The 57,000-nt window shown below is 60.4% G+C and carries 51 protein-coding genes and 5 pseudogenes (1 of these 56 only partly in view); 19 read left to right on the top strand and 37 right to left on the bottom strand.

What is annotated here, in order from left to right; genetic code table 11:
• Positions 1-292 precede the first annotated feature (292 nt).
• Both JJB74_RS29030 and JJB74_RS29035 read right to left on the bottom strand, forming a co-directional pair.
• On the bottom strand, positions 293-1,681 hold the full coding sequence (locus tag JJB74_RS29030; RefSeq protein ID WP_200598049.1) for an MFS transporter: 1,389 nt from the start codon (positions 1,679-1,681) through the stop codon (positions 293-295).
• Positions 1,682-2,364: 683 nt separating this feature from the next.
• Positions 2,365-3,741 carry an MFS transporter gene (locus tag JJB74_RS29035; protein ID WP_200598050.1) on the bottom strand — a complete coding sequence of 459 codons (1,377 nt, stop codon included), beginning with the start codon at positions 3,739-3,741 and terminating at the stop codon, positions 2,365-2,367.
• 135 nt (positions 3,742-3,876) lie between these two features.
• Here JJB74_RS29035 and JJB74_RS29040 point away from each other — a divergent pair, with 135 nt between their 5' ends.
• Positions 3,877-4,257, top strand: a complete 381-nt coding sequence (locus tag JJB74_RS29040; protein WP_200598051.1) for a hypothetical protein — start codon at positions 3,877-3,879, stop codon at positions 4,255-4,257.
• A pseudogene (locus tag JJB74_RS34340) lies at positions 4,160-4,651 on the top strand (IclR family transcriptional regulator). Before JJB74_RS29040 ends, JJB74_RS34340 begins: the two are co-directional and overlap by 98 nt.
• A 97-nt stretch (positions 4,652-4,748) precedes the next feature.
• On the opposite strand, the gene JJB74_RS29050 reads toward JJB74_RS34340, so the two are convergent.
• The 4 genes from JJB74_RS29050 to JJB74_RS29065 are packed head-to-tail and all read right to left on the bottom strand — an operon-like array spanning position 4,749 to position 8,473.
• Entirely contained in the window at positions 4,749-5,768 is a 1,020-nt protein-coding gene (locus JJB74_RS29050) for a CDP-6-deoxy-delta-3,4-glucoseen reductase (protein WP_200598053.1), read from the bottom strand.
• The gene (locus tag JJB74_RS29055; RefSeq protein ID WP_200598054.1) at positions 5,765-6,754 is read right to left on the bottom strand and encodes a PdxA family dehydrogenase; all 990 of its coding nucleotides are present in this window, start codon (positions 6,752-6,754) and stop codon (positions 5,765-5,767) included. Before JJB74_RS29055 ends, JJB74_RS29050 begins: the two co-directional genes overlap by 4 nt.
• Before the next feature lie 11 nt (positions 6,755-6,765).
• Entirely contained in the window at positions 6,766-7,239 is a 474-nt protein-coding gene (locus JJB74_RS29060; protein WP_200598055.1) for an aromatic-ring-hydroxylating dioxygenase subunit beta, read from the bottom strand.
• A 1-nt stretch (position 7,240) separates the two neighbouring features.
• Entirely contained in the window at positions 7,241-8,473 is a 1,233-nt protein-coding gene (locus JJB74_RS29065) for an aromatic ring-hydroxylating dioxygenase subunit alpha (protein WP_200598106.1), read from the bottom strand.
• A 347-nt stretch (positions 8,474-8,820) separates the two neighbouring features.
• Here JJB74_RS29065 and JJB74_RS29070 point away from each other — a divergent pair, with 347 nt between their 5' ends.
• Complete coding sequence (locus tag JJB74_RS29070; protein ID WP_200598056.1) at positions 8,821-9,129, top strand: MFS transporter; 309 nt, start codon at positions 8,821-8,823, stop codon at positions 9,127-9,129.
• 1,554 nt (positions 9,130-10,683) lie between these two features.
• On the opposite strand, the pseudogene JJB74_RS29075 reads toward JJB74_RS29070, so the two are convergent.
• Positions 10,684-10,914: pseudogene (locus JJB74_RS29075) on the bottom strand (hypothetical protein); the annotation flags it as partial.
• Between JJB74_RS29075 and JJB74_RS29080 the strand changes: the two are divergent.
• Positions 10,914-11,231: pseudogene (locus tag JJB74_RS29080) on the top strand (IS5/IS1182 family transposase); the annotation flags it as partial. The pseudogenes JJB74_RS29075 and JJB74_RS29080 sit on opposite strands and share 1 nt — an antisense overlap.
• 32 nt (positions 11,232-11,263) lie before the next feature.
• On the opposite strand, the gene JJB74_RS29085 reads toward JJB74_RS29080, so the two are convergent.
• On the bottom strand, positions 11,264-11,683 hold the full coding sequence (locus JJB74_RS29085) for a hypothetical protein (RefSeq protein WP_200598057.1): 420 nt from the start codon (positions 11,681-11,683) through the stop codon (positions 11,264-11,266).
• A 308-nt stretch (positions 11,684-11,991) separates the two neighbouring features.
• Here JJB74_RS29085 and JJB74_RS29090 point away from each other — a divergent pair, with 308 nt between their 5' ends.
• The 6 genes from JJB74_RS29090 to JJB74_RS29115 all read left to right on the top strand — a co-directional run bounded on the left by JJB74_RS29090 (position 11,992) and on the right by JJB74_RS29115 (position 18,828).
• The gene (locus JJB74_RS29090) at positions 11,992-12,429 is read left to right on the top strand and encodes a MarR family winged helix-turn-helix transcriptional regulator (protein WP_200598058.1); all 438 of its coding nucleotides are present in this window, start codon (positions 11,992-11,994) and stop codon (positions 12,427-12,429) included.
• On the top strand, positions 12,426-13,988 hold the full coding sequence (locus JJB74_RS29095; protein ID WP_200598059.1) for a DHA2 family efflux MFS transporter permease subunit: 1,563 nt from the start codon (positions 12,426-12,428) through the stop codon (positions 13,986-13,988). Before JJB74_RS29090 ends, JJB74_RS29095 begins: the two co-directional genes overlap by 4 nt.
• A gap of 109 nt (positions 13,989-14,097) precedes the next feature.
• Complete coding sequence (locus JJB74_RS29100; protein WP_234484955.1) at positions 14,098-15,522, top strand: efflux transporter outer membrane subunit; 1,425 nt, start codon at positions 14,098-14,100, stop codon at positions 15,520-15,522.
• Positions 15,523-15,544: 22 nt separating this feature from the next.
• Positions 15,545-16,720, top strand: a complete 1,176-nt coding sequence (locus JJB74_RS29105) for an HlyD family secretion protein (RefSeq protein WP_200598060.1) — start codon at positions 15,545-15,547, stop codon at positions 16,718-16,720.
• Between the two features lie 52 nt (positions 16,721-16,772).
• A complete protein-coding gene (locus tag JJB74_RS29110; protein ID WP_200598061.1) occupies positions 16,773-17,198 on the top strand; it encodes a MarR family winged helix-turn-helix transcriptional regulator in 426 nt (141 codons plus the stop codon).
• A gap of 211 nt (positions 17,199-17,409) precedes the next feature.
• Positions 17,410-18,828, top strand: a complete 1,419-nt coding sequence (locus tag JJB74_RS29115; RefSeq protein WP_200598062.1) for an MATE family efflux transporter — start codon at positions 17,410-17,412, stop codon at positions 18,826-18,828.
• A 1,100-nt stretch (positions 18,829-19,928) separates the two neighbouring features.
• Here JJB74_RS29115 and JJB74_RS29120 read toward each other — a convergent pair.
• Positions 19,929-20,531 carry an enoyl-CoA hydratase/isomerase family protein gene (locus JJB74_RS29120; RefSeq protein WP_234484956.1) on the bottom strand — a complete coding sequence of 201 codons (603 nt, stop codon included), beginning with the start codon at positions 20,529-20,531 and terminating at the stop codon, positions 19,929-19,931.
• Positions 20,447-20,638 carry a hypothetical protein gene (locus JJB74_RS29125; RefSeq protein ID WP_200598064.1) on the bottom strand — a complete coding sequence of 64 codons (192 nt, stop codon included), beginning with the start codon at positions 20,636-20,638 and terminating at the stop codon, positions 20,447-20,449. Before JJB74_RS29125 ends, JJB74_RS29120 begins: the two co-directional genes overlap by 85 nt.
• A gap of 487 nt (positions 20,639-21,125) precedes the next feature.
• Between JJB74_RS29125 and JJB74_RS29130 the strand changes: the two genes are divergently transcribed.
• The 3 genes and pseudogenes from JJB74_RS29130 to JJB74_RS29140 all read left to right on the top strand — a co-directional run bounded on the left by JJB74_RS29130 (position 21,126) and on the right by JJB74_RS29140 (position 23,618).
• Positions 21,126-21,401, top strand: coding sequence for an acyl-CoA dehydrogenase C-terminal domain-containing protein (locus JJB74_RS29130; RefSeq protein WP_200598065.1), 276 nt, complete (start codon positions 21,126-21,128; stop codon positions 21,399-21,401).
• Positions 21,402-21,604: 203 nt separating this feature from the next.
• Entirely contained in the window at positions 21,605-22,399 is a 795-nt protein-coding gene (locus tag JJB74_RS29135) for an SDR family oxidoreductase (RefSeq protein WP_200598066.1), read from the top strand.
• Positions 22,400-22,652: 253 nt separating this feature from the next.
• Positions 22,653-23,618: pseudogene (locus JJB74_RS29140) on the top strand (NAD(P)H-dependent flavin oxidoreductase).
• A 150-nt stretch (positions 23,619-23,768) separates the two neighbouring features.
• Here JJB74_RS29140 and JJB74_RS29145 read toward each other — a convergent pair.
• The 6 genes and pseudogenes from JJB74_RS29145 to JJB74_RS29175 form a co-directional block, all read right to left on the bottom strand.
• The gene (locus tag JJB74_RS29145; protein ID WP_200598067.1) at positions 23,769-24,356 is read right to left on the bottom strand and encodes an acyl-CoA dehydrogenase family protein; all 588 of its coding nucleotides are present in this window, start codon (positions 24,354-24,356) and stop codon (positions 23,769-23,771) included.
• Positions 24,357-24,500: 144 nt separating this feature from the next.
• Positions 24,501-25,121 (bottom strand): annotated as a pseudogene (locus JJB74_RS29150) (enoyl-CoA hydratase/isomerase family protein); the annotation flags it as partial.
• A 255-nt stretch (positions 25,122-25,376) separates the two neighbouring features.
• Entirely contained in the window at positions 25,377-25,589 is a 213-nt protein-coding gene (locus JJB74_RS29155) for an acyl-CoA dehydrogenase family protein (RefSeq protein WP_200598069.1), read from the bottom strand.
• A 375-nt stretch (positions 25,590-25,964) separates the two neighbouring features.
• Positions 25,965-26,189 carry an acyl-CoA dehydrogenase family protein gene (locus JJB74_RS29165; RefSeq protein WP_200598071.1) on the bottom strand — a complete coding sequence of 75 codons (225 nt, stop codon included), beginning with the start codon at positions 26,187-26,189 and terminating at the stop codon, positions 25,965-25,967.
• Positions 26,190-26,207: 18 nt separating this feature from the next.
• Complete coding sequence (locus JJB74_RS29170; protein ID WP_200598072.1) at positions 26,208-26,495, bottom strand: hypothetical protein; 288 nt, start codon at positions 26,493-26,495, stop codon at positions 26,208-26,210.
• Positions 26,496-26,589: 94 nt separating this feature from the next.
• Positions 26,590-26,730: a hypothetical protein gene (locus tag JJB74_RS29175; protein WP_200598073.1), complete on the bottom strand. Its 141-nt coding sequence runs from the start codon at positions 26,728-26,730 to the stop codon at positions 26,590-26,592.
• A 137-nt stretch (positions 26,731-26,867) separates the two neighbouring features.
• Here JJB74_RS29175 and JJB74_RS29180 point away from each other — a divergent pair, with 137 nt between their 5' ends.
• Both JJB74_RS29180 and JJB74_RS29185 read left to right on the top strand, forming a co-directional pair.
• Positions 26,868-27,527, top strand: coding sequence for a TetR/AcrR family transcriptional regulator (locus JJB74_RS29180; protein WP_200598074.1), 660 nt, complete (start codon positions 26,868-26,870; stop codon positions 27,525-27,527).
• Between the two features lie 11 nt (positions 27,528-27,538).
• Positions 27,539-28,273: a nitroreductase gene (locus JJB74_RS29185; RefSeq protein WP_325170196.1), complete on the top strand. Its 735-nt coding sequence runs from the start codon at positions 27,539-27,541 to the stop codon at positions 28,271-28,273.
• Positions 28,274-28,904: 631 nt separating this feature from the next.
• Here JJB74_RS29185 and JJB74_RS33540 read toward each other — a convergent pair.
• From JJB74_RS33540 to JJB74_RS29245, 13 genes are all read right to left on the bottom strand, one after another.
• Positions 28,905-29,102 (bottom strand): nitronate monooxygenase family protein, encoded by a 198-nt coding sequence (locus tag JJB74_RS33540; RefSeq protein WP_234484957.1) that lies wholly within the window; start codon positions 29,100-29,102, stop codon positions 28,905-28,907.
• 136 nt (positions 29,103-29,238) lie between these two features.
• Positions 29,239-29,499: a hypothetical protein gene (locus tag JJB74_RS33545; protein WP_234484958.1), complete on the bottom strand. Its 261-nt coding sequence runs from the start codon at positions 29,497-29,499 to the stop codon at positions 29,239-29,241.
• Positions 29,500-29,516: 17 nt separating this feature from the next.
• Positions 29,517-31,088, bottom strand: a complete 1,572-nt coding sequence (locus tag JJB74_RS29195; protein WP_200598075.1) for a long-chain-fatty-acid--CoA ligase — start codon at positions 31,086-31,088, stop codon at positions 29,517-29,519.
• A 67-nt stretch (positions 31,089-31,155) separates the two neighbouring features.
• The gene (locus JJB74_RS29200) at positions 31,156-31,575 is read right to left on the bottom strand and encodes a MaoC/PaaZ C-terminal domain-containing protein (RefSeq protein ID WP_200598076.1); all 420 of its coding nucleotides are present in this window, start codon (positions 31,573-31,575) and stop codon (positions 31,156-31,158) included.
• Positions 31,568-31,987: a MaoC family dehydratase N-terminal domain-containing protein gene (locus tag JJB74_RS29205; protein ID WP_200598077.1), complete on the bottom strand. Its 420-nt coding sequence runs from the start codon at positions 31,985-31,987 to the stop codon at positions 31,568-31,570. The genes JJB74_RS29200 and JJB74_RS29205 overlap by 8 nt, the downstream gene beginning before the upstream one ends.
• A 42-nt stretch (positions 31,988-32,029) precedes the next feature.
• Entirely contained in the window at positions 32,030-33,664 is a 1,635-nt protein-coding gene (locus JJB74_RS29210; protein WP_200598078.1) for a 3-(methylthio)propionyl-CoA ligase, read from the bottom strand.
• A gap of 271 nt (positions 33,665-33,935) precedes the next feature.
• Positions 33,936-34,943 carry a branched-chain amino acid ABC transporter permease gene (locus JJB74_RS29215; protein ID WP_200598079.1) on the bottom strand — a complete coding sequence of 336 codons (1,008 nt, stop codon included), beginning with the start codon at positions 34,941-34,943 and terminating at the stop codon, positions 33,936-33,938.
• Between the two features lie 36 nt (positions 34,944-34,979).
• Positions 34,980-35,852: a branched-chain amino acid ABC transporter permease gene (locus JJB74_RS29220; protein ID WP_200598080.1), complete on the bottom strand. Its 873-nt coding sequence runs from the start codon at positions 35,850-35,852 to the stop codon at positions 34,980-34,982.
• A gap of 18 nt (positions 35,853-35,870) precedes the next feature.
• A complete protein-coding gene (locus tag JJB74_RS29225) occupies positions 35,871-36,587 on the bottom strand; it encodes an ABC transporter ATP-binding protein (protein WP_200598081.1) in 717 nt (238 codons plus the stop codon).
• Positions 36,571-37,377 carry an ABC transporter ATP-binding protein gene (locus JJB74_RS29230; RefSeq protein WP_200598082.1) on the bottom strand — a complete coding sequence of 269 codons (807 nt, stop codon included), beginning with the start codon at positions 37,375-37,377 and terminating at the stop codon, positions 36,571-36,573. Before JJB74_RS29230 ends, JJB74_RS29225 begins: the two co-directional genes overlap by 17 nt.
• Positions 37,378-37,655: 278 nt before the next feature.
• Positions 37,656-38,837 (bottom strand): acetyl-CoA C-acetyltransferase, encoded by a 1,182-nt coding sequence (locus JJB74_RS29235; protein WP_200598083.1) that lies wholly within the window; start codon positions 38,835-38,837, stop codon positions 37,656-37,658.
• A gap of 102 nt (positions 38,838-38,939) precedes the next feature.
• Positions 38,940-40,079: a CaiB/BaiF CoA transferase family protein gene (locus tag JJB74_RS29240; protein WP_200598084.1), complete on the bottom strand. Its 1,140-nt coding sequence runs from the start codon at positions 40,077-40,079 to the stop codon at positions 38,940-38,942.
• A gap of 30 nt (positions 40,080-40,109) precedes the next feature.
• Positions 40,110-40,994 (bottom strand): hotdog family protein, encoded by an 885-nt coding sequence (locus JJB74_RS29245; RefSeq protein WP_200598085.1) that lies wholly within the window; start codon positions 40,992-40,994, stop codon positions 40,110-40,112.
• Positions 40,995-41,140: 146 nt separating this feature from the next.
• Between JJB74_RS29245 and JJB74_RS29250 the strand changes: the two genes are divergently transcribed.
• Together JJB74_RS29250 and JJB74_RS34045 are read left to right on the top strand one after the other, a co-directional pair.
• Positions 41,141-41,812, top strand: a complete 672-nt coding sequence (locus JJB74_RS29250; RefSeq protein WP_200598086.1) for a nitroreductase — start codon at positions 41,141-41,143, stop codon at positions 41,810-41,812.
• 365 nt (positions 41,813-42,177) lie between these two features.
• Positions 42,178-43,422 (top strand): diguanylate cyclase domain-containing protein, encoded by a 1,245-nt coding sequence (locus JJB74_RS34045; protein ID WP_200598087.1) that lies wholly within the window; start codon positions 42,178-42,180, stop codon positions 43,420-43,422.
• A 260-nt stretch (positions 43,423-43,682) separates the two neighbouring features.
• Here the strand turns inward: JJB74_RS34045 and JJB74_RS29260 are convergent, their stop codons facing one another.
• The 4 genes from JJB74_RS29260 to fadB are packed head-to-tail and all read right to left on the bottom strand — an operon-like array spanning position 43,683 to position 48,540.
• Positions 43,683-44,705, bottom strand: a complete 1,023-nt coding sequence (locus JJB74_RS29260) for a phosphotransferase family protein (protein ID WP_200598088.1) — start codon at positions 44,703-44,705, stop codon at positions 43,683-43,685.
• An 11-nt stretch (positions 44,706-44,716) separates the two neighbouring features.
• Entirely contained in the window at positions 44,717-45,538 is an 822-nt protein-coding gene (locus JJB74_RS29265; RefSeq protein WP_200598089.1) for an enoyl-CoA hydratase-related protein, read from the bottom strand.
• A 41-nt stretch (positions 45,539-45,579) separates the two neighbouring features.
• Positions 45,580-46,362: an SDR family NAD(P)-dependent oxidoreductase gene (locus tag JJB74_RS29270; protein ID WP_200598090.1), complete on the bottom strand. Its 783-nt coding sequence runs from the start codon at positions 46,360-46,362 to the stop codon at positions 45,580-45,582.
• Between the two features lie 24 nt (positions 46,363-46,386).
• Positions 46,387-48,540 carry a fatty acid oxidation complex subunit alpha FadB gene (gene fadB / locus JJB74_RS29275; protein ID WP_200598091.1) on the bottom strand — a complete coding sequence of 718 codons (2,154 nt, stop codon included), beginning with the start codon at positions 48,538-48,540 and terminating at the stop codon, positions 46,387-46,389.
• 191 nt (positions 48,541-48,731) lie between these two features.
• Here fadB and JJB74_RS29280 point away from each other — a divergent pair, with 191 nt between their 5' ends.
• Both JJB74_RS29280 and JJB74_RS29285 read left to right on the top strand, forming a co-directional pair.
• Positions 48,732-51,455 carry a LuxR C-terminal-related transcriptional regulator gene (locus tag JJB74_RS29280; RefSeq protein ID WP_200598092.1) on the top strand — a complete coding sequence of 908 codons (2,724 nt, stop codon included), beginning with the start codon at positions 48,732-48,734 and terminating at the stop codon, positions 51,453-51,455.
• A 407-nt stretch (positions 51,456-51,862) separates the two neighbouring features.
• Entirely contained in the window at positions 51,863-52,900 is a 1,038-nt protein-coding gene (locus JJB74_RS29285; RefSeq protein WP_200598093.1) for a GGDEF domain-containing protein, read from the top strand.
• A 37-nt stretch (positions 52,901-52,937) separates the two neighbouring features.
• Here the strand turns inward: JJB74_RS29285 and JJB74_RS29290 are convergent, their stop codons facing one another.
• The 4 genes in view from JJB74_RS29290 to JJB74_RS29305 are tightly spaced (at most 57 nt apart) and all read right to left on the bottom strand, a layout consistent with a single transcriptional unit that may run on beyond the window.
• Positions 52,938-53,759 (bottom strand): crotonase/enoyl-CoA hydratase family protein, encoded by an 822-nt coding sequence (locus JJB74_RS29290; protein WP_200598094.1) that lies wholly within the window; start codon positions 53,757-53,759, stop codon positions 52,938-52,940.
• Between the two features lie 31 nt (positions 53,760-53,790).
• Positions 53,791-54,939 (bottom strand): acyl-CoA dehydrogenase family protein, encoded by a 1,149-nt coding sequence (locus JJB74_RS29295; protein ID WP_200598095.1) that lies wholly within the window; start codon positions 54,937-54,939, stop codon positions 53,791-53,793.
• Between the two features lie 33 nt (positions 54,940-54,972).
• Positions 54,973-56,187: an ABC transporter substrate-binding protein gene (locus JJB74_RS29300; RefSeq protein WP_200598096.1), complete on the bottom strand. Its 1,215-nt coding sequence runs from the start codon at positions 56,185-56,187 to the stop codon at positions 54,973-54,975.
• A gap of 57 nt (positions 56,188-56,244) precedes the next feature.
• Positions 56,245-57,000, bottom strand: partial view of an enoyl-CoA hydratase/isomerase family protein gene (locus JJB74_RS29305; RefSeq protein WP_200598097.1) — the 3' portion only. The gene runs 69 nt beyond the window's last position; only the last 756 of its 825 coding nucleotides appear in the window; the start codon falls outside the window, past its right edge; it ends in the stop codon at positions 56,245-56,247.

A 57,000-nucleotide genomic window follows, 5' to 3' on the forward strand; every position in this document is an offset into this window, starting at 1 on the left:
CGACGCCATCCATGCGGTGTTGTGCGGAGCCGGGCACAACCTGCGCCTGATCATCAACAAGCTCAAAGGTACTTGCCAGACCAATCTCATTTATTGAAATTCGGAATTCTTCAGGGCCGACTAGATAGTTGCACGCTGGGCAAACGGCAAGCGGCTCGATACGCAAGGCGCGCATTTCTTCGTTGGAGACGCGCTTGTCCTGTCCATACTAATGTGGCTAAACAGGCGATGCTCGTTTGGATTCCATTTCGAGCATCTGGCGGGTAGTGCTGCAGCACTCAACAAAGTAACGCTAATTCGAGTTGCGCAGACCTTTCTCAGCAACTGGCTTGACCGAGCTCGTTTCATGACTGGCATTCTTGCTCTCACGGTACAACGCGCCCATCAGCAACAGGACTATGCCTGCCACGAAGATCAGCGCGCCGCTACCCATGAAAATCTGAGTTGGCGTCCAGTGGGCAGCGATCAGCAGGCCGACGACTGACGGTCCTGCAATACCTCCGAATCGCCCGATACCCAGCGCCCAGCCCACGCCCGTCGACCGTATTTCCGTAGGATAGAACAGGGCCGATAATGCGATGACACTCTTCTGGCCACCGCTGACGCAAAAGCCGGCAAGGAAAATGGCAACCATGAGGACCGGCAGCTTCGCGGTGAACATGATGGCAGTGAAAGCCATGAAGAAGCCGCCGCACAAGTAAAGGGTGCCAATGCTAACGTAGGGACCGATGCGATCCATGGCCGGTCCAACCACGAGTGCGGCGAGGATGCCGCCTATCGTTGGAAGGGAAGTCAGCCATACTACAGTGTCCATCGGATACTTTAGCCCAGTCAGGATGGTTGGCAACCAGCTCTGCATGAAATAGAACACGCCCAAGTTAATAAAGAACACCAGCCACAGCAGTAGCGTGCCGCAGGCGCGTCCCATCGTGAACAGGCTTGTTATGGGTGCCCGCCTGGCATCGCTTTGGACGTCCAGGAAATGGGTTCCTGGACGGATATGTATATCGGGGTTAATGCGGCGAACAATCGTGGACAGCATGCTGAAGTCCGATTTTCGACGTGCGAGGTAAGTGATTGACTCCGGCAAGGCCAGAAACAGAGCGACGCTAAGCAGGATGGGGGTCATTCCACCTACCCATAGCAGCGAAGTCCAGCCATAGCGCGGCAGCAAATAGCCCGCGGCAAACCCGGCCACAACGAAGCCAAAGGAGAATCCGCAGTAGATCGCCAGCACGAAGGTGGCTCGCAGGCGCTGCGGACTATATTCGCCTGTCAGGGCGACCGCGCTCGGCGCTGCGGCACCCAGCCCGACGCCGGTGATAAAGCGCAGCGCCAGCATTTCCTGCACGTTTGACGCCCATGTCGTGCCGATAGTAAAGACACCGAACAGGAAGGTGGCGATAATCATGACACGTTTGTGGCCATACTTGTCCGACAAGGGCGAAACGAAAAGATAGCCCACCGTCAGACCGACCAGGGTCGAAGAAAAAATCGGCCCAAGCATCTTGGTCGAGATGTGCCATTCCTTAGCAAGCTGCGGAACGATATAGCTAATTGCCTGCGTATCGAAGCCGTCGATGAACAGCAATAATCCGCAAAGGAGCACGATAATGTACTGGTAGGCACTTACCTTGCGGGATTCGATGATATCCGTAACCCGTATTGAATCGTCTCTCACTGGTGTCTCCTTTACATCCCGATTTGAAAGGCGGACCGGGTTTTCGCCGACGCATAGACTTGTTACCGTTCGAGCCAGACCACAGGGTCGAGCTCGCGCAGCTGTTTGTAATAGGGGTAGGGCTTTCGCAATACTTCATCCGCATACGGGTCGAAGTCGGATACCGGTACATTGACACGAGTGTGTTTTACATTTGCGCTTGCCATTCTTGTCTTCGTTGTTTTGATGAGTCAATGACACGGCCATTATCACTTTCAGCACACGAGTCATAGCCTCGTACTCAGTCCGTGATAACAAGGTCTTGGTATAGATCAATGTAGAAATAGGCAAATTCGACAGTCAGCAAAAGGAGTACCTATGTTCGCAATGTGAACTATTCGTAGAGGCACTGCTACACCACCCGCGCGAATACGCGCTTTTGGCCTTTGTACCTATGAACGAAAGCCTTTACAGCTTCTATGGCTGTTTGATGCTTCTTCAGGCGCATGATCTCGCCGGGGGCGGACATGGCTACCAGGATTGCAGCCAGCAACAGCGACGACAGCAGCGGCGTCTCCGCGCTCGTACGCAGCAGGCAATCCAACGGCGAGATAGAAGAGCACGGTCGCGCCATAGATCCAAGCACGCGATAGCTAGCCAGCCCAGTTCAGCATGCGCGCGGCATCACAGCCATGCTTGCCAGCTTATTTCAGCGCCGCATCCGCTGCGCCGACCTGCGCAGCCGTGCCCGGCAGGTTGCCGCGCCTGCCGTAGATGCGGCCCATGATGGCGGTGCAAAGGCCGGCGGCCAAAATCACCACGGCGGCGGCGTAGAACACGTCCGCCGGACTCCAGTGCGCGCCGATGAGCATGCCGACCACCGACGGTCCGGCGATGCCGCCAAGGCGGCCGATGCCGAGTGCCCAACCCACGCCGGTGGAGCGGATCTCGGTCGGATAGAACACCGCCGCCATCGCGATGACGCTCTTCTGGCCGCCGCTCACGCAGAAGCCGGCCAGGAAGACCGCCAGCATCAGCACCGGCAGCGAAGCGCCAAATGAGGAAGCGGTGAAGGCCAGGAAAGCCGCGCCGCACAGATACAGCACGCTGATCGAAACATACGGGCCGATGCGGTCCATCGCCGGGCCGACGACGAAGGCCGCCAGGATGCCGCCGGTGGTCGGCAATGCGGTGATGAGCACGATCTTGTCCAGCGGGTATTTCATCGCGGTCAGCATCGTCGGCAGCCAGCTCTGCATGAAGTAGAACAGGGCCAGGTTGATGAAGAAGATCAGCCACAACAGCAGCGTGCCGCTGCTTCGCCCCTTGGTGAATAACGCGGAGATCGCCGCGCGCCTGGCTGCGCCGGCGCCATCGATGAACACGGTATTGGCATCGATGCGCAGGCGGGGATCGAGTTTCAGCAGGGTCTTTGCAAGCTCGCCGCTGCGCGCGCGGTAACGCGTCAGGTAAGCCATCGACTCAGGCAGGCACAGTATCAACAGCAGCGTGAGCACGATAGGCGTCACGCCGCCGACCCATAGCAGCGAGGTCCAGCCATAGAGCGGCAGCAGCGCGCCGGCGACGAAGCCGGCCACCACGAAGCCGAGCGAAAAGCCGCAATAGATCGCCAGCACGAAGCTCGCGCGCAGCCGCTGCGGACTGAATTCTCCGGTCAGCGCCACCGCGCTCGGTGCTGCCGCGCCCAGACCGATGCCGGTCAGAAAGCGCATCGCCATGAGCTGCGTCACATCGCCGGCCCAGACCGTGGCCACGGTAAAGATGCCGAACATCAGGCTCGCAATCGTCATCACCCGCTTGTGGCCATACTTGTCCGACAAGGGCGACAGCAGCAGATAGCCGACCATGAGCCCGACCAGCGTGGAGGAAAAGATCGGCCCCAGGGTCTTCGGCGCGATATGCCACTGTTTCGCCACCAGCGGCACGATGTAACTGATTGCCTGCGTATCGAAGCCGTCGATGAACATGATCAGGCCGCACAGAAGGACGATCATGGCTTGATAGCCGCCGACCTTGCGCTGCTCGATCACGTCGGACACGCGTATCACGTTCTGACTCATGGTTTGTCTCCTTCTGTCATTGTCGGGCCGCCCGGGGCATCGCCGTGGGACGACACTGCACATACTTAGTGAGGGGTCTACGCAGCGTCAACCAATCCCACTAAAATGTTCGCATTTCGAACAAGTCCGCGCCTAATGAATGGCATCGAATCCGCACCGCCGACGGACGACAAGGAATATGTCGCCGGCCTGGAAAAGGGGCTGTCGATCATCGAGGCGTTCGGCATCGAGCATCGCGCGCTGATGCTGACCGAGGCCACGCGCATCACCGATGCATACCCGCGCATCGGCCAGGCGCTCGCTGTTGACCCTCCAGCGGCTGGGATACGTAAAATTGGACAGCAAATAATTCCGCATCGAGGCGCGGGTCTTGTATCTCGGCCATGCCTATGTCGCTTCGCACCCCCTGCCCAAGGTGGTGCAACCCATCCTCGAAGCACTGAGCCAGCGCGTGCAAGAATCGTGTTCGCTCGCCGTGCTCAACAGCGTCGAGATAGTATTCGTCGAGCGCATTGAGCCGGCGCAGCTTTAGCACCGGCCTGTACATGGGATCGCGTCTGCCCGCGTTTGCCGCCCCCGGGGCGCGCTGCTGTCAGCATTGCCGAGCGAAAAATGCGAAAACCTGTTGAAGCGCAGCCGGCGCGAAGCGCTAACGCCGCATACCCGCACCTTGATACCGGAACTGATGGCACTGGCTGAAGAAGCACGTGGCCTGGACTATGCATACAGCAATGAAGAGCTCAAACCCGGCCTGTGTTCGATCGCGGTGCCGGTGGCGGATGCCAGCGGTCGCGACGTCGGCGCAATGAGCATCGCCGCCCCTGCGACGCGATACAACGTCGACAAGGCGGTGAATCTGCTTCCGCCCGAGCTGGAATGTTCGCGCTGCATACTCAGCACGCTGTTGTAAGGGGCGCGCATGCGCGCGGTGAGGCTTGCCGCCCCCCGACAGCGCATCCCCGATAAAACACGGTTGAGGAATGTGTTGAAGAAGTTGGTTAGTCCGCCTACTGCGCAGTCTCGGCCGTGGTGACGAAGGCATCGCAATGAAAGTCGTCGGCCGCCAGACCTGCCTGCGTGACGAAGTCGCGCCGCGCCGCGTTGATCATGGCCGGCACGCCGCAGGCATAGACCTCATGCCCAGCAAGCGATGGAAAGTCCTCAAGCACGGCCAGATGCACGAAACCGGTACGGCCGGTCCAGCCCTCCTCCGGCTCGGACAGCACTGGCACGAAGCGGAAGTTCGGATGCTGCTGCGCCCATTTCTGCGCCACGTCGGCCTGGTACAAGTCCCGGCTGCGCCGCCCGCCCCAGTACAGCGTCATCGGCCGATTGTGGAGCTTGCGCTTGAACGCGTCCTCCAGGATCGAGCGTATCGGCGCGAAGCCGGTGCCGCTGGCGACGAAGACGATCGGCTTGTCCGAGTCCTCGCGCAAGTGAAAATCGCCGAACGGCATTTCGAGCTTGACGATATCGCCGGTCGCCGGACTCGCATCGAGATAGGCCGAAAACCTGCCGTTCGGCACATGGCGCACATGCAGCAGCACGCCGTCGTTCTGGTGCGGCGGATTGGCCATCGAGAAGCTGCGGCGTGATCCATCCTCCAGTAGCACCTGCAGATACTGGCCAGCCCTGAACTTAACCTTGGTGCCTGCCGGGAAGCGCAGATGCAGCACCGAGATATCGTCGGCGGCACGACTGACGCGGTACAGCTTGGCCGCCACCTGCTTCTGCGCATTTGGATCGATCTTCGCAATCGAGCGCGGCGCGATCTTCACATCAGAAACCGGCTTGGCCTGGCATAGCAGTGTGCAGCCCGCCCGCCGTTCGTCCTCGGTGATGCCCTCGAGCACGGCTGGCGCATCGATGCCGCCTTCAACCACCCTGCCCTTGCAGCTGCCGCAAATGCCGGTGCGGCAGGAATACGGCAGCTCGTAGCCGGCGGCTCTGGCTGCGTCAAGGATGGTCGTGCCGGGAGCGCACTCGAAGCGGATGTCGCTGCCTTCTACTTCAATCTGGTAAGTCATGTCCTGTTCTCCATAGTCGCGACTGTTGCGGTCGCAAGCAGCGCCAGGGTTTCGATCACGGATGCCGGATCGGCGATGCCGCGGCCGGCGATATCGAAGGCGCTGCCGTGTCCCACGCTGGAAAACAGCACATCCGCGCCGATCGACAATGCGCTCGCGCGCAGCGGGCTCAACAGCTTGACCGGGATATGGCCCTGGTCATGGAAGATGGCCAGATACGCATCATGGCGGCGCTGCCCGAGCAGCAGGTCGGCGCCGGTGGGACCGTCGGCAGCGATGCCCATTGTCCGCAATCGCGCCACCGCTGGCTTGGTGATGGTTTCATCTTCGTCACCGAATAGCCCATCCTCGCCGGCATGCGGATTAATACCGAACACGCCCAGCGTCGGCTGCGCGATGCCGAGCCGGCGCAGCGCCGTCGCCGTTGCGGCGCCGGCCGCCACCACCAGTTCCGGGGTCAAGCGCGCCAGCGCATTGCGTACCGACTCGTGCAGCGTCACATGCGCAATGCGCAGGCCGGCCGCCGACAGCATCAAGAACACCTCGTCCTTGCGTCTGCCGCACAGCTGCGCAATCAGGCCAGGATAACCGGTGAAGGCGATGCCGGCGGCGTTCACCGCGGTTTCCGAATGCGGGCAGCCGATCACGGCATCCACCCGTCCTGCCTGAGCCAGGCGCACCGCTTCACTGACATAAGCTACGGTGGCGCGGCCTGCGGCGGCATCGACCTTGCCGGGCTGGTAGCAAGTCGGATCGAGCGCTTTGATATCCACATGCGCGATGCATCCATCGGCACGGTCCGCTTCATCGAGCGCGCACAATTCCACGCCCGGCGCGTAGCGGCGTAGGCATTCGCGCAGGATGTATTCGTCGCCGACGAGCACCGCCTGTGCATTCGACTCCAGCGTCTGCGCGGCTGCCTTCACCGCTATCTCCGGGCCAATGCCGTTCGGGTCGCCGATGGCGACGGCGATACGCTTCTTCATCGCCTGCTCGCTCAGAGCGGAATCGCCAGCAGCGTATCAACGGCCACGCTGTCGCAGACCACAATGCGCTCGGCGAACTGCAGCTGACCGGACTCGGCGACAATGCGGTCGATGTACTTGCCGGTGGCGAACACATCGGTCTTGCCGCCGCGCATGGTGCGCACCACGATGAACGGGGTTTCCACCGCCGCTTCCGCCTCGCCACTGTTCACGATGAAAGGCGCGCCAGTGATATGGCGATACGAATGGCGCTCGTACACATTCGCCTCCCGCAGCGCGGCCACGCGGTCCTGCAGCATGCCGCGCGAATCGGCGTAGATCATGCCGGCTTCCAAGCCTTCGCGATGATTATCCGCAGTCGTGACCTTGTACAGGCAGTCTTCGCGGAAGAACGCGGGCCAGGACTCGAGCTGGTCGTCGTCGATGCAGCGCGCATAGGCCGCGTTCAGGGTATTGAGTTGTTCGTAATTGATTGCCGCTGCCATGTCAGAGCCCCATGAGATTGCGATAGGCCTTCCAGAAGCCGCGCACCGAAGTCTCGGTGGCGCGGTAGTTCACCGATTCGACGCCGGCCCCGCCCATTTCGACGATGGCCTTTTCGTCGCCGGCGCAGGCCACGCCGCGCTGCACGAAGCCGCCGACCGCGCCGTCTTCCATCGACACGAAGCCTGCCGCGCCGATCAGGTTCGATTGCTTCAGGCGCATCTTGCGCAGCTCCGGGGTGTCGTCCTCGAAGCCGAAGTAGGTCCAGTTCAGCTCGGTGTTTTCCTGCCCTTTGGGCAGTACCTGGCGGATCGCCAGGCAGTTCTGGATCTGCTGCAGCACGAAGCCGGGGAAGACCGACAGGATCTGCAGCGTCACGCCATCGCCGAATTCATCGCAGCCGTCGAGCAGGCTCGGGTCGGCCAGGCGATAGTCTTCCTTGTCCGAGCGCAGCTTTTCGGCGCTGTACTCGGCGTCCTTGGCCGCATTCGGATCGATCGCCGAATACGACACATGATGGCCGCCATCTTCGCTGACGATGACGCCGCCGCGCTGCGACAGGCGATTGATGCGGAAGGTGGTGAAGAACACATGCAGGAGGCTCGCGTGATACGAGTCCTTCACGTTCTCGAAGTAGAGCTTCCAGTTGTTCGGCAGCATCTGCTTGAAGCGGCCGATGACCTGTACCGGCTTGTGCATCACGCGCTCGATGCGCGACGTGATCTCTTCGCCGAGGTATTCCTCGATCGGCGGCACATCCTCGTCGAGGCTGCCAAATACCAGGCCGCAGAAGACAGTCGTGCGTAGCTTGCGCGGGCCATGCGCTTCCATGCAGAAGGACTCCGGCATGCCGCCCTTGCCATTGACGCCGTTCTGGAAGGCCACGCCCTTCAGGTTGCCTTCGAGGTCGTAGCGCCAGGCGTGATAAACGCAGGTGAAGTCTTCGGCGTTGCCACGGTCTTCCAGCGCAATCAGGGCGCCGCGATGCGAGCAGCGGTTTTCGAAGGAATAGATTTCATCGTCATTGCCGCGCACCACGATGACCGGCATCTCGCCGATGAAGGTGGTGCGGAAGTCGCCGCTCTTCGGGATCTCGGCTTCCAGGCAGAGATAGCTCCAGGTAGGCCCGCCGAAGACTTTGCTCTGCTCGGCCTGATAGACCGCGGCGTCCTGGTAGACCCAGTAGGGAATGCGCGTGACGTCCTCTTCCCAGGTGCGGGCGGGCTTGTCGCGCATATCGTGCAGCGTGCTGATGTTCATGATCGCGTCACCTCAAAGTAGCCGGCAGAGAGAAGGCTCTGCATTGCGACGCAGTGTAGGAGCGCGGATTCGGGAGGGTCAATTCGCGGCGGGGTTTAGTTCGCATAGCGAACAGGGTGGGTACTCGGCGTTTCCCAGCGTTTAAAGGTGGGCGAGCGGGTCGAGATCAATGCCGGGAAAATTCCCGGGGGCACACGGCGGCCTATATACAGCCATGGTCTCGCAGGAGCGGAGTATGCTGCGCGCATTTCCAACTGTGCCGAACGAATGGTACGGCAAGGTAGCGGAGCCCGTGCTGGTACATGACTGGTCACAGGACGCCATTGCAACTCAATGGCACTTTTGGCGTACCTAGGTGGAAGTGGCTGTTTCTACTTGAAGGTCTTCCTGCGGTTTTGCTCAGTGTCTTCGGGATGTCTTATTTGACCGACCGCCCGCACATGGCGAAATGGTTGAGCGCTTCCGAGCAACAATGGTTGCAGCAACAAATCGATAGTGAAGTTAAGGCCTCGTCAAGCCATCACGACGCGGGCATGCGCGCCCTCTTGAAAAAGCCTGTCCTCTGGCTGTTAGCTTTCGGCTATATCGGCGTCTTCTTTGGTAACTCCACATTGGGTGTGTGGCTTCCGTAGATTCTCCATTCCAACGGTGTGCCGCTCCGCACGATCGGTCTTATGGCAGCTGTTCCTCCGGTCGCAGGTTTGATTGGAATGATATTGCTGTGTAGAAGATCCGCCCGACGTAACGAACGCGTTTATCACACGGTGTTCGCGATGCTGGTGGCCGCAGCGGGCTGTGGAATAGTGGCGATCTCTAATGGCGTCCCGCTAGCCCTAGTAGGATTTATGCTTGCTAACATAGGTGATTATGCATCCTTGCAAATCTTCTAGGCTATACCGCAGACGTTTCTTCCTCCGAAGGTTAAACCTGCGGCAATTGTGGTGATTGGCTCGTGCGGCGCGCTTTTCGGGGAGTGGTTGACTCCGATGCTTGTCGGTCGCGTCCAAACAGTTACACATAGCCTATCGACAGGAATGGTAATCGTAGCTGTCACGATCTTGGTTTGCGCCATATCGGTCCTGATTGAGGGATCGAAAATAGCAAGACAGAGGTAGTGATGACCTTGGTTTAGTGCCGAACATTATGCGAATGCATGAACCATTGACCACACTCCGGAATTGGTACCGAACATCATTGGAAAATTTTGACAGCGCCCTGCGCTCAGCTTAGCAGTTGCGCCGGGCACCAGCGCCGCCGGTTGCACCTGCGGCGATGTTCTGGCGCTTCGCACCTGCCTCTGATTGATACAACGCGCTCAAACCGTCAAGACACTGCGGTTGCGCATTGCACGCCCTTTGCCGATGGGGGCCTGGCGAAGCTGCGAAGCGCCGGCGCCGTAGTGCCACCGATTCGGGGTCGCTGCGCCGATCTCGCCGCCATGGCGAAGGAAGGTCCGCGACGGTCGTGAAAGGGTGCAGCATGTCCAGCTTCTTGCATACTGCGGCACCAGTGCCTCGCATTGCATGCGGAGTGAGTCTGGCATGCTCATTAGGCTTAGATAAGGCGGGTTGCCGATCACAATACCGGCGACAGAAGTCCTTAGGGCTTCGGCAGAAATCCACGGTTGTGCGCGATGCGCTGAGCGAGGTGCTGCGGCCTTTCACAGAGAAATCGCTTTGATGTGGGCCCGTGCCTAGGCACATGGAAAAGGATGAAATTCCTATCCTTGGATAATTGTGACGAGCGTGTCGTTGGCATAGGTGCGCAGCGCCGGCGCTTTGACCATCGCGGCACACAGGAATGCGACGTCTCTCACAAAGGGTCGAGCAGCTGTGCAGTGTCGTTCGGCCAGTTCACCTTTTCAAGCAGTTCATGAACGATGGCTTCCCTCGTTTAAAGCGCCGTTACCGCATGCAGGCAGGCAATGACTTCGCTGTTGGCCTCGTCTGCGATGGAAGCAAACACAGAAAGCGTCCCAGACGGTTTCGGTATGATTGCGCTGGTTTGCGACATTCCTCAAAGCAAGATTGCCAACTCAAACCCGCATCGCAACATTCCTATGAGGCTTTACCAAGTCTCTCAGAAGCCGCTGCGTTTAGGGACGATAGGAAGTAGAACGCTCAAGAATGGCTTCGTAGGAAGCCATTTGCACAGATATTGGAGATAAGTCCATTCATGGTTGCCGCCTAGGCGTCGCTGGCAATGCCCTCCTCATTGGGCTCAGCGACGGTAGCGGCGGTCGGGCTCCTCTGGGGGCGGGCCTTGGGGCGGGCCTTGGCGCGCAACCAGAAAAAGACCTGCACCAGCACCAGCAACGTGCACACCGCCATGAAGGCTGCGCTGATTGGCCTCGTGACGAAAATCGACAGGTCGCCACGCGATAGCAGTAGTGCACGCCTAAAGTTTTCTTCCACCATCGATCGCGCTACGCCAGGTCCATGCCGTTATCCCCACGCGCACAAATGCGAAGCCCTCGAAGACGGATCCTCCTGGCACGCAAGCGCGCAATGAAATCCTGCACGCGACGCGCCGACTGGGGCGCACGATCTGGAAGAAGTGGAGTGGCTATCACCGACGAAGTCTCATTGAGACGAAAATGCGCTGTTACAAGCTCCTTGGCGAGCGCGTCCAAGCGCGCGACTTCGGTCCTCAAGTGGCCGAATTACAGGTACGTGCTGCCGTGCTAAATCGCTTTACGCGTCTTGGCACGCCCATTACGGTCGCTATGCCATAAGTCCGCCTACGAAAGAGCAAACTCGCCCTTTACTATATTTGTGCAACAAAGCCGTGGTGCGGGCGAAAGTTAAAGGTGCCGCGCTTCTGCGTCGGGTCGAGTTCCCAGTGGCTGATGAGATAGGAGCCGTGGTCATCATGCCCCGGTTCTTGCACTACGGGTTTATCACCGCCAGCAGCAGGTGCCTGGATGCCGGTAGTACGCGCTGGTTCGACTACTGTTCTTGTGCTATTGCGAGTAAGGTCGTCATAGCAGGCAAGCCGCTCGGCATCTGTTTGAATATCCATGCAATCCCGAAACTGCGAAGGCGCTGGCGCTGCGATCGCTTCGCCGACTATACCGATGAGCACTAGCGCAGCCGCTTGCCGAATGATTGCGATATCCATGCTTTCTCCACCATAAATTTTCATCATGCTTCTCATCCTGAAGATATTGACGCTATAGCGCGTCATCGTATTCCTGTGCCGAACCATTAAGCGGCCATGGATTTGTCTGCAAATCATCCCCGCTGCCGCCTTACACAGTCCGCCAGGCACAACGAAAAAGCGCAAAACCTGATCAGTCGTTGCAACGTGATCCCCGCGCATGGAAACCGTATAAGCGTTCGCGTGGAGGACTCTCGACTCATATTTGCCACTCTTCGTGCGTTACGCACATAGCGAATGCCAGTACGCCGCAAGCTTCCAGCGCAACAAAGATTGGCTAAACGAAATTCGTGTGGTAACCTAATGTTTCGTACTCTAATTGTTTTCTCGAAAACATGGCGTTTTCCATCGAAGAGCGGTTCTCTGCTGCGCTCTACCACGCATCGCGCGCGTGGCGACAAGCAATCGACAGAAGACTGAAAGATCTGGGCATCGGCCAAGCCGGATGGATGGCAATCGCGGTAGTTGCCGCGGCCGGCGAGCCTCTGCCGCAAACAGAGTTGGCGCGCCGCCTCGGCGTGGAAAACCCGACACTGGTCGTGACTATCGATCGGCTCACTGCAGGCGGCCTTGCGGTGCGTGTGCCATCTTCCACCGACCGACGCATCAAGCTCGTTGCTTTGACTGAAGCCGGGACCAAGCTATACGAGAAAGTGAAGAGCCAAGCCGATCAGGTACGTAACGAGTTGTTGGCGCATATCGATAAGGACCATTTACAACTCATGACCGAGCTTCTCGAGTCGGTGCGCGAAAAGGCGGAGTCCGCTCCATGAGCACCGTTGACACCTCTGCAGCAAGCCGCCCGGAAGCCGAACTGAACCGGACCATGATCACAGTATCGATCATGCTGGCCACGATCATCCAAGCGCTTGATGGCACTATCGCCAATGTGGCTTTGCCCCATATGCAAGGCAGTCTCTCCGCGTCGCAGGACCAGATCACCTGGGTATTGACTTCCTTCATCGTCGCGGCAGCCATCGCAACTCCACTTACCGGCTGGCTCTGCGACCGCTTTGGGCAGAAAACGATTTTCATGACCTCGGTGGCCGGCTTCACGCTTGCTTCGGTCCTGTGCGGCATTTCGAATTCGCTGACAGAAATCGTGCTGGCGCGGCTGTTGCAGGGCATCTTCGGCGCCGCGCTGGTGCCGCTGTCGCAGGTGGTGCTGCTCGATATCAATCCGCGCGAAAAGCATGGCTCCGCGATGGCGATCTGGGGTATGGGTGTGATGATTGGTCCGATCCTCGGCCCGACCCTTGGCGGCTGGTTGACTGACGCTTATAACTGGCGCTGGGTATTCTTCATCAATGTTCCCATCGGTTCGCTCGCCTTCTACGGCATCTGGAAATACATCCGCAGCACGACGCCCGCGCGCGCAATGCGCTTCGACCTCTTTGGCTTCGCTACGCTGAGCTTGGCCATCGGCGCGCTGCAGATGCTGCTCGACCGCGGTGAACAAAACGACTGGTTTTCCGCGCGTGAGACCTGGATCGAAGCGATCATCCTTGCAATGAGCTTCTCCTATTTCGTCGCGCACACCGCGCTCAAGCCTGCCGGGCAATCGTTCTTCGACTATCGCCTGCTGAAGAATTCGAACTATGTCACCGGGCTGCTGTTCATCTTCATCGTCGGCATGGTGTTGTTTGCTACGCGTGCGCTGACGCCATCAATGCTGCAGGGCCTGATGAATTATCCGGCCGCCGAGGCGGGCCTGGTTACCGCGCCAAGCGGCATTGGCACCATGTTCGCGATGTTGATCGTCGGCCGCCTGGTCGGCCGTGTCGACTTACGGGCGCTGCTGGCATGCGGCTTTTCGCTGACCGCGTTTTCGCTGTGGCAGATGAGTCATTTCACCCTCACGATCGCACCTGCCAATGTGGTGTGGTCCGGCGTGATCCAGGGGGTCGGTCTGGGGTTGGTGTTCGTGCCACTAAGCGCGGCGACTTTTGCCACGCTCACGCCAACGATGCGCGCTGAAGGAACAGCAATCTACAGCCTGATCCGCAATATAGGCAGCAGTATCGGCATTGCGCTGGTACAGACGCTGCTGGTACGAAATACGCAGATCACCCATGCCTCGCTCGTGGAAAAGCTCACCTATGCCAACCCCGCCTTGCAGGATCCGGCTACCAGCACGGTGTACCAGCTTGGCAGCCAGGCTGGTGCGGCCCTCTTGAATGCAGAGGTCACGCGGCAGGCTTCGATGATTGCCTACATTGACGACTTCTGGATGATGACAATCATGACTGCACTGGTGCTGCCCCTTCTGCTGTTGATCAAGGCGCCGAAGAAGGATGCCGCAGTAGCCGTCGACCATGCGGCGATGGAATGAGATACGCGACGAAACGATGAAATCAATCATTCGAAACGACCACGATGGCGGCGCGAGCCGCATTCTGCCCATGACCCGTGGGCTACGCACCAGTCTCGCATGCGCCGCTTTGGTTGGCCTCGGCGCCTGCGCCGTCATTCCACCGGAGCGGCATGTGACCCCACAACAGGATGTGGCCGGCGCACAGCTCGCGACGGACATCCACCTTGCCCGCGAAGGATGGCCCCAGGCGCGCTGGTGGACTGCCTATGGGGATGTGCAGCTCGAACAGCTGATCGATGCGGCGTTAAAGGACAGCCCGACGCTCGAGAGCGCGGCCGCCCGCATCGGAGCTGCGCAGGCGGCACTCGTGCAGAATCAGGCAGCGCGCGACATCGGCGTGAATTTTCAGGCAGCAGCCAATCGGCAGCGTTATTCCGCTAACGGCCTGTTTCCGTCTCCGATCGGCGGCAGCACCTATACGGAAGAGACGCTTGGGATTCAGGCGCGCTATGACTTCGACTGGTGGGGTCGTAACCGCGCAAGGATCGCTGCAGCGGCCGGTGAAGCCAATGCACGCCGCGCTGATTATGCTCAAGCCGAGCTAATACTGGCAGCAGCAATCGCACAGAGCTATTTTCGGCTGCAAGGCGACTGGGCGCTTGCGGTTGATTTGCGCAGGATGGAAGCGCTGCAGCGGGACATGATCAAGGACACAGTGCGGCGCATCGAGCGTGGACTGGCCATTATCGACGAGCAGCGTACGGACGAGACCCGCTTGAGTGAACTGCAGCGCCAGATTGCCCAAATCGATGCTGATGCCGTTCGCGAGCGAGAAGGCTTGCGCGCACTGCTTGGCGCTGGCAGCGATGCGCTGCGTGACCTGCGGCCTCATCCAGCAGCCACGACAGCGGCCCCGTTGCCACGAAGGCTGGGACTGGAGCTTCTCGCCCGCCGCCCGGACCTGCAAGCTGCACGATGGCGCGTCCAGGCGGCGCTGAGCCGTGTCGAGCTGGCGGAGACTGCGTTCTACCCGGATATCAATCTCACCGGCTCATTCGGACTGGACTCAATTTCGATAAGCAATCTGCTGTCCGCAGGAAGCCGCACCTTCTATCTGGGCCCGACGCTGTCGCTGCCGCTATTCAACGGCAAGAGCCTGCAAGGCCAGCTCGGACAAGCGCGCAGCGCGCGCAATGAGGTCATTGCCGATTACAACCAATCCGTGTTTGACGCGGTGCGCGAGGTCGCGCAGGCGGGTGCGGAGATCCAAGGCCTCGACACCGAGCTGGGTCGCCAGGATGATGCCGTGCGCTCGAGTAATGCCGTCCTCAAGAGCGTACAGGCCCGCCTGAAGCAGGGGCTGACGGACCATGGCGCCCTGCTGCGCGCGGAGATGACGTCGTTGAACCAGGCCGATGTCATCGTGCAGCTACGCACCCGACGCCAGCTTGCGGAAGTGGCGCTGATGAAGGCGCTGGGAGGTGGCTATCACGCCAACCAGGAAGGCCGGAACATCGACGGCGCCAAGGTCTCTGTGACGAAACAACCATAAGACAGATCCAAAAAAACTTACCATGTCTACTCCGGAAAACAATATACCAACGCCCCCTGCCGGGCAAAACCGCAAGCGTAGAGCGGTACTGTTAGGCATCACGCTCCTCTTTGTACTCGCCGGCGCGCTGTATGCGGTCTACGACATGCTGGTGCTATCCAAGCGCGAAGAAACCGACGATGCCTATGTCGGCGGCAATCTTGTTACGCTGTCCTCCCAGGTGACCGGTAACGTGCAGGAGATACGCGCGGACGAAACCCAGGCCGTGCAGGCCGGAGCAGAAGTCGTGCATCTGGATCCGGTCGATGCCGATGTCGCGCTGGCGCAGGCACAAGCCCGCTTGGGAGCCACGGTGCGCCAACAGCGCGAGCGCTATGCCAGCGTTGCGCAATACGAGGCGACGGTGGAACTGCGCAAGTTGGCCTTGCAGCGCGCCGAAGCCGATTTCGCGCGCCGCGCGCCGCTGGCCGCTGACCATACGGTATCTGGGGAGGATGTGGCACATGCGCGTCAGGCTGTCGAAGATGCGCGCGCGGCGTTGAAGGTCGCGCTGCGGCAGGAAGAGGCCGCGCATGCGGGTTTGTCTGGCGTGGACCTGGCGCATCATCCCAGCGTGCTTGCGGCGAAAGAAGACTTCATACAAGCCTGGATCGCGTCGCGGCGCAATGCGATTCTGGCCCCGGTATCGGGCTATGTGGCCAAGCGCAGCGTGCAACTCGGCAGTCATGTGACCCCTGGAACACCGCTGATGTCGATCGTACCGTTGAACCAGTTGTGGATCGATGCCAATTTCAAGGAATCCGAGTTGCGCAATATCCGCGTGGGCCAGCAGGCGACGGTTGAAGCGGACGTCTATGGCGGCAAGGTCGAATACCACGGCAAGGTGGCCGGCTTGTCGGCGGGCACAGGCAGCGCATTTTCGTTATTACCTGCGCAGAATGCGACCGGGAACTGGATCAAGGTGGTGCAGCGAGTTCCGGTGCGTATCGCACTCGATCCGAAGGAACTGGAGCAGCACCCGTTGCGCATTGGCCTGTCGACCGTGGTGACGATTGATACCCATCAGACCGACGGGCCCATGCTCGGAACACCGATGCCGGCAACGCCGCTTTACAGCACCGCTGTGCTGGCACAGCCGCTCAAGGATGCAGCAGCTGCCGCGGACGCCATCATCTCTGCGAACAGCAACAAGACTTGATCTACCGGAGAAGTTACCATTTCCCCTTCCCCGGCTCACTGGCACTCACCAAGTGGTTGATTACTCCCTCGATGAAAGCGTTGGATACCTGCTGAAACGTGCGGGGGGACGACTGGCCACGACTATCGACAGGGCCCTTGCCGAGTTCGACATGACGCATGCGCAGCTCGGCATTTTTCTCCTGTTGCTGCATGGGCATGCGAATACCGCCGCCGACTTGGCACGGGGAATGGGAGTGGACACCGGAGCGATGACCCGAGCGCTGGACCGGCTCGAGGGAAAGAGCTTCATCCGGCGGCTACGCAGCGATCGGGATCGTCGCGTGATTGAAGTTAGTTTGACGGACAAAGGAATATCACAGGCAGACGTGATGATGCATGTGGCAGTTGATGCGATGAATCTTCATCTGCGCGGCTTTAGCCCAGATGAAATCGAGCAGTTCAAGGGTTTTCTGCGCAGGATGATCATGAATGCCTGACGCAAGGCGTACCGGTTGTGATTGCCTGCCTTGGAAGCTGACCTAGGCGGAAGTATTAGGCAAGGAATATCGCCCGACATCTGAACTGGGTAGAAAGGCGGCATGTCGGCACCTTTGTCCCTCGTACCGCGGTTTCCCGAAATGATTCGTGGCAAAGACGGGACACTGAGGTGCGTTATCCCGTATTTGGAAAAGTCATGAGCGAAGAAAGATGAATAATCGTCAGGCACTGTTTCTTGAAGGACCGATCCCGCGTGCGCTGCTCTCCCTGGCGCTTCCCATCATCCTCGCCAACATCCTCCAAACCGGCTATCAATTAACCGACGCATTTTGGGTCGGCAGGCTCGGCGCGTCAGCTGTTGCAGCTATTTCAGTGAGCTTTCCCGTAACCTTTCTGGTTATTGCGCTGGGTTCCGGCCTGGCTATGGCGGGTGCGACGCTCACCTCCCAGTACATGGGAGCGGGCCGACAGGACATGGTCAATCATGTAGCTGCACAAACGATGCTCATGGTACTCATCACCTCGATGTTTTTCGGCGCTCTCGGTTACATTCTGTCTCCGTATCTTCTGGAGCTGCTCGGTGTAGCGCCGGAAGTCTATGCCGGCGCCCTTGGCTTCATGCGCGTCTCCTTCATCGGCATCATCTTCGTGTTCACCTATGCGATGTTCCAAGCGCTGATGCGCGGCGTCGGACAGACGAAGATTCCACTCTACATCGTCATCGGCACGGTCCTGCTGAATTTCGCGCTGGATCCGCTCTTCATTTTCGGATGGGGGCCGGTGCCAGGACAAGGCGTCATGGGTGCCGCATTCGCGACGCTGGTGACCCAGGCGCTGGCGAGCGTCATCGGGATCGCCGTCTTCCTACGCGGGCGGCATGGCATCCAGTTACAATGGCGGGCATTCGCGCCCGACCTTCAATACATTAAACGCGCCTTTTTTCTCGGCCTGCCGGGATCTGTCGAATTGTCCACCCGTGGACTTGGGCTGACCGTCATGTCGTTTCTGGTATCGAGTTTCGGCACCCTGACCATCGCCGCCTATGGCGTCGGTTCGAACGTTCTCCAGGTCGTGACGATTCCCGTGATGGGGATGTCGATGGCGGTATCAACGCTGGTCGGCCAGAATATCGGCGCTGGCAAGATTGACCGCGCAGCGCGTGTGGCGCAGCTTGGCGCACTCCTGAGCTTTTGCCTCCTCACCCTGCTCGGTATTGTTGCGTGGTTATGCGCGCCATGGCTGGTGCGCTTTTTTATTCCGGATGATGCCAGTGTCATCGCCGAAGGCGCGCATTTCATTCGCATCATGTGCTTGGCATGGGGCGGTATCGGAATTCAGCTTTGCATCGTGTCGGCCTTCCGCGCCTCCGGCAACATGCTCATTGCCATGATCATCGCAATGGTTTCGCAATGGATGATTCAGTTTCCGCTTGCGTATGTACTGTCCAAGCACACCATGCTGCATGCGCAAGGAATCTGGTGGTCGTTCCCGGTCACCAATCTGGCGGTCTCCCTTATTTCAATCTGCTGGTTCGCTCGAGGCACCTGGAAAGACGGCCGTCTGACTGAAGAAGACAAGCAGGTTGTCCAAACGACCGATGAAACGATTCTCGATGAGGGGATTCACTAATCGAAAAAAGATCCGGCCAGTCCAACCGCTCGTACGATTTGACGATGTAACGACGCAGCGTCAAGCTGAGTGATAATTCCCCACCTCGTACCCGTACCGCGTCCACCCATTGTATGGGTCGACTGAGTTATTCCCTCAGTATCCCCGCATCGAAAACCAGCACCCCTTCGCATTCCGGCAGTACCGTCAGTGGGTTTACGTATGCTTCGCCCACACCCGATTCCGGTTTCATGGCAAGTTAAGATAATGAGGATATTGCCTTGGAAAGGTGTCTAAATCTCCACGTCTCTCACCCTGTAAACCAGTTACAGTCTGCAATGACCATATATGTGATGCTGCGGCGGGAAGACTCGCGAGACAACATAAGCGGATATATCGACTCTATGAGCAGGAAGGCTCGTCATTGCGTTTTAAGTGAACCAATCGGATGCAAAAGGCTATTTCCAGCTTTGGCAACATGCTCTATATCAATTCAACAACCCTGCGAAGCAATATTGATTCAGCTCGTCAAAAAGGGTTTTAGTATTCTCGCCCCTGTCGTTTAGAGTCTTTTATGAGGTTATATATCAAATTTATTTTGGCATCGAATGATTAATTAATATGGCTTAAATTTATGCGAGCTTTGTGAATAATAGTCGTTGTGGTCGTTCTTGTCATAATGTATAATTTTTAATGCGCTAGAAATTATAATTACCTACTAGGCGTGCCTGTGCGAGCCGGGAGCAACTGGTCCCGAACTCGGATAGGTTCAGGTCACCGTGCCGCAGACGATGGCGGTCTTGTTCGGCACGCGCCCGCGGTGCGTCGCAGCACATCGTCAATTCCATGCTGACGAAAGCTCTCCACGGTTTCGCTCTTGGCCGGGTTCCTTGTCGTTATGTTCCCATGCAGCCGAGCTTCATTCATGTTGCCGGATCAGTGCCCATCGAAGCGCGCGGGCCGCCTGCCGAAGTCGGCGGAAATGCCTTCAGCGAAATCGCTGCTTTCCGTACAAGCGTTGAACTTCTCAGCGTCTGCGTCCAGCTGTGCTTGCAAATCGTGGTTATGACGAGCGCAAATCAAATGCTTGAGGCAGTCCAGAACAGGTGCCGGGCCGTCGGCTAGCTAATGCGCCAGCGGTCAGTCCCTTCCTGAAGTTCTTTCACTGGCACCACGCGGTTCACCGGTCCGCGATGCAGCGCCTGCGGGGCATCAGGTGTATCTCCCAGCAGGGCGATCTCCATTGGCTTACGCACGCTGACTAGACGCGGTAAGGCCCATGAGGTGCCGCAGTCGGCGCTTGTGCCAACGTTGACGTAGGCCAGTTTGAAGCGCGTTCCCTCTGCGGCAATGGCAAGATCGCAGGCGCGCGCTACACCCATGCCTCCGCCGGCCACCACGCCATGCAGGCTTGCCAGTACCGCCGCCCTCATCACCGTGAGCAGTCCGATGCCGCCGTGCATTGCGGCGATGAGTTCGCGTGCCGTTCCCACTAGGTTTTCCCTGATAGCGGCAAGGTCACCGCCAGCGACGAAGGCACGCCCTTCCCCGCTGATGACTACGGCCCGTACGCCGTCATTGTCATGAGCGGATCTGCAGGCGGCGAGAAGGGCATGAGCGGTTGGTATGTCGAGGGCGTTCACAACGAGTGGCGGTTGAAGCGGATATGCGCCACACGGCCGTCGCCAGTAGCGTAGTGGGACGCTGCTCTTGGAAACACCCATGCTTCGTCCTGGTAAGTGAGGTAATACGGGAGCGTGTATCCGTGCACCGCCTTCGCCTTGCCGAGCCCGTTGCGCGCGAGCACGAAGATGTACCTCGTACGGTCCAATGATGAATCGCATCGCGCGTCCTCAGGCTCGGCAATCTCCCAGCCCGTGTTGGCGTTGGGAAGGCGTAGCCGCGCGCTCGGTCGCGAACATCGTCTTAAGCGACGACTCAACGCTGCGGCGGCGCATGTGCGCCGAATCGTCGCTTAAGACGAGGCGCAGGCCGTGGTACGCCGTGACAATCCTTCCAACAGCAATTCGTAAGGTATACGGAACACGTTGAAGAATTTCATCCGTTCGACACGCTGTCGGCAAGGCGCGATGCGACAAGTGCCGAGGCCTGCCGTTCGCATGCGCGGGCTGCGGGTCGCCGCGCCCATTTGCCCTGCTGGCTACGCATATCGCTCGGCTGCATTCACGGAAGACGCCGGATCAACACGTGGGGACGAAAATGGGAACACGCCTTAGGAAAAGGCAGGCAAAGTGCTGCCTCATCTTCGAGCGCGGTCGACGAGCCGTGCAAGCCGATGACCTAAATACCGGCCCGGTATGGGCACGAATGGCATTCAGGCGCTGGATTTGCTGCATAGGAAGATGTGCAAGGAAGAAGGTTGCGCATTCCAGCTGTTGGCTTCCGCGCATGGTCGACACAATTCAGGGCACCGCGGCACAACTCTTCTTACGGCGCATGCCTTGGCCGTGCGCGCCGCGCTTGACGCTTCGCTGGCCGCGACAGAGTCCACGTGGACCAACGCCTCGCCGACAGAAGCGCTGGCAAATGCCACACCTTACATGCAGTGCTTTGGCCATGTGGTTATTGCCTGACTATGGCTCGATGTCGCGCTGGCTGTGGAAGGCATTGCCGACGATGCGCTGCGCCACGGCAAGCTCGCTGACGTGCGCTACTTTCATCATTACGAATTGCAGAAGATCCACGCCTTGCTAGGTGTGACCGTAATTAGATCCAGGACCTTCCTGGACACCGATCCGGAATGGCTGTGAAGCCGAACGCAAAGGAGGAAGCGCCAATGAAAGCGAGGACTGTACAAGCGTTATTCGATTTGAGCGGCCGCACCGCGCTGGTAACCGGCGGCTCCCGCGGGCTAGGGCTGCAGATGGCGCATGCGCTAGGAGAAGCCGGCGCCAGCGTGATGATCAGCGCGCGCAAGGCGGATGAGCTGGAGAAAGCGGCAGTCGAGCTCCGTACCGGAGGCATCGACGTTGCCACCAGTGTTGCCGACGTCAGCCGGCATGCGGATGTCATGGCACTGACCGATGCGGCATTGCAGGCATTCGGCCATGTCGACATTCTCGTCAACAATGCCGGCACCACTTGGGGCGCGCCCGCCGAGGAGTTTTCACTCGAAGCCTGGGACAAGGTGATGAATTTGAATGTGCGGGGACTGTTTTTGCTGACCCGCGAAATCGGCAAGCGAAGCATGATTCCCCGGCGCAGCGGCAGGATCATCAATATCGCGTCGGTCGCGGCGCTGGGGGGCAACATCAAGCTGATGCAGGCGGTCGGCTACAACACCAGCAAGGGGGCGGTGCTCACCTTCACCCGTTGCCTCGCAGCGGAATGGGGTCGCTACGGCATCAATGTCAATGCCATCGGACCGGGCGTCTTCCCGAGCAAGATGGCCAACGGCATGATTGAGCAGGTGGGCGCGGAAAACGTCAGGGACAACATCCCCCTAAACCGAATGGGGGACGATGAAGATTTGAAGGGCCCACTGCTACTGCTGGCTAGCGATGCGGGCAAGCACATGTCGGGCGTGTTCATTCCGGTGGATGGAGGGGCATCGGCGGTTATCGCGGGCTAGAGCCTATCCGGTTCACCGGTTAGATGCTGCAGGACGGTTGATCAGAACCATGCCAACTCTGCAGCAAACACCAATCGGGCGGCCGAGCCTCGGCACGTTCGCAGTGATCCGGAAAAATCATTGCTTGCGACGAGGCCGGGCATGGCTGCCCGGCAGAAAATCGGTGATATGAACGGTCCGGGAAGCGCGGCAGGCAATCTGGCCCGCGGGATCCTGCTGAACCACACACATACAATCACTGAGGAAAAACCTGATGAAGACGCGCGTCACCGAAATGCTGGGCATCCGCTATCCGATCGTGCAGGGCGGCATGCGGCGGGTGGGCCGCGTAGAACTGGCCTCGGCGGTTTCGAATGCCGGCGGCCTCGGCATCCTGACCGCCCTCACCCAGCCGACGCTGGAAGATCTCCGGCGAGATCCGCCGCTGCCGCGACATGACCGACCTACCCTTCGGTGTCAACCTGACGATCCTGCCATCAGTCAATCCGCCACCCTATACGGACTACGTGGAAGCCATCATCGAGGGCGGCATCAAGATCGTAGAGACTGCCGGAAACAGTCCCAAGGATTTCATCGGGCGCTTCAAGGCCAACGGCGTACGCATCCTGCACAAATGCACGTCCGTGTAGCATGCGCTATCTGCTGAGCGCAACGGCGTGGACATTATCAGCATCGACGGCTTCGAATGCGCCGGCCATCCGGGCGAGGACGACGTCGGCGGTCTAGTGATGATCCCAGTCGCAGGCAAGGCGTTGAAGATTCCAGTGATTGCCTCCGGCGGCATCAGCGACGGCTGGAGGTTGGCAGCTGCGCTGGCGCTGGGCGCCGAGTTGTCAATATGGGCACGCGCTTTTGCGCGGTCAAGGAGGCACCGCTACACGACAACATCAAGCAGGCGCTGGTGCGCGCCACCGAGCGCGACACCAACCTGATCTTCCGTACCCTACATAACACCGGCAGGGTGCTAAAGACACCAGTTTCGAACGAGGTGGTGTCGATGGAAGGCCGCCCCGAAGGCTGCAGCTTCGAGGATATCCGCCCGCTGGTTTCCGGCCAGAGCGGCCGGCAAGCGCTGGAGACAAATGATATGAACGCCGGCCTGGTCTCGGCCGGCGAGGTGGTGGGCCTGATCGACGACGTCCCGAGCTGCGCCGAACTGATCGAGCGCATGGTGTCGGAGTGTCGCGCACGCCTAACAGTAGCCTTCTCCTATCTCTGAGTGCAGCGATCCGGATTGGCCGTCCCGCATGCAAGAAACTTCGACCGGATCAGGAGACTGGCGGTATCACCTAACGGAGCACCTAACTTGGCTATACCGGCAGGCCGCGCAGCGCTGCTGATGGACTTTTAAGGATTGCTGATTGTCGGCTCAAGCAGCCTGCCGGTCGACCCTCCGCAGATGGCGGTCGACCGGGCCGAACAGGCCTTCCAGCACGGTGGCCCGCTTGAAGAACTGGCCAATCGCCAGTTCATCGGTCATGTCCATGCTGCCATGAATTTGCTCCGCATTCTGGCCGATGAAGCGGCACGCCTGTCTGACTGTTACCTTGGCGGACGATACAGCAAGGCGGCGCACCAGTTCCGGCTCGCCCGGCATGCCAATTGTCGGCTGCGTCACGGCTGATGGCTTTTCCAGATGCATCAGCATGTCGGCCATTCGGTGCTGCAGGACTTGGAACGAAGAAATCGGCACGCCGAACTGCATGCGTTCGCGTGCATAGTGCACCGTATCCCGGTAAATCCAGCGCAGCACGCCCGCCGCTTCGGCGCATGCGGCAAGCGTAGCATCGTCGACCGCGCGTTCGATCAGCGGCAGTGCATCGCCATCATGCAAGATAGCATTAACCGGCAACCTCACATCCTCACAAAAGAGTCCGGCGCCGCGGCCGCCGACCACCAGCGGATAGTCGTGGCTGCGCACGCCGGCAGCGTCGCGTGCTACCAATGCCAGCGACATCCCGTCAGCTTCGCGCTGGCCACTCCGCTGCGCGCTGTGACGAGGTAATGGCTGGCCTACGGCGCGCCGCACATAACTGCCTGGTGGCCGGGCATGACATACCCTGATCCGTCGCGCTTCAACAATGTATTGAGGTCGACTAAGTCATAGCGGCCTTGCCGTTCGGCATGCGCAAATGCCAGCATGGCATTGCCGGCGATGATCTGCTCCAGCAGGCCGCACGCGGCCGGCGTGTCGGCGCTCGCCAAGAAGCCGCCGCCGTTTATCACGGTCGACAGGTAAGGCTCGCCGGTAAGGACTGGTCAGCCAGCCCCATGGCAGCGGCTTCGCGTCCGGCATAGGTCGCGAGGTCATCACTATTTCTCGCGCCTTTGATGGGCCAATGTGGCGCGGCAGCCGGTGGCTCCGCCCCCATACCGGCGTCAATACCCACTTGGCGTGGGTGTCCGCGAACTTCGCCGATGAGGCGACAATGATGTCAACGACCAGGGCCAGCCCCAGCGCACCGGTGTAACACTGGCCATCCGCGGCAGTGATCACTGGCTGCGGCAGGTTAGCAAGCTGCTCGACCGGCTGGCAGTGCCGGATGAGGTTCTCCATGCCTTCCCCTTCGCGGATGTCCGACAGGTGGTGACCTGCGGAAAAGCACCTGCCTGCGCCACGCATGACAACCAAACCGATGCGGTCGGTGCAATGTTTGGAAAGCCGCTCGCACATCGCCAAGTCCAGCGCATTTAGTTTGTCCGGACGGTTCAGCGTCAAGACAGTTAAGCCGTCTGGCCTTTACGGATGATTAAGGTCTCATTGTCCATATTGTCTACTCCAAGGATTGTTGTCGGCGGCCTTACTCGGCCAGCGAATGCGCGGCAATGATGTTGCGCTGCAGTTCATTGCTTCTAGCATAGATAGAAGCGGCGCGGTCGTTTAGGTACGAAGACATACCCATTACGGCCTCTTCCATCAGAGATGCCTTCTCGTGCAGCGAATTGCAGAAGGCCGGGCACGCATGCGCCAGATCGCTCAGATCTCGACCGCCAGTTCGGTCAGGTTCTGGCGCAGTTCCGAACCGAGCACCTTGCCAATCGACGGCGCAATGCCGGGTGACTGGCCGGCGACCTGAGCCGCCAGCGCGCGCAGTTCCATTGCCTCCACCGCGTCGACGGCGCATCCGGCGTAAGCCAGCTTGCGGCGACGCTGTCCGCATCGGCAAACACTCGGGCAGCGCTGTTGCATAGCCGACGGCGGCGCAGCAGGAGCGTTCCGCTATAGCCGCGCTCATACTCCAGCAGATATGTGGCGATGCTCCATCCTTGGTTTTCCTCGGGGATTAGCGACGATGCAAGCAGCCGCACATTGTCGAAAGACACCTGGTTCAGTTCGTGGCCGCCCGCTAAGCTAATGATGGGATGGGTCCTATGCACGGCACATTCAGATCGAAACACAGGAAGCTGATGCCTTGCTGGCGCTTGGTGCCCGGGGCCGTGCGCACGAGACAGAAAATCTTGTTGGACCAATGCGCATGGGTGGTCCAGATTTTGGTCCGGTTAATCATGTAGTCGTCGCCGTCGCGCTCGGCGCGGCGTGCCAGCGAGGCCAAGTCGACCCGGCCTAGGGCTCGGAATAGTCCTGCGCCCAGTAGCCGTCGCCGTCGCCGTCGCCATTGCGTATACCCGGCAGCCAGCGCTGCTTTTGTTCCTCGCTGCCGAAGGCGATGAGTACAGGCGCCACCATGCGGGTGGCGTTGGGTGCCAGTACCGGCGCGTCCGCCTCAGCCAGCTCATAAGCTAAAATATAATGCTGTATCGGCGTCCAACCAGTGCCACCGTACTCCAAGGGCCAAAGCGGAACGCTCTAACTTTGTTTCGCCAGTATGCGGTGCCAGCGAACGACTTTTAGGTAGTCGCTGTATATGCCGGCGCAACGTCGCCCGGTTTCGCGCAGCTCGGGCATCAATTCACGCGCGAGGAATTGACGCACCGCCGCCCTGAACTCAGCATCCTGCGAATCCAATACCGCGCTCGCGTTTGCATCGTTCAAAGAAGGCATGTAGTGGGCGAGGATCTTGGCATCGCCGGTATCGGGTGCCTGACAGCCAGATACCACCGGGCCGAAGCGGGAGCGGCCGAGGATCTCGCTCATGAGCGCCAGCTTAATCTGGCCAAAGCCGAGACCTCCGGACCGACGTGGCAGACGCACAGCCCGCGCTGCTTTACCTGTGCCTGCAGCGGTCGCACTAGGCGGTCGTTGGCGGGTTGTGAACGTCCCAGCGGTCGCCCAGCACGTGGTCGAGCGGCTCGACCTCCTCGCGCACGAAGTGTTCGATCCGGTCGAGCTGCTCCTGGAATGCCAGGGCCGTATCGAGATCGATCTGCATACGTGTCTCAGCAGGGTGGTTGGCGTTGCTGCGGGTGAGCGCAGAACCGAGCCGCCGCCGATTTGGGCCGAGTATGGTGGATTGACAATTAAAGCGGATGATTTATCCGCTTGCTTTATAATTTTTGAGATGGGATCATGTCAAGCATGAAAGGCGAAGACACCCGAAATATCATCAAGGTCGCAGCGCGGCGCCTATTTGCGCTGCGCGGCATTGACGGCGTATCGGTGCGCGACATTGCCGCAGCAGCCGAGCAACGCAACAGCGGCTCGATCAACTATTACTTTCGCAGCAAGGAAGCGCTGGTGAGCGAACTGGTGGTCGATGGCGCCAAGGCCATCAACGAGCGCCGCAACGCCATGCTCGATGGTCTGGAAGCGGCGCGCGGCTCGCTGACCCTGCGCAAGGTGGTGGACGTTCTGGTGCGCTCCACCTTCGGACCGGAAGACGGCCTCGAGGACCATACTTATCTGCGCTTCATTGCTTGGCTGCAGATGAACCACCGTGACCTGTTTCTGGCCGCGCTCGACAACACCTGGAACACCGGCTACCAGCGCTGCCTTGCGCACATCCGCGCCCTACTCCCGAGTCTGCCGGCAGCAGTGCTCAACCAGCGCTTGGTTTTCATGGGCCTGTACCTCAACGCTACACTGTCGGCGCGCGAGGCCGCGCTGGATGCGGCCGGCGTCGGCGGGCACGGGTTCTGGGACGCCGCCTACACCATGGACAACCTCACCGATACTGTGCTGGCGCTGCTCGAGGGCAAACCTTCCGCCGCCACCACCAAGCAACTATAAGGAACAAGCCTGTGTCCGCCTACAATCCTGCCAGCTTCACTCAAGCGACCGCGCAGACCAGCATTGCGACGACCGCCGACGTGCAAGCGGTCTACGGCGCCATGCGCACCCGGCGCTCGATCCGCGGCTTCTTGAATACTCCGGTGCCACAGGCGCTCCTCGACGAGATTCTCGAGGTCGCACTGCGCGCTCCTTCCGGCACCAATACCCAGCCGTGGCAGGTGCATGTGCTAACGGGACGCAGCAAAGACACACTGACGGCTCGCCTACAGGCTGTGTTCGACGACCCGGAACGAATGGGGCAGCGCGAGTACAAGAGCGTAGACTGGCCGCAGCCTTACTTGGGCCGGCGCCGCAAGGTGGGCTGGGACTTGTACGGCCTGCTTGACATCGGCCGCGGCGATTCCGCGCGCATGCATTCCCAGCACCGCCGCAACCTGGATTTCTTTGGCGCGCCGGTCGGGCTGCTTTTCACGCTCAAAGAGTTCATGTCGGCATCCAGCTATCTCGACGTCGGCATGCTGATGCAGAACATCATGCTGGCCGCAGCCGCGAATGGGCTCGATACCTGCCCACAGGGCATGTTCATCCAGTTCGCAGATGAAATCGTGGACCAACTCGGTTTGGCGACGGACGACTTGGTGGTCTGCGGCATGGCACTCGGCTACAGGGATCACAATGCGCCGGAAAACCAGCTCGTCACCGAGCGCGAACCGCTTGGCGAGATGGTGCGGCGCTACGATTAGGCATTGACAGACATGCCGGCGGCGCACGCTGCCCTTGAAGTCACCGACGGTGCCAGCGCTGTGGTTCGAAATGACAAAATATTCCGACTAGGTCCAGTCCGCAACATCGCAAACCGCTTGCGCACGACTCCTGCAAGTAGGCTGGCACTAGTTGAGAGGCGTTGTACTGGAATTCTCCTTGTAACAGCTTGGTGCATCGCAGGCGGTCCGCTTGCGGTGCTGAGGCCGGTCAGAGCGGGGCGCTGTCCGCTTTAGCGCTGGCATACTCCCACGCGGTCGCAGCAACCAGTTCCGCCACGTGCATGACGCCGGTAACGCCCGATACCGAATGTCCGGCCGACCATATATTGCTCCACCGCTTCATGCCTAGCGCCGGCGCTTCGCGACCGTAGAGTTTCGCCGCTTCCCCCGGCGTCACTTGCTCTTCAAATCAGTTCAGGGTCTAGGCCGGCGGCTACGATGGACGGCCGCAGCATGCTGCTCGATAGGCCATTAAAAGCGGGGTAAGCAGCACATCATCGGCGTCGGCATTACATACCATGCGCTTGTAATCGTCGGCAGCCATGCTTTCGGCGGTATCGATGAACTTGGCGCCCCTGTAGGCGAGGTCGCAGCCGAGTAAACGGACTGCCTACAGTGCAGCGCCGTCGCTGATGCCACCCGCCAGCACCAGAGGGCCGCCATAGAAACCGCGTACTGCACGCACGAAGGCAAAGCTATTCAGCCATCCGGTATTTCCGCCCGCACCGGCGGAGAGCAGCACCAGGCCATCGACTCCCGCTTCCAGCGCCTTAGGCGCGTGCGCGACGCTGCCGACATCGGCGAACACCAGACAGCCGACGCGTGCAGCGGCGCCACCACCGATACCGGCGACCCGACACTGGTGATCAGCAATTCGGGGCGATGCCGCAACAGTACCTCCAAGTCTCGGTCCATGCGCGGCTGGCGGATAACCAATTGGCGCACTAGGGCGCCAATTGGTTATCCGCCCTTTTGAGCTGTTTGCAGATGTAATCCAGCCAGGCATCAAGTTCGTCAGGCGTGCGCGCATTGGCGGTCGGAAAGGCGCCGATTACGCCGCTCCTGCAGGCGGCAATCACGAGGTTCGGACCGGACAACGTAAACATCGGTGCAGCGATTAAAGGCAAGCGCAAGCGCCGGGCAATACGCGTCGGCAGCCGGGATGTACCGGACGGGATGTTGTCGCGTCGTGCAGAAAGATCCATGAAATTCTCTGACGCAATCAGTTAACATTCCTGGTCTTTCCTTCCCAATACGGCTTCCTCAATAAGTTCTTCAAGAGTTTTCCGCTCGGGTTGCGCGGCAGGCTGTCCATCACGTCCACCGATCGCGGGCACTTGAAGTGTGCCAGCCGCTCCCGGCAAAAATCGATCACCTCGGCTTCCTCTAGCCGGGCGCCCGGCCGCGGGATCACGCACGCCTTGACCGCCTCGCCCCACTTCTCGTCGGGCACCGCGATCACCGCGCAGTCGAGCACCAACGGATGCTTCATCAGCACGTTCTCCACCTCCACCGGATAGATGTTCTCGCCGCCGGAAATGATCATGTCCTTGATGCGGTCCTCGATGAACAAATAGCCGTCCCGCAGCGAGCCGGCATCGCCGGTACGGAACCAGCCCACACCGTCCACCTTCCCCTCTGGATAAGCTTCCCGCGTCGCCTTTTCGTTATGCCAGTAGCCAATCATGTTCTGCGGCGAACGGATCCATACCTCGCCGATCTGCCCGTCCGGCAGATTTTCTCCAGTAGCGATGTCAACGATGCGCAGTTCGACACCTGCGCAGGCCTTTCCCGCCGCGCGCAAAAGGAAGGCGCGCGGGCCGTTCGGATCATGGTCTTCCGGCGTCAGTGCCACCACCGCTCCGGTGGTTTCGGTAAGGCCGTAGTTCTGCACGAACTTGCAGCGGAATAGGCGTAGCGCCTCGCTCAACACCGTCTCGCTGATCGGCGCGGCGCCGTAGCCGATCACCCGCAACGCCGAAAAATCGGTCTTCTCCACGCTTGGCACCTGCAACAGCGCGTGGATCATGGCCGGCACCAGGAAGGAATGGGTCACGCGGTGTTGAGTGAACGCCGCTACCACCTGCGCTGGCACGAACTCCGGGTAGGTAACGCTGGCGCCGCCGTTGTAGAGCACGACGAAGGACAAGCCCAGCCCGCCGATGTGGAAGGTCGGCGCGACGTTGAGCGTTACCGTCGGCCGCTTGCCGTAGCCGAACAGCCCGCGAACCGTCTCGCAAACGCCGATCAGGTTGCGGTGCGAGAGTTCCACCCCCTTCGGCAGCCCAGTGGTACCCGACGAATACAGCTGTAGAGCCACATCCTGCAGGCCGGCTTGGTACACCGGTGAGGCATCTTCGAACTCGCTATTCCATTCGGCGAGCGATTCCCGATTTGCGCCTGGAAGCGTGGTCAGTGTCTTGCGCACGCGCGGGAGGGCGACCTTGTCAAGCAGCGGCAGAAACTCGCCGTCGGCCATGAGGAACACCGCTTCCCCATGGTTGACAATGTACTCCACTTCGCTCGGCGCCAGTCGCCAATTAACCGGCATGCAGACCGCACCGACTTTCTGCGCCGCGATCACCAGTAGCGTGCATTCCGCCATGTGCCTGGTGAGGCATGCCACCCGGTCGCCTTTGCCGATGCCGAGGGTAACCAAACCATTGGCGATGCGATTGGTCTCGCGCTCGACGTCGGCAAAGCGCAGGGTGCGCAGCGGCGTGCGGTAAGCGATCTGTTCCGGCATCGCGTGCGCGATGGTGGCGACGGCACCATGGAACGTGGTGTAGGTCATGATACCTCCTCTGTTGTTATCCTGATCGCATCGGTATAAATCGGATGTCTATCCGAAAGCCCACCTTTCACAACGCCAGCACCGCGCTGCCGACGACCTTCACGTCGCCCTCGTCACTACAGGCCCGCAGGCGCACCAGCACCGACCGATCCGTCCGTTTCTCCACCACCTCGCCGCTGCAAATGATCCGCTCGCCCGGACGGGTCATGCCAGTGAAACGCACTTCGAAGCTGCGGATGCGTTCCGCCGGTACCCAAGCGGAAAGCAGCCGGCCGCCCCATGCCATGACCAGCATGCCGTGCGCGAACACGTCCTGCTCACCGGCAGCGCGGGCGGCACTAATGTCAATATGAATGGGATTGTGGTCGCCAGAAGCGCCGGCATAAAGCGCCATCGTCACGCGGCTGAGGGGCGGTAGCGCCAACTCCGGCAGGCTCTGGCCGACAGCAAGTGCGTCGAAGTCCGGCAGTGGGAGCACTTCAGCCATGGCGCTGGATGATCAGGGCATGCAGGTCGGCCACTGGCGCGCCAGACTCATCTGTCACTCGCGTGCTCTTGACTAGAAATTCCATCAGACCGCCCTTCTTTTCAAAGACGTCGTCGATGCGCGACTCGAACGTCAGCACGTCGCCGCAGAAGCAGGGCCGGTGGTAGGCAAAGCGCTGTTCGCCATGCAGAAGCTTCGGCAGTTCCAGCCCGACGCTGGCGAACCAGTCGCAGGGGTCAGGCCGCTCCATCTCTAGGCAAAATAGAAAGGTCGGCGGCAATGGCAGCCGCTCGCCTGCTTCCCAGTAAGAGTAGGTCTCGCCGATCGCCTTAGCGAACAGCCGTAGCCGCCCCGGCTCCGCCGCCGCGCGATGGCGGCAGACGATGCGTCCGATCTGCTTTCTGTCGATCATCGCTTCTCCGTCACGTGCTAGGCTATCCGGACCGAACCACCTTTAAGCGGTGGGCAGGCGATAGTCGCGAAACTGCTCGCGCAGCTTGGTCTTAAGCAGCTTGCCGGTGGCGGTATGCGGTAGCGCATCGACGAACACCACATCGTCGGGTATCCACCACTTGGCCACCCGCTCGCCGACGTAGCTCAGTAATTCCTCTCGCGTGACCTGCTTGCCAGGACGCTTGACCGCCAGCAGCAGCGGCCGTTCCTGCCACTTCGGATGGGAAGCCGCAATGATGGCCGCTTCCTGAATGGCTGGATGGCCAATGGCGATGTTCTCCAGGTCGATCGAGGAAATCCACTCGCCGCCCGATTTGATCACATCCTTGGCGCGGTCTACCAATTGTAAGTAGCCGTCCGAATCAATGGTAGCGATGTCGCCGGTGGGGAACCAACCGTCTTCGTCCAACACTTGAGCATCATGCCTGAAGTACCCGCTGGCGACCCACGGCCCGCGCACATGCAGATGGCCGTATGCCACGCCATCGTGCGGCAGTTCCTCGCCGCCGTCACTGACGATCTTCAGGCCCACGCCCCAGACCGCCCTGCCTGCCTTCATCTTGATGCCGATCCGCTCCTCCTTGGAAAGCGCAGCATGCTTGGGCAGAAGACGGCCGATGACACCGATCGGGCTGGTCTCGGTCATTCCCCACCCCTGCACGAAGTCGGCGCCAAAGCTGTTTTCGAAGCGCTCGATCATGACGCGTGGCGTAGCTGCGCCGCCGACGCCGACTCCGTGCAGCCCAACAGTCTTCATGTCAATCTCGGGATGCTCATCAAGATATTGGAATAGCATCAGCCAAACAGTCGGCACAGCCTGTGAGAAGGTCACGCCTTCGTCGCGCATGAGTTCGTACATGCTCTTGCCGTCAAGGTGCGGACCCGGCATCACCACTTTGGCACCGACCATGCTGAGAGCATACGGCATGCCCCAAGCGTTGGCGTGAAACATCGGCACTGCCAACAGGGCGCACATCGAGGAACACGCGCCGAAGGTATCCAGCGCACACTCCATCAGCGAATGCAGCACCGTCGAGCGGTGCGAGTACAGCACGCCCTTCGGGTTGCCGGTGGTGCCGGAGGTATAGCACAGGCTCGACGCTGTTCGCTCCTCGAATTTCGGCCAGGCGTAGTCTTGGCTCTGCTCGGCAAGCAGGTCCTCGTAGCAGCGCAGGTTAGGCACGTCGATGGCGGGCATGTGGGCGCGATCCGTCATGGCGATGAAGCTGCGCACCGTCGTCAGCTTCGGTGCCAGCTTTTCCACCAGCGCGGCGAAGGTGATATCGAAGAAGAGTACCTTGTCCTCGGCATGGTTAACGATGTATTCGATCTGCTCCGGGAACAGGCGCGGGTTGACGGTATGTAGAACAGCTCCCGAACCGGAGACGCCGAAATACAGTTCCAGGTGGCGGTGGGTGTTCCAGGCCAAGGTGCCGACCCGGTCGGAGAAGCCGATGTCGAGCGCTTTCATGGCATTGGCCACGCGCTTTGAACGACGGTGGATCTCGGCATAATTGCTGCGGTGGATCGGGCCTTCCACAGTGCGCGACACGATCTCACGATCCGGGTGGTACGTGGCGGCATGCTCGATCAGCGACGAGATTAGTAGCGGGCGGTCTTGCATTAGTCCTAACACGGCGTCTTCCTCTCTTGAATGGGTGGTTATCCTGATTAGCAGCGGGCATGTGAGCGCTCCAGGTGCTGCCGCTGCACACTTCTACATTTTTATAGGGACTTGATCTTAGCCCTCGCTGGCTTGCCGAGCGAATCGAACTCTTTTTCGCTCAAGCGTACCGCCTGCACGGTGTTGACCGGCAGACGGATCCTAGTCGTGATCCAAGCATGATGCGCATGTAAAGCCATAATCGATTCGGATCGCAGGCAAAGGCCATCGGGAGCGACAGATTTCAGGCGGATCGGCGCTGCCGAAGCTTACGCAGCAGTCCAGCGACGCCGCCTGGCATTACGAATACGAATAGAATCAAAACCAGACCGTAAACCGCCCACGGCGCGGCCTTGGACACCTTCTCTGCGGCGCTGGGCACGAACATGATGAACACCGCGCCGTAGATGGCACCAGAAATGGTGCCGATACCACCGACCACGATGCCAACCAAAAGCGAAATCGACAGAAACATGGTGAAGGAGTCAGGCGCCACGAACTGCACCGCGATCGCTGAAAGCGCGCCGCCGATGCCGGTGTACATAGCGGAAACGCCAAACACCGAGGCCTTGTAGTGGCGGTTGTTGACGCCCATGGTTTCGGCGGCGATCGGATTGTCACGAATAGCGACAATGGCACGGCCTACTCCGCTGCCCAGCAGATTGTGCGCGAGCCAAAACATCACCAGCGCCACTGCCAGCGAGAACAGATAGAGCCACTGGTCCTGGCTCAGTGGCAGGCCGAGCGGCGCGTCCGGCTTCATCAAGACGATGCCTTGTACGCCCCCGGTCCACGACTCCAGGTGCTTGTATTTGAGCAACTGCGGTGTAGCCACCGCCAGCGCGAAGGTGGCCAGCGCGAGATACAGGCCCTCAAGCTTCAGAGCAGGCAGCCCAAACACGTAACCGGCAACCAGGCACACCACGCCGGCCGCTAGAACCGTCGCCCAGTATGGCATCCCAGCTTGCTCCATGAGGATTGCACTGGTATAGGCGCCAATGGCGTAAAAGGCGCCGTGCCCGAGCGAAATTTGACCGTTGTATCCGGTCACAATGTTGAGACCAAGCAGCGCTACCGCGTAGGACAGCACCATGGTGGCTTGGAAGATCACGTAGCCCTTGGCCAGGAACGGGAAGGCGGCGGCGACGACCAGAAGCAAGCCGACCAACACGGCCCGCGGCAGAAGGCGCCTTCGGGTGCTTGCAGCGCTGGCGAGGTCAGTGCTGGCGGAAACGGTAGGTAATGAATTCATGCTCGGTCGCTCATCGGTGGAGTTGGTGAAAGGCAGTTACACCTTAGTGACGATGGTTCGTCCGAGAAGCCCAGACGGGCGCACGCTCAGCACCAGCACAATCAACACCAGCGCCACCGAAAGTTTGAGCTCGGTACCGACAACGTAAGTGCCGATGAGATTTTCTAGCACACCGACGATGAAGCCGCCCAGCACAGCGCCGGCTGGGTTATCGATGCCGCCGATCAGCGCCCCAGCAAAAGCATAGATCAGCACACCACTCATCATGTGCGGATCAAGAAACACCACGGGTGCCACCATCATGCCGCCGATTGCGCCAACCGCCCCAGCCAAGCCCCATCCGAGCATGAGCATGCGGCTTACGTTGATGCCGACCAGGCGGGAGGACACCGGGTTCTCGGCGGCGGCGCGCATGGCTAGACCGAGCGGCGTGAAACGGAAGAACAGGAACAGCAGTGCCATCACTGATAGCGTGACGGCAATCGCCCCTATCTCGTGCGGCGACATGTAAGTGCTGCCATACCAGGCGTCGCTCGGGAAGGGGCTCGGGAACTGCTTGATGGTATAGCCGAACAGCCAGCCGGCCAAGCTGTGGAAGATCACCAGCAGGCCGATGAACACTACCACCACCGACAGCACCGGCGCGTTGCGTACCGGCCGGATCACCGCGATCTCGACCAGCGCGCCAAGAGCGAAGGAAAGCGCCACCGTGGCGACGAACGCCCACCAATAGGGCAATCCGGCTTGGATCAGCACCCAGGCCAGGTAGGTGGAAAACATCGCCATCTCACCCTGGGCGAAGTTTACATGGCGGGTGGACTGGTAAATCATCACCAGCGCCAGAGCCACACTGGCGTAGATGCCGCCGGTGGCCAGGCCCGCTAGTAGCTGGTGCAGTAAGGCTTCCATTTGGGTTCTCCTCTTGCTCTATTCGCCGAGATAGACGCGGCGCACCGCGTCGTTGTCGCGCACGTCCTGCGGGGTGCCACTCAGTACAATGCGTCCGGTTTCCAGCAGATAGACGGCGTCAGCCACCTCCAGCGCCAGCGTGGCGTTCTGCTCCACCAGCAAGATCGAAACTTTTTCTTCCTGGTTGATGCGTTTCATGATTTCGAAGATGTCGCGCACGATCAGGGGCGCCAAGCCGAAGGAAGGTTCATCGAGCAGCAGCAAGCGCGGACGCGACATCAGCGCTCGGCCAATGGCCAGCATCTGCTGCTCGCCACCGGAAAGCGTGCCCGCCTGTTGCTGGCGCCGCTCCCTCAACCGCGGGAAATAGGAATACACCCGCTCAAAGTCGTCCGCTACGGCGGCCTTGTCGCGCCGTAGGTAGGCACCAAGCTTGAGATTTTCCTCGGTGCTCAGGGCATGGAAGGTCCCTCGCCCATCGGGCACATGAGCCACGCCGAGGCGAACGATGTCTTCAGTAGCGCGGCCGTCGGTGCGCTTGCCGCCAAGCTGGATCGACCCGCGTGTAGAAACCATCATCTGGCACAGTGCCCGCAGGGTAGTGGTCTTGCCGGCGCCGTTAGCGCCGAGCAGCGTAGTTATCGAGCCTTCGCGAAGGTTCATGCTGATGCCGTGCAATACGCCGGTGGTGCCGTAGGCGGCATGCAACTCCTTGATTTCAAGCAGGTTGGGCATGGTCTCCCCCGAGATAAGCCTGAATTACTTCTGGATGGGACCGCACCTCGCCCGGTGTGCCTTCAGCAATCTTGCGGCCGAAATTGAGCACGACCACCTTGTCGGCAATGCCCATCACCAAGCTCATGTGATGCTCCACCAGCAACACGGTAATGCCGAAGCGATCGCGAATGGCGCAGATTAGTTCGCCGAGCGAGTGCAGTTCTTCATGATTGAGGCCACACGCTGGTTCGTCCAGCAGGAGCAGCTTAGGCTCGGCGGCTAGCGCACGGCCGAGTTCGACGCGCTTCTGTGTGCCGAACGGCAGGTCGGCGACGACGCGGTCCGCTACCGGTTCCAAATCGAGGAAGGTAATTAGCTCGTCGGTGCGCCGCGCCGATTCGCTTTCAATGCGCTCAGCGCCGGGAAGGCGGAACATGGCGCGAAAGAATCCGGCGTGATGGCGGCTGTGGCAACCCATGAGCACATTGTCGCGCACCGTCATGCTGCGAAACAGCGCTAGATTCTGGAACGTGCGGCCGATGCCGATGCCAGCCATGCGGTAACGCGGCAGTTTGGCCAGCGCTTCGCCGTTGAAGGCAATGCCACCGCTGCCACAGGGATAAATGCGTGAAAGGCAATTAAAAAGAGTACTCTTGCCCGCGCCATTTGGCCCTATCAGGGCGCATATCTGCCCTGGCTGGACCGTGAAGGACACGCCGTCGAGAGCGACGATACCGCCGAAGCGGACCGATATGCCGTCAATGGCGAGCAGGGGGGTGTCTCCGTCGTTATTATGGTGTGTTGCCATGATGCCGCGTCCTTAATGGATTTGGGCGTGGGCCGCTACCGAGCGCCGCTCGGTGCTCCCGTGATGCAAGTCCGCGCCCTGGCTACCTGCCACTTTTCCTTTTTCTGAAATGCGAGGATGGGAGTGAGCAGGTTGTACCCGCTATGCTGTCGAATCGACCGCACTACTCCCACACTACCCTCTCCCTTGTAGAGAGAGGGAACCAGTAGCTAAGTTTTGTCTTACCCTGGAAGCGCTTCCAGTACTGCAGGCGCGAGACGGTACCGCGCTACACACTTCTACAGGCGTTCAATGATGGTGACGTTAGCCATGCCGCCGCCCTCGCACATGGTCTGCAGTCCATAGCGCTTGCCGCGCTTCTTCAGCGCATGCACCAGCGTCGTCATCAGCTTGGTGCCGGAAGCGCCAAGCGGGTGGCCGAGCGCAATCGCGCCGCCGTTGACGTTCAGCCGCGCCGGGTCGGCGCCGGTCACCTGCAGCCAGGCCATCGGCACCGGCGCGAAGGCTTCGTTGACCTCAAACAGGTCGATGTCGTCGATGTTCATGCCAGCCCTGCTGAGCGCCTGCATCGTTGCCGGGATCGGTGCCTCAAGCATGATCACCGGGTCATCGCCGATCATGGTCATATGGTGGATGCGCGCCAGCGGCTGCACGCCCAGCGTCTTCAAGGCCTTCTCACTCACTACCATGACACCGGTGGCGCCGTCGCAAATCTGGCTGGCATTGGCGGCGGTGATCACGCCGCCTTCCTGCAGCAGCTTGACGCCGGCGATGCCGTCCTTGGTGACGTCGAAGCGGATGCCCTCGTCGGCGCTGTGCAGCTCGCCAGTGCCGGCGCCGTCGGCGTTGCGCACTTCCACCGGCAGGATCTCCTCCTTGAACAAGCCTTCGCGGGTGGCGACGATAGCGCGCTGGTGGGTGTCATACGCATACTGGTCGAGCGCATCCTTGGTCAGGCCGTACTTCTTGGCGATCATCTCCGCACCCATGAACTGGCTGAAGTCGCCCACGCCGGCATAGCGCTTCCTGATGTTCGGACTCATGTAGTAGCCCAGGCCGTTCTTCTGCGGCAGCGCGCTCGGGGTGAACATCGGCACCCGGGTCATGCTCTCGACGCCAGCGGCAATGACCACGTCCATACTGCCGGACATCACCGCCTGGGCGGCGAAATGCAGTGCCTGCTGCGACGAACCGCACTGGCGATCCACCGAGGTGCCCGGCACCGACTCCGGCAGCTTCGAGGCCAGTACCGCATTGCGCGCCACGTTGGTGGACTGCTCGCCGACTTGGCTCACGCAGCCCATGATCACGTCTTCGACCAGCGCCGGGTCGATGCCAGTGCGGTCCAACAGCTCATCCAGCACCTTGGCTGCCAGATCCACCGGATGCCAACCGGAAAGCTTGCCGCCTCGCTTGCCGCCGGCGGTCCGTACTGCGGCGATGATGTAGGCTTCTGCCATGTCTTTTCCTCGAAAGTAATTGATTGAGATTGCTCGGCACGCGATCGCCATTGCCGCATTATTCGCCGAACGGCGGCAGGTCGGGTCGTCCGAAACGACGATTTAGAGGACGCCTCTTTCTTTCAGCTCATTGATGCGTAGCCGGCTGAAGCCCCAGTCGGCCAAAACTGCCTCGCTATGCTCGCCGGCGCGAGCCGGCGGCATTGGTTCATCCGGTACGCTGTCTGAGAAACGCGGCGCGGGTGCCGGTTGCATTACCCCGTCGATCTCGATGAAGGTGCCGCGTGCTTGGTTGTGGGGATGGCGCGGCGCCTCATCCCAGTCCAGCACGGGAGCGAAACAGATGTCGGTGCCTTCCATCAGTGAGCACCACTCATCGCGGGTACGGGTCTTGAAGACATCGGCCAAGCGGTTCCTGAGCATCGGCCAGCTTCGCTGGTCCAATTGCTCGCGGAAAGCCGGATCGTCGAGGCCGCAGTGTTTCAGCAGCAGCGCATAGAACTGCGGCTCAATCGAGCCGATGGCGACATGCTTACCGTCAGCGCAAGCGTAGGTGCCATAGAAGTGCGCTCCGCCATCAATCAGGTTCTCGCCGCGCTGGTTGCTCCAGGAACCGGCGGCCTTCATGCCATACATCATCGCCGACAGCAGCGCTGCACCATCGGTCATGGCGGTGTCCACTACCTCGCCCTTGCCGCCGCCACGCACCTTCAGCAGTGCGCACAGCACGCCGACGGCCAGCAGCATGGCGCCTCCGCCGAAGTCGCCGATGTAATTAAGCGGCACCGTCGGCGGCTCGTCGGGGCGGCCGATCGCATGCAGCGCGCCGGAGATCGCAATGTAGTTGATGTCGTGCCCGGCTGCCTGCGCCAAGGGGCCATGCTGGCCCCAGCCGGTCATGCGCCCGTACACCAGGCGCGGATTGCGCGCCTGGCAGGCGTCGGGCCCAAGGCCTAAGCGTTCCATCACTCCCGGGCGGAAGCCCTCAATCAGAGCGTCGGCTTGCTCTACTAAGTCAAGCACCGCTTCGGCCGCGCCCGGCTTCTTCAGGTCAAGCGCCAGCGAGCGCCGCCCGCGCGCCAAGATTTCGAAACGGGCTTCATCCTGCCCGCTGAAGCCCTTGCGAGGCCGGTCGATGCGAATCACTTCTGCGCCCATGTCGGCGAGCAACATCGCGCAGAAAGGCGCGGGGCCAAGCCCGACCATCTCAATCACTTTCAATCCGGATAACGGACCTGCCATGGCATCCTCCTTTTTTGCCTCAATGTTCAATTAGCTGCGAAAGTCCAACTTACGCAAGCTGCGGTGCGCCGGGCTGCAGCTGCTGCGTCCGCACGGCGTCCGGAATTTCAACCGGCCGGCCACTGCGCGGTCGACAAATACCATTACATTCTCTGCCACCGCAATGCACTCGTTGCCACTATAGACACCAACGCGCGACACCATAATAGCGAGTGCAAAAGACAGTGACGGCGGCACATGGTGCAATACGCGAATGCCGACATGGGCAACCAGCAAGCCGAGCGCACCGCACTCCGAGTCTTCGCCGGAGCGAGCCATGACGTCATCAAGCGTGCTCACCCGCGCCTGCTCCACGTAGCGCGCCAGCGCAGGCTCAGACAGGAGGCCATCGGCATCGAGGTCGCCGTAGCGGGAGCTAAGTGACAGGCTCCACGGATACTCCGCCTGAACAGAGGTCGCACCGTTGGGCTTAATTGAGTCTTCCAACTGGCGAGCGAAGGACTCTAGCCGCGTACGAACCTGTTCCGGCAGCAGCACTGCATGGCCGTCTTTCCAGGCCGCCATGCGGCACTCCTGCAAGCCAACGCAACGCTCCTCTTGGAACAGCACGCTGGCTAAGGTATAGCCATGCACGTCTATACCAGTCAGGCTGACCCCGCAGCGTAACGGCATAGGGAAATGACTGACTTTTAGGGAATCAGTGGCAAAGGATACCGGCCGTACCGCAGCGGTCATCGCGAGCAAATCGTTGCGACCGAATAGTTCCACATGGAGCAACATGCGTCCCTTGCCGTGTAATCCCTGCAGCGCCACGTTATTCATATGCCGCTCCAAGTCCATGTCGAAGTAGCGGGTTGAAAGATTGGCGCCGAAGCGGTAATAGCCCGGGTTCTGCCGCCATGCATTGCCTTTCATCGGCTTCCTTACGTTTGATGTTGCCATGGTAGGGATGCAACCTCGTGCCGGCATCGTCGGAACGGACGATTGATCAGCTGCGCAGGCAGCCCTATGCTGCAGCCATCCTCGAATTCTTATAGTGCACCCCTCGTCAAGGAGAAAACATGGACGTCTATGAAGCGATCCGCTCGCGTCGCTCGGTGCGTGGCTTTCTCAACACACCGGTTCCGGTGGGCGTGATGCCGCGGATTCTTGCGGCAGCCGCGCGTGCGCCGAGCGGCGGCAACCTGCAGCCTTGGCACATTAAAGTAATATCCGGCGCGGCGATGCAGCGCCTCAAGGCGATCATGCAGCATCGCGTGGAGGATGCGCCGCAGGGTGAGGCTATTGAGTACGATATTTATCCCAAGGAGCTGGTGGCACCCTACCGCGACCGCCGGTTTCAGATCGGCGAAGACCTGTATGCGCAGCTCGCCATCCCGCGCGAGGACAAGGCAGCGCGCCGGAAGTGGTTCGCCCGAAATTACCAGTTCTTCGGCGCGCCGGTCGGCCTGTTCTGCACCGTCGACCGCCGCATGGGGCCGCCGCAATGGTCCGACCTCGGCATGTTCCTGCAAAACGTGATGCTGCTTCTGCGCGCAGAAGGCTTAGATAGCTGCCCGCAGGAGTGCTGGGCCACCTACCCACAGACGATTGCAGAGTTCCTAGGCACTCCGGCGGAGCAGATGCTATTCACCGGCATGGCGATCGGCTATGCCGACCCCGAAGCGCCGGCGAATCGGGTAGTGGCAAAGCGGGCTGAGCTAGGAGAGTTTGCGCAGTTCATCGAGCAATGAAAGCAGGGATCGTAATGGGCACTCGGCGCATACAGGAGGTAACACAACTCGGCTGATGCCTTTTTGTCACTTCTGTAAGGAACCCGCCTTGTGGAATTTCCCTGAAGTTCGGTTTCCGCTAAAAGCGGTCGCTGCCCTAGGGGATCTAATGTCTGCTTATTGAAGGGTTCGTAGAAGGTCCCTCAATTGGGAACCAATGCGCGGGATTGCGTCTATTACAAGATAGTCTTTCCCTAATACTTTCGCTAAAACGAACGGGAATGATGTTGCAAATATAGCATTGACGAAGTACTGACCAGTCCATGTTTCACCCATCGCTTTATTAACGAGTCTTCAAGAACTCGCCCATTGGCGCCTACCTTTTGGTGCCTACAGCGGAAGTCACCATTCTGGATGTTAATGATTCCTTCCTGCGCCGCGTCTCGCTGACACGAGAAGACATGGTCGGAAAGGGGTTGTTCGAGGTGTTTCCGGATAACCCGGCTGACGCGGAAGACACTGGGATTGAGGCTTTGCGCCAGTCGATTGCGAAAGCGGTGTCTACCGGGGAAGTCCAGCATCTGGCAGCTCAGCGTTTCCCTATCAAGAAAACAATGCCGAATGGCAAAGTCATTTTCGAGGAACGTTTCTGGAACGCTTCCAACACTCCAGTTTTCTCCCCGGATGGGGAATTATTGTGCATCCACCACACGACAATTGAAGTTACGAATGAAGTCAGGGCAGTTGCCGCGCTCCAGAAAAGTGAGAAGCGGCTTACCTTGGCTTTGAAAGCGGCCGGAACGGCCGTGTGGGATATGGACACCGCTACGCAGGAGATCATTCCAGCCAGCGACTTGGTCTTTTCGATGTTGGGATACGAACCTGGAGAGATCATAACCTCCTCTGAATGGATTTCTCTCATTCACGAGGAAGACCTCCCGGGCGTACGGGAAATGATTGACGATGTGATTGCAGGCCGGCGAGAGAGTTACTGGCGTGAGCTGCGTCTGCGCGCGAAGGATGGTAGCTGGCGCTGGATTCTTTCTCAGGCCACGAGCGTTGAGCGTGACGCGCACGGCAGGGCAACCCGCCTGGTAGGCATGCATACCGATTTCAACGAGCGCAAGCTGGCTGAACAACGTGTACGCGAGGCCGCGCTGCACGACCCGCTGACCGGCCTGCCGAATCGGGCACTGCTATTCGAATATGGTAGCCATCTCATCGCGGCAGCCAGTCGGAATCATAGCCGCGGTGCGCTTATGTTTATCGATCTCGACCGATTCAAGCCAATCAACGATATCTATGGACACGAGATCGGCGACCGCGTCTTGCAGGAGGTCGGAAGGCGGCTCATCGGTTGCACACGACAGGAGGACGTGGTGGGACGGATAGGAGGTGATGAATTCGTCATCGTCCTTCCGCACGTTGACGCAGGCCGCTATCCAGCCGCAATCGTCGCCCAACACGTTATAGAAAACATCAGTCAGCCCTTTCTAATCAGCAACCTAGAGTTGTCGCTTTCGCCGTCGATCGGCATCAGTTATTACCCAGAGCACGCAACCGACATGAGCTCTCTGATTCATACTGGCATACGCAGCATCGTTCATATGCTAACTTCATCGTCAATTTGATGAGCGGCATCGTCGCTTACTGCTTACTGCCTCCTGCCAAATAAGCCGCGGCTCCCTGTCAGGTCATCTATTCCGGCCTGCCGATAGTCCCTTATCCCGAGCTGACGTTAACTATAGGGAAATTCCTGTATCGGATATCTGCTTTGGCCGCGGCAAAACTGAAGGCCGGCCAGGTTTGCAAATCTCCACTACGCCTCCACTCAGGCACTGGCTAGCACCTAAGACTCCGCGGTTCGCAAGCGGTGTTCGGCGAAATGGCGCTACGTCCAATCCGCCGCTTCTACTGCTCTCTTTGCAAAAATCCCCGCCTGCCCGCCTACCTGCTCGGCATCTGCTGCCGCTGCACTGCCGTCCCGAGCGCGTGCGGCGATGCCTTCCAGGATAACCGCGAAGCGAAACAGCGAGAACGCCAGATGGAAGCCGGTTATGCCGTCCTCTCTTCCGCTCGCGCGGCGGTAATCGTCTAGGTGTTCCTTCATCGACGGAATTCCTTGCGCTTCGAGGTCGGTGCCGCGCAGTCCGCCGAATTCGTCGGGATGCGTCAGCCATGCCATGCAGTTGTAGGCCACGTCCGCGAGCGGATGGCCGAGCGTGGACAATTCCCAGTCCAGCACCGCGATAACGCGTGGCTCGGTCGGATGGAACATGAGGTTACCGAAGCGAAAATCGCCATGCGCAATGGCAGTATCGTCGTTTGCGGGAATATGCCGTGGCAGCCAGCGGATCAGATGCTCGATGTCGGCATTCTCGGCCGTCTTCGACATGTGCCATTGCTTGGTCCAGCGTCCGATCTGGCGCTCAAAATAGTTGCCTGGCTTGCCATAGCCGTCCAGCCCGGCCGCTCGCCAGTCCACGCCATGCAGCGCCGCCAACGTCTCGGCCATCGAGCGGTACATGGCGCGACGCTCGACCTGCGGCGCTTCCGCCAGCGCATAGGCGGGGAAGATGCGGCCGTGCAGCCGCTCCATCAGATAGAACGGCGTCCCGATTACACCGGCGTCTCCGCAATACAGCACCGTGGCCGGCACCGGCACCCCACTGCCGGCCAATGCGTTGAGGACCCGGTATTCGCGGTCCACCGCGTGTGCCGACGGCAGCAGGTTGCCGCCAGCCGGCTTCTTGCGCAGCACCAGCTCGCGGTTGTCGAAGCTAGCGAAGAAGGTCGGGTTTGACTGGCCGCCGCCGATACGCTCCAGCCGCATCCCGCCCTTGAGCCCAGGAACCTGCCGCTGCAGCCAGCCCTGCAGCCGGGCGGGATCGAAGTCGGCTGCGACCGGGTGCATGACCGCCGCCATCATTTTTCCTTGCCTTCCGGTCCCGGACGCGCAAACACCGGCTCGCGCTTCTCGAAAAACGCGCGTACCCCCTCCTGGAAGCTGGGCAGGTCGATCAACTCCTTCTGGCGTTGCCGTTCGTAGTCAAGTTGCTGCGGCAGGTCTTGTCCCAGCGCGGCATGCAATGCTGCGCGCGCCTCGAGTGCCGCATGCGCCGGCAGCTGTGACAGCCGCGCGGCTATGCCCCGCGCTTCCTTCATCAGCGCCTCGTCCTCGACGCAGGACCAGATCAGCCCCCATTCCTGCGCAGTCTGCGCCGGCAGCCGGTCGCCGAGCAGCATCAGGCCGAGTGCCCGCGCGCGGCCGAGGTGATGCGGCAGGAACCAGGTGGCGCCCATGTCGGGCACGATTCCCAGCCGCGGCAGAAAGGGCGTGAGGAAAAAGGCGCTGCGCGCCGCCACCACCACGTCGGCCGCCAACGCGATACTGATGCCGGCGCCGGCCGCTGCGCCGTTCACCGCCGCCACCACCGGCACCGACAGGTTGCGGATCGCTAAGATAATCGGATTGGATAGCTCCTCCATCGATTGCGAGACCCGGTTGCCGAGGCTGTCGCTGCCGCTGGTATCCCCGATGCGACCGAGGTCGGCGCCCGAGCAGAAAGACTTGCCGGCGCCGGTGATAATTAGCGCGCGCGCCTTCCGCTCCTGTTCCACCCGCTTTAGCCCCGCTAGCACTTCCTGCTGCAACGTTTCGGTCAAACCGTTGCGGCTGGCCGGCTGGTTTAGGGTGAGGATCGCGACGTGGTCGCAGATAGCCAGTTCTATGGTTGCATACGTCATTAATGAATCTCCTTGAAACCTGGATGGTTCAGCCGGGGCGATCAGCGCGGTGACATGCGGATGGCACCATCCAGGCGGACGCTCTCGCCGTTGAAGTATTCATTCAAGATCATGAACTCGGCCAGTGCCGCGTATTCGTCCGGCTCACCTAGTCGCTTGGGGAACGGTACAGAATCCGCCAGCGCCTGCTTGACGTTGTCCGGCAAGCCGTGCAACAGCGTAGTGTTGAAAATGCCGGGCATGATGGTATTGACGCGAATTCCGTCGTTCATTAGGTCGCGGGCGATCGGTAGCGTCATGCCGACCAGGCCGGCCTTCGAAGCCGAGTAGGCGGCCTGGCCGATTTGACCGTCCTCGGCCGCTACTGAGGCGGTATTGACGATGACGCCGCGCTCCCCGTTGGACAGCGGCCCAAGCGAGAGCATGCCGGCAGCTGACTTGGCGAGGCAGCGGAAGTTGCCGACCAGGTTAATTTGAATGATCTTGTCGAAGGCGTGACTTGGATAGTGCTTGATCTCGCCGGTGGCCTTGTCGCGGCTGGCGGTCTTGATCGCATTGCCGGTTCCGGCGCAGTTGACCAAGATGCGTTCCTGGCCGATGGTGGCGCGAGCTTTAGCGAAACCGGCGTCAACATCGGCTTCGGAAGTGACGTCCACCTTGCAGAACACGCCGCCGAGTTCGGCGGCGAGCGCCTCCCCCTTTTCTATATTGAGGTCGAACAGCGCTACCTGCACACCGTGGGAAGCGAGGCGACGCGCGGTTGCTTCGCCTAGGCCGGAAGCGCCACCAGTGATGACGGCCGAGATCGTCTTGTCGAGTTTCATGCGAAATTCCTTGAATAAATTTTTTCAGGGCGCGCCGTAATATCTGCTGCCATTGGAAGCCATCGTCCGCATGCGGGTGGTGGCTTGATAGTGTTTGCCGAGATGCGCATAGTGGTCGCAGCGTCGCACTACTGCCTCCAAGCCAAGCCAGTCGGCATACTTCAATGCGCCGCCGAGATATTTCGGAAAGCCGATGCCGAGCAGCAGTGCCATGTCAAGTTCTGCCGGCGTCGCCACCACTTCTTCTTCCAATGCATGCGCGGCTTCCACCATCAACGGCAGCATCATGCGCTCGACAATCTCGGTGTGGCTGAGTTCACACCGCCCGTGCGGCTGGATCGTTGCTAGCAGTGCGGCGGTATCCTCGGCTACATGCTTTCTTGGCTTGCCGGCAGGGTCCAGCTCGTAGCGGTAGAAACCGATGCCGTTCTTCTGACCATAGCGCTCATGCTCCACCATTAGCCTCAGGGCATCGCGCGCCAGCGGCGGCATGCGCTCTGGGTAACCAGCCGAAATCACGTCGCTGACGTGGCTACCGGTGTCCATGCCGACTACGTCTTCCAGGTAAGCCGGACCCATCGGCCAACCAAATTCTTCCATAACGTGGTCGATCAGTAGGTAGTCGACACCTTCAGCCACCAGTTCCATGAAAGCGCGCACATAGGCAGTCAAGATGCGGTTAACCAAGAACCCTGGGCAATCCTTAACCACAATCGGCGTCTTGCCCATGGCCACCGCGTACCCGACGGCGGTAGAGACCACCTCTTCGCTAGTTGCGCTGCCCTTGATCACCTCGACCAAGGACATCACCGGCACCGGATTGAAGAAATGCATGCCAACGAAATTCTGTGGGCGGCGCAGCGCCTGTGCCATGTCGTCGATGCGTAGGCTTGAGGTGTTGGAAGCGATGACTGCGTCCTTGTTTGTCACCTCTTCCACTTCGGCCAGCACGCGGCGCTTGATGCTAATGTTCTCGACGATGGCTTCAATCACCACGTCCACCTCATTAAACCCGGCAAAGTCAAGCTGCGGCGTGATCGATGCCATGACTGCGTTAGCTTTGTCCTGGGTAAGCCTGCCAGCTTTCACCTGGCGTGCCAGCTGCTTCAGTGCTTCCTTGCTGCCGAGCTCGAGCTGGGTGGGCTGGATGTCTTTCATGCGCACCGGCACGCCGCGCAGCGCGCTGGTATAAGAAATACCGCCGCCCATGATGCCGGCACCCAGCACCGCCGCCTGCTTCACTGGGCGAGCCTGCTTCGCGTGGGCGCGAAACAGCTTCTTCAATGCCTGGTCGTTGTGGAACAACTGGACGAGAGAATCGGCGGCCTGGCTCTTGGCGACCGCGCCAAAGGCTTCGCATTCAAGCCGGCGCGCGCCAGCCCGGTCGAGTAGCACCGCATGCGCCATCATGTCTACTGCGACCGTCGCAGCTGGCTGGTGCTTCGGAGCGGTGGCGGCGATCTTCTCTCGCGACGCCTGGAAGACGGCGGCGACTTCCGCTGCCGGCAGCGGCACCGGTTCCAACTTGCGTCGGCGCTGGGCCTGCCAGTCGATCTGGCCGTCGGCTGCGCGGCGCAGCAGGCCCAGCGAGACTTCACGCAGTTTTTCCGGCGCGCAGATCTCGTCCACTACGCCTGCGCGCAGTGCCGCTTCCGCCTTGCTCGGTTTGCCACTCGAAACCCAGTCGATCGCGGTCTGCACGCTCGCCACGCGCGGCAGGCGCACCGTGCCGCCGGCTCCAGGAAACAAGCCGAGGTTGACTTCCGGTACGCCGACTTGGGCGGTGTTCGACATCACCCGGTACACTGCCGACAGCGCGATCTCCAGCCCACCCCCTAGGGCATAGCCGTTGATGGCGGCCACGGTCGGAATTGGCAGATCCTCGAAGGCAGTGATCGGCTGGTTGCTCCAGTTGTTCTCTGCCTTCAATTTTTCCGGTGGCGCCTTGAACAGTTCATGAAACTCAGTGATGTCAGCACCGACGATGAACACATCCTTGGCACTGCTCATAAGCACGCCACGCAGTTCGGGCATGGCGGCGATGGCGCGGGTGGCTTCGCCAAGCTCACGCGACATCAGGCGGTCCATCTTATTTATGGACGCACCTTGGCGATTGAAGCAGAGCTCCACGAAGCCCTCCGCGAGGGCAGTGACGGTGATGGTCTGACCTAGGTACACGCGATTTCCCCTTTTTTACGATAGGGCGAGTCTACGTGCGACGACAGCAGGCAGCATCGTCGGAACCGACGAATGCGCGGTGGTGGTCGACGTGATCCGTCTGAGCACATGCAATGCCGCGTTCACAACGCCAACATCTCAGCTAGAATCGCAAGCGAAATGACAGCCGCTGCCCGTCCCGGTTCACCACCATGATCGAATCCGCCAGCCTTTACCGCCCCTTCCTTTCAACGAAGCTTAATCCGCCCACCACCACGCCAGCCCAAGTGCCGCGTGACGGCATCTGGGATAAGGTCCGCTCGGCGCAGTCGATGAAGCTGATTCTGGTGCGCGCACCGGCCGGCTTTGGCAAGACGACTGCGATGGTGCAGTTCCGGGCGCACCTGGAAGAAAACCATATCGAGACGGCCTGGATGACGCTAGACGGCGGCGATAACGATGCTTCCCGTTTCCTCGCATGTTTATCTGGCGCAGTTTCGGTGCTGACCGGTGACCGCGACGAGCCCGAGGAGGCAAACCTGCTGGCGACTGGCCAACCGCTGGCTGACATGGCGCTCAGCATCATCGACCGCCTGGCCAAGCACAGTGCGCCGTTCGCGCTGTTCCTGGACGACTTCGAAACGCTTCAGGAGCCGACCGTGCTGCGTCTAGTGCGTGAACTGCTCGACAACCTGCCGCGGCGCGGCCAGCTGATCATCGGCTCGCGCGGGCTGCCCGACCTCGGGCTGGGCCGCCTGCGTGCGCGAGGCCATCTATTGGAGATCGATGCGACCCAACTGCGCTTCACGCTTCAGGAAACCACCGAGTTCGTCACCCGCCGCCGCCGAATCGCGCTGCCAGAAGAAGAGCTCTCGCTATTGCATAGAAAGACCGAAGGCTGGGTCGCGGCGCTGTGGCTTGCCTCGATGGCGCTGGAGGGCCGCGACGGAAAATCGGAATTTATCGCCCGATTTTCAGGCTCAAATGAAGCGGTGGCCGACTACCTTGCCGAGGACGTGCTTGCCAGCCAGCCACCGGCGGTGCGCGACTTCCTGCTGCGCACCAGCATCCTGCGCCACTTGAACGCATCACTATGCAATGCCCTTCTGCCCGGCGCCGACAGCGGCGCGGTGCTGCGCCAGTTGGAAGAATCTAACCTATTCCTCACACCGATAGAGGGCGAGGAACGCAGCTATCGCTACCACAGCCTGTTCGCGGGCTTCCTGCGTGCCCAGCTCGAACGTGAACTACCTAGGCAGGCGGCGCAGTTACATCGCGCCGCCTCACACTGGTATGAGTCCTGTAGCCGGCCGGTGCCGGCGATCGACCATGCAATCGAAGGCGGCAACTACGAACATGCGGTAAGGTTGCTCGAACTGCATGCGGAAAGCCTGCTCGAAGGTGGCCGCATGCGCCTGCTAGCGCGCTGGTTCTCAGCCCTGCCCGATGCCGCCATCCGCCGCTCGCCTTTGCTGCAGGTAATTCATGTCTGGGCGGTATGCCTGACGCGAGGCCCTTGGGAGGCAATGGCGGTTCTGGAGGACTCCGGCTGCTTGCAATCCGACGATCCACGCGTACTGGCGCATGTGCTGGCGCTGCGGCCGATGAGTCTGGCGATGATGGACCGCAAGGAAGATGCCCATGCGCTCGGCCGCGAGGCGCTGGCGCGCCTGCCGCTTGGCAATGCCTTTGCCGACAATACCCTGGCCAACGAAATGGCCTACATATTCGCGGTGATGGGGGACTACCAAGCTTCGCACAAGCTGCTCGACTCGGCGCGGCGCGGACAGGGCTTGACTGCCAGCGCCTTCCATAAGATGTATTCGGAATCGGTGGAAGGCATCATCGACCTCGAAGAAGCCCAACTGCGGCAGGCTACCGCTCGTTTCCGGATCGCGGTCAGCTCCACCCATTCGGTATCCTACCGCCATACCGGTGGCAACGCCTGGGCCGGTGTGCTGTACGCCGCCACGCTGTACGAAGCCAACGACCTTGGCCAAGCCGAGCACCTGCTGCAGGTGTACGTGCCACTGGCCAAGGACGTCGGCCTGCCCGACCACATGATCATCGGCTACACTTTGCTATCGCGCGTAGCGTTTCATCGCGGCGACATCGACCAGTCGTTTCAATGGCTGACCGAGATGGAGTACATCGGCCACCGGCGCCAGCTGCCGCGCGTGGTGAGCAGCGCCAAGCTGGAACGCGCGCGCATCCTCGCCCTGCAAGGCAACATCGGAGGCGCCCAAGAGGAGTTTGCACGCGCCAATACGTTTGAGGTGTGGGAACGGGTGCAGCGGCTGCGGCTGCCTGCCCACGACATCGACAACGCTGAGCTGGGAGCGATCCGGCTGCACGTATTCACCGGCAATGGAAAGGCGGCGCTACAGATGGCAGAACCAGCGCTGGCAGCTGCAATCGCGTCGAAGCGCCTTCGCCGCGCGTTAAAGTTGCGGGTGCTGCGTGCCCTGGCAGAGCACCAGTCGGGCGATCTGCGCACTGCGGTAGCTAGCATGACCGACATGCTGAAGGCAACGTGCAGCGAAGGCTTTATCCGCCTGATCGTCGACGAAGGCGAACGGGCCGGGCAGCTGGTGCGCGAGGTGGAGGAAGCCTGCCGCGCGCAGGGAGGAAGATCCGATCCTATCTTTAGTGTCTATCTACAGAAGCTGCTGGAAGCGTTCGGACCGGTGCCGGCAGCCGAGCTAGACATGCCGGCTGGCGATGCGGCCAACGTGCTGGTGGAACAGCTCACGGCTAAGGAGATTCGTATACTGTCACTACTGGCGGAAGGATATTCGAATAGTGCACTAGCGGAAAAGCTGTTCGTGTCTGACAGTACCGTGCGTACGCATCTTAGGAATATCAACGGCAAGCTCAATGCGCATAACCGCACGCAGGCGGTGGCGGTGGCGCGCAAGCTTGGGGTGATACGTTAGTCGTCGGCGTGACGGGGGCTGCCATTGACAACTTCTTTCGTCACCGCATTGCAAAGGGTAGGTCGCTGCACTTTAAACGCGCAAGGCACTAAAATTGTTAAATCGCAGCAGGCAATAGTGATTTAATTGGTTATCCGCTTCGTTTGACTCCGCATATCGACAGCTTGAGCAAACCAGCCTCGCCGCCCTGCAGCCGCTTGCTTTACGCCAGCGGCGCGGCTCCGGCTAAGACCAAGCTCACTTCGGAAAGATCATCCTTTCATAAATTCCGTGACCGCCGGGATCTACCTAGTGATCGTTCCGATTTGCGTATTGGTCATAATAAGGAGAGCGAGGTCGGCAAGGCCTAAAGAGCCATGCACCCGCCATAAGCCAAGGCAAGCTGCCTGAGCGCGGCGGCATTGCGGATGGTGGTCCTGAATGCGGGAGCGCCCAATTTTCTGCCTCTTTTGCTCGGCAACATCAGCCTGACCGCCGGCACGGTGTTCCATTGGTCCGGAATCCACACCTTTTACTGCCGCAAGCCGACACGTACTGGTTGGGTCAAACTCGCCGCTTTCGCCGTCGCCTTCTTGGCGCTACTGCCGTTTCATGCCACCGTCAGGGACCGCCCCATCCTGTCAGCCTCTACCTTGTGCGCTATCCTGACCTTGTGCCTGATCGATGTTGTTCGCCACCGATCGGAATCATTTTCATTTGCTTCGCGACTGGCCGTCTTTGCCTTGCTGCTAGTTATGGTCACCGGCTTCCACCCCTTGGCCCTGCTGGCGCGGGACGGTTCGTATTTACCCGTCACCGATTGTGTCCTCGGCATCATGGTGGTTTACTTCGCGCCGCTAGCCGGCACTCTGCCATTCTCGATAGTGCTCGTCCTGCTGTATTTTGAAAAGCTGGTTGGTCTAAAGCTTCATCTCGCACCGCATGAGGAATTGACCGGGCTGATGAACCGCCGCGCCATCATGACCCGAGGACGCCAGGAAATCGAACTGGCCGTCCGTACCAGCCAACCGGTGGCGCTGGCCTATCTGGACATCGACCACTTCAAGAGCATCAATGACGATCGCGTCCACAAGAGCTGCAATGGCATGCTGGCCCGGTTCGCCGATCTGTTCAAGAAGACTTGCCGGACCACCGATCTGGCAAGTCGCTACGGCGGCGAGGAATTCTGCGTAATGCTGCCCAGCATCCGCGTAAAAGGCGCTTCCCCCTTTGGCCAACGCCTACTGGAAGCCGTTCACGTGTGCGACTTCCACATTGGCCGCCAAGTGACGGTCAGCATCCGCCTTGTGGTATGGACGCCGCTGGACGCGGCGGTTTTTCGGAACAGCCTGATTCGGCAGGCCGACTTGCCCTTGTACGAAGCCAATCGCATGGGCCGAGACCGGTTCCTCGTGCATGTCTCCAGCCAAGATTTAACGCCCGGTCTCGAACGGCTTGCGGGCTAGAAAAGGCGGCCGCTGACACTTGCTGGCACCATCCGAATCACTCCGCGAACTGCGCCGCCCGCTTCTCGATGTTGGCCGTTACTGCCTCGACCTGATTCGGGCTGCCGATCAGTTTCGCCTGCTCCACCGATTCTGCCAGCAGGACCGCCGCCGGGTCGTGGCTGGGCAAGTTGAGCAGGCGCTTGGCGGCTCGGATCGCATCCGGACTCTGGCGCGCGATCATGCTTGCGACCTCCAGCGCCGCCGCGTAGGGATCGGCCGCAAGCGTGGTTGCTAGGCCAATCTTTAATGCCTCCTCGCCGCCCACCTGCCGTCCGGTGTAGGTCAGCTCGCGCACGACGTCCGGCCGCACTAGTTCGCGCAGCAGCCAGATGCCGGCCATGTCCGGCACTAGTCCCCACTTGATCTCCATTACTGACAGTTTCGCGTCCGGGGCGACGATGCGCATGTCGGCGCCCAGCGCCAACTGCAGCCCGCCACCGAAGGCCACGCCGTGTACGGCCGCGATCACCGGCACCGGTAGGTCGCGCCAGATGGTGCAAATGCGCTGGGCGGCATTGGCGATGCCGTGAGTGCGCGCCGACAGTGGCTCATCAAACAAGCCATCCCCGCCCCCTTTGTCGGCCTCGCGCATGCGCTCGAAGGAAGCCATGTCGAGCCCCGCGCAGAAAGCACGGCCTTCACCTGACAGCAACACTGACCGCACCGAGGTGTCCAACATCAATGCCTCGCCGGTGGCCAGCAGCGCATCGAACATGTCCGGGTCGAGCGCGTTCATCTTGGCCGCGCGCATGAGACGCACATCGGCAATGCCGTCGCGCACCGTTAGGCGCACGCGTTCATCGGTATGCTGATTCATCTAATTCATTTCTCCTCCAGCGGTGCTACGCTCACAATGCGCGCGAAATCACTTCCTTCATGATCTCGTTGGTGCCGCCATAGATGCGCTGAATGCGCGCATCGACATACATGCGGCCGATCAGGTATTCGTTCATGTAGCCGTAGCCGCCGAACAATTGCAGGCATTCATCGACCACCTTGTTCTGCAGGTCGCTGGCCCAATATTTCACCATCGACGCGCCAACTGTGTCGAGTTTGCCCGCCACCAGGTCTTCGATGCACTGATCCACATAGATGCGCGCCACCTTGCAGTGGGTCGCGATCTCGGCCAGCTTGAACTTGGTGTTCTGAAATTCCGCTATCGGCTGGCCGAACGCTTCACGTTCGCGCACATACTGCAGCGTCGCTTCGTAAGCGCCTTCCATCGCCGCCGCCGCCGTCACGCCGATGATGGTGCGCTCGTAGGGCAGGTCGCCCATGAGCTGAAAGAAGCCCTTGCCCTCTTCGCCGCCGAGCAGGCAGTCGGCATCGACCTCGACGTCGTCGAAGAACAGCTCCGACGTGTCCTGGGCTTTCAGGCCAATCTTGTCGAGCACCTTGCCGACCCGATAACCCGGCTTGTCCTTGGTTTCCACGATTAGGATCGAGGTACCCTTGGCGCGCTGTGCCGGATCGGTCTTGCACACCACTAGCACCAACCCGGCCAGGAAGCCGTTGGAGATGAAGGTTTTTGCTCCATTGATGACGTACTTGCCGCCGCGATTCTCGGCGCGGGTACGGATCGCCTGCAGGTCGGAGCCGGTGCCCGGTTCGGTCATGGCGATCGCCCCAACCAGCTCGCCGCGCGCCATCTTCGGCAGGTAGCGTTCCTTTTGCGCCTCGGTGCCGTGGTTGGCCAGGTAGTGAGCGACGATGGTGTGCACCGAGGCGTTCATGCCGGTCAAGCTGCGCCTAGCCATCTCCTCGTAGAAGACCGCCTCGTGGCGAAAGTCGCCGCCTCCGCCTCCGTACTCCTGCTTGACGTCCATGCACAGCAGGCCAACTTCGCCGGCCTTGCGCCAGATTTCGTGCCCGACATGGCCCTGCTTGCGCGCCGCTTCGTCGTGCGGCGTCATTTCACTGTCAATGAAGCGGATGGCGGTATCGCGTACCATCTCCAGTTCCTCGTTCATCCAAGAACGACGAAATTCAATTGTCATGGGTATGCTCCTGCGCTTGATGGTCGATCCGGCTTACATGCCGAGCACGCTGCCGAGCGTATCGTAGCTGCTGCCATTGAAGCGGATCATCTGCATTTTCTCGATCGGATAAAAGTCTTGGGGTCCAGTCTTCACATCAATGCCGGGATACAGCATGGGCAGCGTCATGTTTAGGTTGGCGGCTTCCTTCATGATGTTGGCGCGGGTCAGATGGTCACCGGCCTGCTTGAGCACTTGCGCCATGGTTTGGGCCATCGAGTAGCCGATCACATTGAGCGAGTTGGCCGGATCGCCGTCCGGGTAGTATTTCTTCATGAAGTCGAAGTAATCCTTGTACTCTGCGCTGTTCTGCCAGCGCGCCTCTGCCGGGTCGCGCACATATGCGGCGGAGATGATGCCGCTGGCATTGTCCAAGCCGGCCGGCTTAAGTACGGCAGTCACCGAGTTGGACACGTTGGCAAGATAGTGCACCGGCTTCCAGCCGATGTCGGCCGCCTTCTTGATCGACTGCGCGGCGAACTTTGGTGTGCTGAGATTGACAAAGGTGTCGGCGCCCGATCCCTTGAGCGATACTATCTGACTGTCCACCGTCGGGTCGCTCAGTTCGTAGCTGGTTTGCATCACCACCATGGTCTTGGCTTTCTGGCCCATGCCTTCCAGGAAGCCGCGCAGCATATCCTTGCCGAACTCGTCGTTCTGGAACAAGATGCCAATCTTGGCTTGGGGCTTGTTGGCCAGGATGTGCTGGGCGTAGATCTGGCCTTCGGCGTGGTAGCTGACATTCCAGCCCATGGTCCAGGGGAAGTTCTTGTAGTCGCCCCAGCGGTGCGCGCCCGAGCTCACGAACAGCTGGGGCACCTTCTTGGCGTTCATGTACTTCTGGATCGCGGTATTGCTGGCCGTGCCCAGCGGCGCGAACAGTACCAGCACTTCTTCCTGCTCGACCAGCTTCCTGGCCTGCTCCACTGCCCGGGGCGGGCTGTAGGCGTCGTCGAGCGAGATGTACCTGATCTTGCGGCCGTTAATGCCGCCCTCGGCGTTGAGCTTGTCGAAGTATGCGCCGGCCGACTTGCCGACCGTGCCATAGGCCGAGGCTGGGCCGGAATACGGCGCGAAGTTGCCAATCTTAATCTCCGTGTCGGTAGCACCGGTGTCGTACTTCTTCTGCGCCTGGGCTGATAACACCACGCCGGCGATGGCGGCAGCGACGGCGACCTTCGCCAGTGCATTGCGGATAAACGTCTGCATAACGGTCTCCTTAATTATAGGGCAACGATACGGCTTGGCGCTGAGATAGATTGGCTCTCAGCGTCCTGAATACGACGGGGCCCGCTTTTTCATAAAAGCCTGCACTCCCTCCCGGAAATCCTCGGTCTGCGCGCACAGCACCTGGTTGCGGTCTTCCATAGCGATGGCGGCATCCAGGCTGGCGGCATTGACGCTATGGTTCAGGCAGTCCTTGGTCAGGCGCAGGCCGAGCGGCGCGGTGTCCAGCATCTCCTCGACCAAACGCATGCCAGCCTGCTCCAGTTCAGCATCGGGACAGACTTCGGACACCAGCCCGACCCGCTCGGCGCGCTCAGCGCGGATGAAGCGGCCGGTCAACATCAGCTCGGAGGCGACCGATACGCCGACCAGGCGCGGCAGGAAGTAGGACACGCCGATGTCGCAGGCCGACAGGCCGATGCGGATGAAAGCGGCATTCATCTTTGCGCTCTGCCCGGCAATGCGCACGTCGGACGCCAGCGCGAGGGCGAAGCCGCCGCCGCAGGCGGGCCCGTGCACGAGGCTGACGATCGGTTGCGGCACGCGCCGCATGCGCATCACGATCTCGCTGATGCGCCGCTGCAGGCGCAGCATGATAGTCGGGCTGCCCGGGCTCGGTTCGAAGGCTCTGTCGCCGCCGTCGCTGTCGGCTAGGTCCAACCCCGCACAGTAAGCGCGACCGGCCCCGCGCAGCACGATCGCGCGCGTGTCGAGGTCGAAGGTGCGCTCGCCGAAGTAATGCAGCAGTTCGTCGATCATGCAGTGGTTCAGCGTGTTAAGCTGCTCGGGCCGGTC

It is taken from the genome of Noviherbaspirillum pedocola (assembly GCF_016632335.1).
Taxonomy (GTDB): domain Bacteria; phylum Pseudomonadota; class Gammaproteobacteria; order Burkholderiales; family Burkholderiaceae_D; genus Noviherbaspirillum_A; species Noviherbaspirillum_A pedocola.

Bases quoted from the DNA above. Each gene is read 5' to 3' on its own strand.
- JJB74_RS29060 (WP_200598055.1), bottom strand. From the start codon at position 7,239: ATGGCAGCGGCAATCAATTACGAACAACTCAATACCCTGAACGCGGCC.
- JJB74_RS29040 (WP_200598051.1), top strand. From the start codon at position 3,877: ATGAATGGCATCGAATCCGCACCGCCGACGGACGACAAGGAATATGTC.
- JJB74_RS29290 (WP_200598094.1), bottom strand. From the start codon at position 53,759: ATGAATCAGCATACCGATGAACGCGTGCGCCTAACGGTGCGCGACGGC.
- JJB74_RS29265 (WP_200598089.1), bottom strand. From the start codon at position 45,538: ATGACGTATGCAACCATAGAACTGGCTATCTGCGACCACGTCGCGATC.
- JJB74_RS29035 (WP_200598050.1), bottom strand. From the start codon at position 3,741: ATGAGTCAGAACGTGATACGCGTGTCCGACGTGATCGAGCAGCGCAAG.
- JJB74_RS29155 (WP_200598069.1), bottom strand. From the start codon at position 25,589: ATGCAACAGCGCTGCCCGAGTGTTTGCCGATGCGGACAGCGTCGCCGC.
- JJB74_RS29085 (WP_200598057.1), bottom strand. From the start codon at position 11,683: ATGACGCGCTATAGCGTCAATATCTTCAGGATGAGAAGCATGATGAAA.
- JJB74_RS29135 (WP_200598066.1), top strand. From the start codon at position 21,605: ATGAAAGCGAGGACTGTACAAGCGTTATTCGATTTGAGCGGCCGCACC.
- JJB74_RS29295 (WP_200598095.1), bottom strand. From the start codon at position 54,939: ATGACAATTGAATTTCGTCGTTCTTGGATGAACGAGGAACTGGAGATG.
- JJB74_RS29270 (WP_200598090.1), bottom strand. From the start codon at position 46,362: ATGAAACTCGACAAGACGATCTCGGCCGTCATCACTGGTGGCGCTTCC.
- JJB74_RS29170 (WP_200598072.1), bottom strand. From the start codon at position 26,495: ATGAGCGAGATCCTCGGCCGCTCCCGCTTCGGCCCGGTGGTATCTGGC.
- JJB74_RS29115 (WP_200598062.1), top strand. From the start codon at position 17,410: ATGAATAATCGTCAGGCACTGTTTCTTGAAGGACCGATCCCGCGTGCG.
- JJB74_RS29105 (WP_200598060.1), top strand. From the start codon at position 15,545: ATGTCTACTCCGGAAAACAATATACCAACGCCCCCTGCCGGGCAAAAC.
- JJB74_RS29205 (WP_200598077.1), bottom strand. From the start codon at position 31,987: ATGATCGACAGAAAGCAGATCGGACGCATCGTCTGCCGCCATCGCGCG.
- JJB74_RS29230 (WP_200598082.1), bottom strand. From the start codon at position 37,377: ATGGCAACACACCATAATAACGACGGAGACACCCCCCTGCTCGCCATT.
- JJB74_RS29130 (WP_200598065.1), top strand. From the start codon at position 21,126: ATGGGCACGAATGGCATTCAGGCGCTGGATTTGCTGCATAGGAAGATG.
- JJB74_RS29180 (WP_200598074.1), top strand. From the start codon at position 26,868: ATGTCAAGCATGAAAGGCGAAGACACCCGAAATATCATCAAGGTCGCA.
- JJB74_RS29175 (WP_200598073.1), bottom strand. From the start codon at position 26,730: ATGCAGATCGATCTCGATACGGCCCTGGCATTCCAGGAGCAGCTCGAC.
- JJB74_RS29250 (WP_200598086.1), top strand. From the start codon at position 41,141: ATGGACGTCTATGAAGCGATCCGCTCGCGTCGCTCGGTGCGTGGCTTT.
- JJB74_RS29245 (WP_200598085.1), bottom strand. From the start codon at position 40,994: ATGAAAGGCAATGCATGGCGGCAGAACCCGGGCTATTACCGCTTCGGC.
- JJB74_RS29090 (WP_200598058.1), top strand. From the start codon at position 11,992: ATGGCGTTTTCCATCGAAGAGCGGTTCTCTGCTGCGCTCTACCACGCA.
- JJB74_RS29260 (WP_200598088.1), bottom strand. From the start codon at position 44,705: ATGCACCCGGTCGCAGCCGACTTCGATCCCGCCCGGCTGCAGGGCTGG.
- JJB74_RS33545 (WP_234484958.1), bottom strand. From the start codon at position 29,499: ATGGATCTTTCTGCACGACGCGACAACATCCCGTCCGGTACATCCCGG.
- JJB74_RS29225 (WP_200598081.1), bottom strand. From the start codon at position 36,587: ATGCCCAACCTGCTTGAAATCAAGGAGTTGCATGCCGCCTACGGCACC.
- JJB74_RS29095 (WP_200598059.1), top strand. From the start codon at position 12,426: ATGAGCACCGTTGACACCTCTGCAGCAAGCCGCCCGGAAGCCGAACTG.
- JJB74_RS29280 (WP_200598092.1), top strand. From the start codon at position 48,732: ATGATCGAATCCGCCAGCCTTTACCGCCCCTTCCTTTCAACGAAGCTT.
- JJB74_RS29285 (WP_200598093.1), top strand. From the start codon at position 51,863: ATGGTGGTCCTGAATGCGGGAGCGCCCAATTTTCTGCCTCTTTTGCTC.
- JJB74_RS29240 (WP_200598084.1), bottom strand. From the start codon at position 40,079: ATGGCAGGTCCGTTATCCGGATTGAAAGTGATTGAGATGGTCGGGCTT.
- JJB74_RS29055 (WP_200598054.1), bottom strand. From the start codon at position 6,754: ATGAAGAAGCGTATCGCCGTCGCCATCGGCGACCCGAACGGCATTGGC.
- JJB74_RS29195 (WP_200598075.1), bottom strand. From the start codon at position 31,088: ATGACCTACACCACGTTCCATGGTGCCGTCGCCACCATCGCGCACGCG.
- JJB74_RS29145 (WP_200598067.1), bottom strand. From the start codon at position 24,356: ATGTCGCTGGCATTGGTAGCACGCGACGCTGCCGGCGTGCGCAGCCAC.
- JJB74_RS29235 (WP_200598083.1), bottom strand. From the start codon at position 38,837: ATGGCAGAAGCCTACATCATCGCCGCAGTACGGACCGCCGGCGGCAAG.
- JJB74_RS29215 (WP_200598079.1), bottom strand. From the start codon at position 34,943: ATGAATTCATTACCTACCGTTTCCGCCAGCACTGACCTCGCCAGCGCT.
- JJB74_RS29050 (WP_200598053.1), bottom strand. From the start codon at position 5,768: ATGACTTACCAGATTGAAGTAGAAGGCAGCGACATCCGCTTCGAGTGC.
- JJB74_RS29120 (WP_234484956.1), bottom strand. From the start codon at position 20,531: ATGGGTGTTTCCAAGAGCAGCGTCCCACTACGCTACTGGCGACGGCCG.
- JJB74_RS29220 (WP_200598080.1), bottom strand. From the start codon at position 35,852: ATGGAAGCCTTACTGCACCAGCTACTAGCGGGCCTGGCCACCGGCGGC.
- JJB74_RS29065 (WP_200598106.1), bottom strand. From the start codon at position 8,473: ATGCGCGACAAGCCCGCCCGCACCTGGGAAGAGGACGTCACGCGCATT.
- JJB74_RS29200 (WP_200598076.1), bottom strand. From the start codon at position 31,575: ATGGCTGAAGTGCTCCCACTGCCGGACTTCGACGCACTTGCTGTCGGC.
- JJB74_RS29300 (WP_200598096.1), bottom strand. From the start codon at position 56,187: ATGCAGACGTTTATCCGCAATGCACTGGCGAAGGTCGCCGTCGCTGCC.